Consider the following 57671-nt stretch of genomic DNA (forward strand, 5'->3'; position numbering starts at 1 on the left):
TCCAAGGATCCGCTGGTCGTCGCGTCCGACGAGGCGGCTGAAGCGCGCAAAGCACTGGCGAACAACGCGCGGGGGCAGGTGGTGGTGCTGGAAGGGCTCAGCCACTGGTTCCAGGAAGGTGCCGTGACCGGCGGCGAAGAGGAAGTGGCGAGGCTGGGGCCGAACGCCGGCTCCCCGCGCCTGGTATCGCTCGTCGGCGACTGGCTGCAGAAAATCCTGGCGGCGAAGTGATGGCGGCAGGCCGGGATCCGGGCAGGCGACAGCAGCCCGTTCCTGACCTGCTGGCGCACCGGGTCGTAAAACCTCTCGACGGAATCGAACAGGTCCTGCCGGGCCTGGTCGCGGAGGTTGTGCATTCGGCGCCGGCGTTGCTCCCGCTGGCGCGCGGAGAAGAAACGCCCGGCGAACATGACCGGAATCGCACGCAAAACCTTCGCCTGTCGCGATTCTGTCGCTAGGATAGGCGGTGGCGCGGGCACGGGTCCGCGGGGGCGTTTCGGGGGACGATGATGGGTAGGTGGCGTCACGGTTCTACGATGGTCGCGATCGCTGCGGCGCTGGCCGGATGCGGCGGCGGAGGTAGCGGCGGCGGCAGCGGCAGCACGGTCGTGCAGCCCGGCACGGCGAGCCCCAGTCCCACGCCAGCGCCGACCGCCAGCGCCTGCAGCCTTCGCGCCCGCCAGGACTGGGTGCTGGCGACCATGCGCGAATGGTATCTGTTCCCCGAAACGCTGCCGGCCAGCCTGGATCCGAGCGGCTATACCAGCCCGGACAGCTATCTCGACGCGCTGACCGCCACGGCCCGCGCGCAGGGGCGCGACCGCTACTTCTCCTACCTCACCTCGATCGCGGAGGAGAACGCCTATTACAACAGCGGCGCCAGCGCCGGCTTCGGCTTCCGCCTGTCGATCGACGGCGGCACGTTGAAGGTAACGGAGAGTTTCGAGGGCACCAGCGCTCTGCAAGCCGGCATCGATCGCGGGACCGAGATCGTCGCCATCGGCACCAGCAGCGCCGATCTGCGCGACGTGAGCAGCATCTACGCGGCGCAGGGCTCGACCGGGATCAACGAGGCGCTGGGGCCGGGCACGGCGGGCACCACCCGGGTGCTGCGGGTTCGCGACGCCAACGGCACCACCCGCATCGTGACGCTGGCGAAGACCGACTATACCCTGACGCCGGTGTCCAGCCGCTACGGCGCGCAGATCCTGACCGACCCGAACGGCGGCGCCCGCGTCGGCTATGTCAACCTGCGCACCTTCATCAGCACCGCCGATCCCGCGCTGCGCGCCGCCTTCGCCAGCTTCAAGGCGCAGGGCATCGACAAGGTGATCGTCGACCTGCGCTACAATGGCGGCGGGCTGGTCTCCATTGCGCAGCTGTTCGGCAACCTGCTGGGCGGCGCCCGCGCCAGCAGCGACGTGTTCAGCTACACCAGCTTCCGTCCCGAAAAGGCGGCCAACAATTCGACCGGCTATTTCAGCCCGCAGCCCGAATCGATCACGCCCACCCGGATCGCGTTCATCGGCACCCGCGCCACCGCCTCGGCCAGCGAGCTGGTGATCAACGGGATGCTGCCCTATTTCCGCAACGCTCTGGGGCTGATCGGCACCAACACCTATGGCAAGCCGGTGGGCCAGGTCGCGATCGACAATGCGGCATGCGACGACCGGCTGCGCGTGATCGCCTTCGCCACCCAGAACGCCAATCGTCAGGGCGCCTATTTCAACGGCCTGGCAAGCACGGTGGAAGCGAGCTGCGCGGCCAGCGACGACCTGTCGCAGCCGCTGGGCGACGTGCGGGAAGCATCGGTGCGGGCCGCGCTCGATTTCGTCGCCGGCCGCAGCTGCAGCCCGATCAGCGGCATCGGCGTCGCTTCCCTGCCGCGCCAGTTGCTCACGCCCGATCGGCCGACGACCGCGCAGCGCGAGGTGCCGGGTCTGTTCTGATCGGGAGGCGCGGAGTCGACCGGGCAGGCCCGTAAGGTTAGGGACAGCCAGCCCGACTAAGGACTCCGCATGCCCAGCCCTGCCGACACGTCGCCCGCCCTGCATGCCCTGATCGTCGAGGACGATGCCCAGCTCAGCGCCCTGCTCGTCCTGCAACTGGGCGGACTCGGCTATGCGGTGACGGCGGCGGGCGACGGCCGCACCGCGATCGCCATGCTGGCGGAGACGCGGTACGACGTGATCCTGCTCGATCGCATGCTGCCCGCGATGGACGGCGTGGACGTGCTGCGCCGCATTCGCGCCGAAGGAATCGAGACGCCGGTGATCCTGCTCACCGCGCTCGGCCTCACCCCGGAACGGGTGGAGGGGCTGGATGCCGGCGCCGACGATTATATCGTCAAGCCGTTCGAGATCGACGAGCTCAATGCCCGCATCCGCGCGGTGCTGCGCCGCCGCGCCACCCCCGCCGCCGACAATGCAACGCTCACCGCGGGCGACGTGACGGTCAGCGTGCTGCGCCACCGCGTCACCCGCGCCGGCAAGCCGATCGAGCTGCAGAAGACCGAGCTCAAGCTGCTCGCCGAACTGGTGCGCGAGGCCGGCAGCGTGTTGTCGCGAAAGATGCTGATCGAGCGCGTATGGGGGTATGATTTCGTTCCTGCCACCAACATCGTCGACGTGCACATCCTGAAGCTGCGCCAGCGGCTGGAGATGCCGGGCCTGCCCGATCCGATCGTGACGGTGCGCGGCGTCGGCTATATGTTCCGCGGCTGACGGTGGCACGGCGGCAGATCCGCTCGCTGGGCCGCATCGCGATCGGCTTTGCGCTGGGCGTATCCGCCGCTACTGCCCTGGCCGGCGCCGGGACCTATCTCGCGCTGCTCGACTCGATCGATCGCCAGGTCGATCTGCGGCTGCAAGGCGAGGCGCGCGAACTGCTCGAAGGCAACGCGACGGTCCCGGAAATCGCCCGCCGCATCGCGCGCGAAAGCAGCGAGCGCGAGAGTGCCGATATCGGCTTCCTGCTGCTCGATCCGCGCGGGCGACCGCTCGCCGGCAACATCGCGCCCGCCGTGCCGCTGCCGATCGGCCTCTCCACCGTGCGCGAGGACGCCGGCATCACCGGGCTCAGCCGGGGACGCGCCTGGGTGCGGCGGCTGCCCGGCGGCGAGACGCTGGCGATGGTCGCGGAGAGCGAACCGATCGACCAGCATGATCGCGGGCGGGTGCGCATCCTGGTCCTGGGGTTCGGCGCGCTGGTCGCGCTGCTGCTGCTCGGCACCGTCGCGCTGGTGCGCGCGATCCGCATCAACATCGCCGCCATCGCCGGCACCGCCGAGGCGATCATCGACGGCGACCTGCGCGCCCGCGTGCCGGTCGATCGCCCGAGCAGCGTGTTCGGCGGCCTGGCGCTGACCTTCAACCGCATGCTCGACCGCATCGGCGAACTGATGGCCGGCATGCGCAGCATCTCCAACGACATCGCGCACGACCTGCGCACGCCACTGGCCCGCCTCCACGGCCGGCTGGCCGCGCTGGCCAACGCACCCGAAGCGGCGCCGGTCCGCGAGGAACTGGCCGCCGCAGTCGCCGAAAGCGAGGAGATACTGGCGATCTTCGCCGCGATCCTGCGCATTTCCGAGATCGAGGGCGGCGACCGGCGTGCCGGCTTCGAGCGGCTCGACCTAGCGGCGCTGGCCGCCGATGTCGGCGAGGGCCTGCAACTGCTGGTGACGGAAAGCGGCCGTGCCTTCGTGCCGCGGCTACCCGACACGCCGGTGCCGGTGGAGGGCGATCCGCGGCTGCTCACCCAGCTGCTCGTCAACCTGATCGAAAATGCCGTGACCCACACCCCGCGCAGCACCAAGATCCGCCTGGACGTGCGCCGGGCCGAGGGCATGGCGGTGCTGGAGGTGGCCGATAACGGCCGCGGCATCCCCGCCGAGGAGCGCGAACATGCCCTGCGCCGCTTCGGCCGGCTCGATGCCAGCCGGCACACCCGCGGCCACGGGCTGGGCCTGCCGCTGGCCCTGGCCATCGCACGGCTGCATCACGGCACACTGACACTGGAAGACGCGCGGCCGGGCCTGTGCGTGCGGATCCGTCTGCCGCTGGCAGACTGACGATTTCAGGGTCTTGATGGGAAAAGTGGGCGGTGGTGGAGCTGAGGGGAATCGAACCCCTGACCTCTGCAGTGCGATTGCAGCGCTCTCCCATCTGAGCTACAGCCCCGCCGCCGGTTCCCGGGATGGCCCAGGAGGCGCTCCCCTTAGCGAGCCCGTGCGGGCGATGCAACCGGCTTGTCGCATCTTCTGCATCGTTTCTCTCGGCCCGCGGCGAAGTGGCTGGCACTTAAGTTAAATTTGCGGAACCCATCCGCCCCTCCGCTCGCTTGGACGACGCGTGACGGCAAGCATGCCGCAGCCGCCGACATCTCAGCAGGAGAGATACGATGGACGACCGCAACAATCGCTATGGCCCCTATGGCCAATATGGCCCCACCGGGTATCAGGACACCGGCAGCCCCGGTGACTATACGCGGGACTACGGCTCCGGCCGCGACTATTCCTACAGCAGCGCGCGCGACTATGCCGCCGCCGGCCAGCTGGGTGGCGGACGCGACCGCAACCAGCGCGATGACTGGACCCGCAGCCGCCAGGACTGGCGCGGCCAGGATCGTTCCTCCTATGGCACGCAAGGCTATGGCCAGCGCCAGGAGCGCGGCGGCTGGAACGGTGGCGACCGCGACTGGAGCGACACCGGGTCGCGCAGCTACGGCAATTACGGCACCAGCAGCAGCTATGGCCAGGATCGCGACTATGGCGAGCGCTCCTATGGCGGCCGTGACTGGGCCAGTCGCGACGGCGGTTCGCGCGGGTATGGTCCGCAGAACCAGGGTCGCTACGGCAACGACCGTGACCGCAATCGCGGCGGCGACGAGCTGCGCGGCTATGATCGCGACCGCGGCTTCTTCGACCGCGCCGGCGACGAGGTCCGCTCGTGGTTCGGCGACGAGGAGGCTGAGCGCCGCCGCCGCCAGGACCAGCGCTATGACGAGCAGCAGGCGCGCAACGAAGGCGCGTCGGACAGCCATTACGGCGAATGGCGCCGCAGCCGCATCCAGGAATTCGACCGCGATTATGACGAATATCGTCGGGAGAACGCCCAGCGTTTCCACAGTGAATTCGACAGCTTCCGCACCGAGCGCACCGGCCAGCGCGATGCACTGCGCCGCGTGACCGAGCATATGGAAGTGCTGGGTTCGGACGGCAGCCATGTCGGCACCGTCGACAAGGTGCGGGGTGATCGCATCCTCCTGACCAAGAACGACACGGATGCCGAGGGTCGCCACCACTCGATCCCCTCGCGCTGGATCCAGACGGTCGACGACAAGGTGACGCTGCGCAAGACCGCCGAGGAGGCCAAGAATCATTGGCGCGACGAGGAACAGTCGGGCGCCATGTTCGGCGAGGACAAGGCCAGGTCCACCGCCACCCCCAATCAGACCACCACGGGCGACCGATCGCAGGATTGGAGCACGACGGGCAATCTGAATTCGAGCTTCAAAGGCACCTACTAAGGTCCGCTGAAGCGAAGAAAGGGGCCGTCCGGCAGTGCCGGGCGGCCCCTTTTTCTGTGTTCAGAGGTCGACGCGGTCCACGTGCATCACCTTGGTCCAGGCCTTGCCGAACGCGGTCACGAACGCCGCCTCGGCATCGTCGGTCGCATAGGCTTCGGCCAGCGCGCGGAGCTGGGAGTTGGAGCCGAAGATCAGGTCGACGCGGGTACCGGTCCACTTGGCTTCGCCGGTCTTGCGGTCCTTCGCCACGAAGCTGCCGTCGCCCTGCGCTTCCCACTTGGCGGTGAAGCTGGTGACGAGCAGGTTGCGGAAGAAGTCGTTGGTCAGCGTTTCCGGAGACTCGGTGAACACACCGTGCTGCGAGTCGCCATGATTGGCACCCAGTACGCGCAGGCCGCCGACCAGCACGGTCATTTCCGGCGCGGTGAGCGTCAGCAGCGCGGCGCGATCGACCAGCAGTTCCTCTTCCGACCAGCCCAGGGTGTCGCCCGCATAGTTGCGGAAGCCGTCGACCTTGGGCTCGAGCGCCTCGAAGCTGTGCGCGTCGGTCTGTTCCTCCGTCGCATCGGTGCGGCCGGGCACGAAGGGCAGCGCCAGGTCATGCCCCGCCTTCTTCGCCGCGGCTTCCACCGCCGCGGTGCCACCGAGCACGATCAGGTCGGCGAGCGACACCTTCTTGCCGCCGGTCTGGGCCGCGTTGAACCTGGCCTGGATGCCTTCCAGCACCGCCAGCGCCTTGGCGAGTTCGGCCGGCTCGTTCACCGCCCAGTCCTTTTGCGGGGCGAGGCGGATGCGCGCACCGTTGGCGCCGCCGCGCTTGTCCGATCCGCGATAGGTGCTGGCCGATGCCCAGGCGGTCTTCACCAGCCGCGCAATCGACAGGCCCGAGCCGAGGATTTCCGCCTTCAGCGCCGCCACATCGGCGTCGTCGATCAGTACATGGTCCACCGCCGGCACCGGATCCTGCCAGATCCGCGGCTCGGCCGGCACTTCGGGCCCGAGCAGCTTGGCGTGCGGGCCGCTGTCGCGGTGGGTCAGCTTGTACCACGCCTCGGCAAAGGCATGGGCGAACTGGTCCGGATTCTCGTAGAAGCGCCGCGAGATCGGGCCATAGGCGGGGTCGAAGCGCAGCGCGAGATCGGTGGTCAGCATGGTCGGGCGATGCTTCTTCGACGGATCGTGCGCGTCCGGGATCACTTCGCCCGCGTCCTTCGCCACCCACTGATGCGCGCCGGCCGGGCTCTTGGTGAGCTCGTACTCATATTCGAACAGGTTCTTGAAGAAGCCGTTGCCCCATTCGGTCGGCGTCTCGGTCCAGGTGACCTCCAGGCCGCTGGTGATCGTGTCGCCGGCATTGCCGGTGCCGTAGCTGTTCGCCCAGCCGAGCGCCTGCATCTCCAGCCCCGCGCCTTCGGGCTCCGGCCCGATATGCTGGCTGGGGTCGGCCGCACCATGGGTCTTGCCGAAGGTATGGCCGCCGGCGATCAGCGCGACGGTCTCCTCGTCGTTCATCGCCATGCGCGCGAAGGTCTCGCGGATGTCGTGCGCGGCGAGCAGCGGATCGGGGTTGCCGTCCGGGCCTTCGGGATTGACGTAGATGAGGCCCATCTGCACCGCCGCCAGCGGGTTCGACAGGTCCCGCTCGCCCGAATAGCGGCCGCCCGGCTTGTCGCTGGTCTGCAGCCATTCGCGCTCGGGGCCCCAGTTGATGTCGCGCTCCGGCTCCCACACATCGGCACGGCCGCCGCCGAAGCCGGCGGTCTTGAAGCCCATCGATTCGAGCGCGCAATTGCCGGCGAGGATCATCAGATCGGCCCAGGACAGCGCCCGGCCATATTTCTGCTTGATCGGCCACAGCAGCATGCGCGCCTTGTCGAGATTGGCATTGTCCGGCCAGCTGTTGAGCGGCGCGAAGCGCTGCGTACCCGAGCCCGCGCCGCCGCGCCCGTCGCCGATGCGATAGGTGCCGGCGCTGTGCCACGCCATGCGGATGAACAGCGGGCCGTAATGGCCGAAGTCCGCCGGCCACCAATCCTGCGAATCGGTCATCAGCGCGAAGATGTCGGCCTTGACCGCCGCCAGATCGAGCTTCCGGAATTCGGCGACATAATCGAAGTCCGCGCCCATCGGGTCGCCGGCGGGCGGGTTCTGGTGGAGCACGGTCAGATCGAGCTGGTTGGGCCACCAGGTCCGGTTCGTCATGTCGAACAGGACGGCGTTACCCTCCATCTTGCCACCATGCATCGGGCACTGCGATTCGGCGTTCATTCGGGCATCTCCTTGCGGGTTCGGGCTATGGTCTGGAGCAAAGCCTCGCACGGCCAGAGCGATCGATGAAATGGATTAGTCCGCGTACACTGATCGATCTTGCCGCTGATGTCAGTATATCCGAACGGATAGGCACAGGCCATGTCGCGCAGACGAAACGATGTTGCGCCAGGGCGGTTACGGACTTGGCTGGATTGCCCGCCCGAACTGGTTACAATCGCAACCATCTAGAAGATACGAAGCGGAGAGCCTGCATGACCGACGCCACCGAAGCCGACCTGACCGGCGGCACCCCCCGCCCCCGTCCCGAGGGCGATGTCGAGAAGATCGGCGATCGCAAGCTCAAGCCGGCGACGATGATGATGGGGCACGGCTATGATCCGATGCTCTCCGAAGGCGCGCTCAAGCCCCCGATCTTCCTCACCTCCACCTTCGTCTTCCCCAATGCGGCGGCGGGCAAGCGCCACTTCGAGGGCGTGACCGGCAAGCGCCCCGGCGGCGCCGAGGGCCTGGTCTATTCGCGCTTCAACGGCCCGAACCAGGAGATCCTGGAAGACCGGCTCGCGATCTGGGAAGAGGCCGAGGACGCGCTGGCCTTTTCCTCGGGCATGTCGGCGATCGCGACCCTGTTCCTGTCGATGGTCAAGCCCGGCGACACGATCGTCCATTCGGGCCCGCTCTATGCGGCGACCGAGACGCTGATCGCGCGCATCCTCGGCCGCTTCGGCATCCACTGGCTCGATTTCCCGGCGGGCGCGACCCGCGAGGAGATCGACGCGGTGCTGAGCAAGGCGGCGACCGGCAATGTCGCGCTGATCTATCTGGAGAGCCCGGCCAACCCGACCAACGCGCTGGTCGACGTCGAAGCCGTCGCCGCCAGCCGCGACGCGATCTTCAAGGGCGACACCAAGCCGCCGATCGCGATCGACAACACCTTCCTCGGGCCGCTCTGGGCGCAGCCGCTCCGCCAAGGTGCCGACATCGTCGTCTACTCGCTGACCAAATATGCAGGCGGCCATTCGGACCTGGTGGCGGGCGGCGTGCTCGGATCGAAGGCGCACATCAACACCATCCGGCTGATGCGCAACACGATCGGCACGATCTGCGACCCGAACACGGCGTGGATGCTGCTGCGCTCGCTGGAGACGCTGGAGCTGCGGATGAGCCGCGCGGGCGAGAACGCCGCCAAGGTGTGCGAATTCCTGGCCGCCCACCCCAAGGTGGAGCGCGTCGGCTATCTCGGCTTCCTCGAGCGCGGCGAGGACAAGCGCCAGGCCGATATCTATCGCCGCCACTGCACCGGCGCGGGATCGACCTTCTCGCTTTATCTGAAGGGCGGCGAGAAGGAGGCGTTCGCATTCCTCGACGCGCTCAAGATCGCCAAGCTGGCGGTGAGCCTGGGCGGCACCGAGACGCTGGCCAGCCACCCGGCGGGAATGACGCACCTGTCGGTGGCCGAGGCGCGCAAGCAGGCGCTGGGAATCACCGACAATCTGGTCCGCATCTCGATCGGCGTCGAGGATGCCGACGACCTCATCGCGGACTTCGAGAATGCGCTGAAGGCGGTGTGATCGTTCCGATGACGAAGGAGGACAGAAAGCCCTCCTTCGTCCTCCCGGCGAACGCCGGGAGGACGGCTTTGGTGCGGAGAAACTCGGCCGCACCGTCCCTTATTTGAGCGTCCGGGCGGCATCCTCGACCAGCGCCGCCATCAGTCGCTGATCCTTCAACGACGGATGGAAGTGGCAGGCGGTGAATTCCAGCTGGGGCACCGCCACCGCCGTCACCCCCGTCGCCGCCGCCACCGCGCGCACGTCGGCGATGAAGGCGGGCGCACCCATCAGCAGGAAGCGCGCGGCCGGATTGGCGCCCTGCAGCTTTCGCACGAACGCGACATATTTCGCCCGATAGTCGGCATGCAGCGCGGCATCGTCCTTCCACGCCTCGCCTTCATGGACCGGCGTCGAGAAATCGTTGGTGCCGAGGTTGATGACGATCAGCTGCGGCTGCCAGCCGTCCTGCACCGCGGGCGCCGGTTCGCCGGGAATGGCGCGGGCGTAGAGCACCGGCAGCGTCTCGCCGGGGTTGCCGCCGGAATAGTTGCGCGCCACGCCGCGCCCCGAAAAGGCGATGACGCGATAATCGGCGTCCCATTTCTTCGCGAGCAGCGGGCCGAACGCCAGTTGGGTATCGGTGGTGTCATGCACCTGCGCGCCGGTGCAATCCCGCACGGTCGCGGTGTCGCCATAGCCAACGCTGTGCGAATCGCCGATAAACTCGACGCGGCGCGCACGGGCCGGCGGGGCGAGCGGCGTGCCGCTGGTAGTGACCCCGATCATCCGGCTATAGCCGCTTTGGCTCTCGGTCAGCTTCTCGACGCGGATGACGTGCTCGCCGTCCGCCAGCCCGTCGAAGCGGCGCTGCACCTTGCCGGGCTTCCTGAGCACCGCGCGTTCCACCCCGTCGATAAGCACGGCGAGATGGTCTTCGCCCGCCTCGACCGACACGGTGACGGAGGTGCCCTTGAACCGCCCCTCGAAATAGACGCCGGGCCAGCCGAAGCGGCCATCGGCGGTGACGCGCCCGCCCGCATGCAGCGGCACGGCGGTTTCAAAGGGCGCGAACATCAGCGCGGCGACAAGGGCGAGGCGAAGCATGGTGCCTGCCTAGCAACCCGCCGCGCGCCCGTCAGCCCCAGAGGCGATCGCGATAGGCCTCGAAACAGCGCGCGCCGCAGCGCAGGCGGATCAGCGCGCCTTCGGCCATCGCGGTCGCGCGGCGCGGGTCCTGCTCCACCGCCGGCCGGATCGCCTCGCGGTTCCAGTCCTCGCTGTGCTTGATGTCGAGCACCGCGTGCAGCGTGAAGTAGCGCGCTTCCCTGGGGCTGAGCCCCACGCGCTTCAGCCCTTCGGCCGTCGCGGCGGAGCGGCCGGGGGCAGTGAGTTCGATCACGCCCAGCGCCCCCACCGAATGCCAGGCATAGCGGCGGCTGCTCGCCATCGCGGTCATCGCATTGGCGAGGCACAGGCTTTCCCACATGGTGTGCTCGATCACCGGGGTAACGGCCAGCGTCTCGACCAGCGCATCGAGCATCGGCCCGTGCATGCCCTTTTCGGTGCCGTGCCCCATCTCGTCCCAGTAATTGCGGGCGAGCTCGAGCTTCGGGCGGGTCGGCAGCTTGACCTGGGTCATCGCGACCAGATCGTCGAACCCCGCTTCGCCGGCGGCCTCCTGCTCGAAGAACCATCGAAGCTGGTCCCGGTCGGCATGCTCGGCCAACCACGGGAACAGCGGATCGCCCTGCCCGGGCCCGGTCGCCTGCAGCCCCTCGAACCAGGCGATGAAGCCGTCGACGTCGGTCGGCGCGGCGGCGGCCTCGTCGGCGACCTCGGCGCGCAGTTCCTCGACGAACGCGCCCTGCAGCCGCTCCATGCGGACATCGCGCTCGAACCGGCGCTGCCAGTCGTCGGAAGGGAAGCCGGGTTCCAGCCGTTCGCGATTCCAGTGGGCGAGGCCGCGCTGGAAGCTGTCGGTCAGAAACTGCGAACGAGGGGGTGACACGACATCGCGCGCGAGGGTCGCCATGGGAAAAGTCTCTCCTGCTTGGCGGCCTCAACCCGTGGCCGAACCGGGGAGTTCCGGGCGACTTAACTAGATCAACTAGTTCGAGAATGCTGCGTGCACCGGGTGCATCCGCGCGATCCAAGTAGGTAATTGCAACAATTGCACCTGCCTCGATAGGGCTGCATCGCCGCCAGGGTCGCAGCCCAGAGAGGTTTCCATGTCGCGTATCGCCCACCCCGGACTTGCCGCCAAGGTCACCACCGCCGAGCACGCCGCCTCGTTCATCGCCGATGGCATGACCGTGGGGATGAGCGGCTTCACCGGCTCCGGCTATCCCAAGGCGGTGCCGACCGCGCTCGCCGCGCAGATCGAGGCCGAGCATGCCGCCGGCAAGCCGATGCGGCTGAAGGTATGGACCGGCGCCTCGACCGGGCCGGAGCTGGACGGCGCGCTCGCCCGCGTCGACGGCATTTCGGCACGCCTGCCCTATAATTCCGACCCCATCGCCCGCGAGAAGATCAACGCCGGCACGATGGACTATGTCGACCTGCACCTCAGCCAGGTCGCACCGCTTGCCTGGGAGGGGTTTCTCGGGGCGCTCGACGTTGCGGTGGTCGAGGTCGCCGGCATCCGCGCGGACGGATCGCTGATCCCCTCCACCTCGGTCGGCAACAACAAGACCTGGCTCGATGTCGCCAAGCGCGTGATCCTGGAGGTCAACAGCTGGCAGAACCCCGCTTTGGAGGGAATGCACGACATCTATTACGGCACCGCGCTGCCGCCCAACCGCGTGCCGATCCCGCTCGCCGCGCCCGACCAGCGGATCGGCCAGCCGACGCTCCGCTGCGATCCGCACAAGGTGATCGCGGTGGTCGAGACCAACGCGCCCGATCGCAACCTGCCCTTCGCAGCCCCCGATGCGAGCGCGGTCGCCATCGCCCAGCATCTGATCGAATTCTTCCGCCACGAAGTCGGCAAGGGCCGCCTGCCGCCGTCGCTGCTGCCGCTGCAATCGGGGGTGGGGAACATCGCCAACGCGGTGCTCGCCGGGCTGCTGACCGCGCCGTTCGAGAACCTCACCGCCTATACCGAGGTGCTGCAGGACGGGATGCTCGACCTGCTCGCGGCGGGCAAGCTGCGCATGGCGAGCTGCACCGCCTTTTCGCTGAGCCCCGCCGCCGCCGAGCGGCTGAACCAGGATCTCGACCGGTTCCGCGATCGCATCCTGCTGCGCTCGCAGGAGATCAGCAACCACCCCGAAGTGGTGCGGCGGCTGGGCTGCCTGGCGATGAACGGGATGATCGAGGCCGATCTGTACGGCAACGTCAATTCCACCCATGTCATGGGTTCGCGCATCCAGAACGGCATCGGCGGATCGGGTGACTTCGCGCGCAACGCCTATATCTCCATCTTCCTGTCGCCCTCCACCGCCAAGGGCGGCACCATCTCCGCGATCGTGCCGCACGTCTCACATGTCGACCACATCGCGCAGGACGTGCAGATCGTGGTGACCGAACAGGGCCTGGCCGATCTGCGCGGGCTCGCGCCGCGCAAGCGCGCCGAGCAGGTGATCGAGCGCTGCGCGCATCCCAGCTTCCGGCCGATGCTGCGCGACTATTACGAACGCGCGCGGGCGGGCAGCTATGGCCAGCAGACGCCGATGCTGCCCGGCGAGGCGCTGGCCTGGCACCAGCGCTTCCTCGATACGGGTTCGATGCTGTAGAACTACCTAGGGTCGGTTCCACGAGACGAACCGGACCAGGCCCGCCGCTATAATGCTGCTGTGCCGTGGCGGCGTGCGCTGCGGACAAGGGTCCGGTCTGGTGAGCAAGAAACCCATGGAAGGACGGCGCCGCGATCCGCTGGAAAGCGCGCTGCGGATGCGCGTGTCGGCTGCCTCCATGGCCGTGATCGCCATGGTGCTCGCGCATCTTCTCCTTCCCCTTGCCCAGTCGCGGGATGCACGGCTGATCGACGGCGCCATCGAGTTCGGCGGGGCGATCGTCGTGTTGCTCGTGCTGCTGCTGGGCGGGCCGCAATCGATCCGCGCGCTGCGCGAGCGGCGCGAGGACGCCGAACGCGCCCACGCCGAGCGCAAGCAGATCAACCACCTGTTCCGCATGACCGAAATGCTGCAGAGCGCCAATGGCTATGCAGATGCGAACGCGGTGCTGGGCGCGACGATCGATTCGCTGCTCGCCGGGTTCGGCGGCGCGCTCTACGTGTTCAACAATTCGCGCGATCGGCTGGAGCTTTCCGGCAGCTGGCACTGGCCGGAGGACGACACGCTCCGCCCGATGCTGCCGCCTTCGCAGTGCTGGGCGCTCAAGCGCGGCAAGCCGCATGTGAATTCGGACGCGAGGGGGACGCTGCGCTGCGATCATCATCTCGGCACGGCGACGGTCCTCGAACTGCCGATGACCGCGCATGGCGAGATCCAGGGCATGCTGAAGATCGCGACGACGCTGCCCGATGCGGCGACGCAGCTGGAGCGCATCCAGCCGCTCGCAACCGCGATTGCGGACGCGATGTCGCTGGCGGTTTCCAACATCGCGCTGCGCGAGAAGCTGCGCACCCAGGCGCTGCGCGATCCGCTGACCGGCCTGTACAATCGCCGCTACATGGAAGACGCGCTGAGCCGCTTCGCCAGCCTCACCGAACGCAGCGGCACGCATCTCTCCGTCCTCATGATCGACCTCGATCACTTCAAGAAACTCAACGACGAATTCGGCCATGCCGTCGGCGATTCGGTGCTGCGCGAGACGGCCGCGCAGATCATGGGCGCGCTGCGCACCTCCGATGTCGCCTGCCGCTATGGCGGCGAGGAACTGCTGGTGATCCTGCCCGAATGCGGGCTGAGCGAAGCCGTCGCCAAGGCCGAGATATTGCGCGAGCGGATCGAGGCGCTGTCCGCGACCCACGACGCCAGGATTTCCGCCTCGTTCGGCGTCGCCGCCATGCCCGAAAGCACGCGGACGATCGCCGATCTGCTCAACCTTGCCGATGCCGCGCTGTATCAGGCGAAGGAGGCGGGCCGGAACCGGGTGGTCGCCGCCCCGGGACGCGAGACGCCGCCATTGTCGATCGCGGCCGAATAGCCAGCCGTTCAGCCGTCGCCGACGCGCTCGATATCGGCGCCGACCCCCTGCAGCTTCTCTTCCAGCCGCTCATAGCCGCGATCGAGATGGTAGACGCGGTTGACCTGCGTCTCGCCCTCGGCGGCGAGCCCGGCGAGAATCAGGCTCATCGAGGCGCGCAGATCGGTCGCCATCACCGGCGCGCCGGTGAGCTTGCCCACCCCGCGCACGATCGCGGTGCGGCCATGCACCTCGATGTCCGCACCCATGCGGGTGAGCTCGGGCACGTGCATGTAGCGATTCTCGAAGATCGTCTCGGTCAGCGTGCTCGCGCCGTCCGCCTTGCACAGCATCGCCATGAACTGCGCCTGCATGTCGGTGGCGAAGCCGGGGAACGGCGCGGTGTTGAGCGTGAGCGGGCGGATGCCGTTGTCGGCGGCGATGCGCACGCCGTTCACGGTTTCCTCGACCGTGATGCCGGCCTCGACCAGCGCATCCAGCGTCGCGCGCATGTCCTCGGCCGAGGCGCCGAGCAGTTCGACGTCGCCGCCGGTGATCGCCGCGGCGCAGGCATAGCTGCCGGCCTCGATACGATCGGGCATCACCGCATAGGTCGCGCCGTGCAGCCGGTCGCGGCCGTCGATCTCCAGCGTCTCGGTGCCGATGCCGCGGATCACCGCGCCCATCGCGACCAGCAGATTGCACAGGTCGACGATCTCGGGCTCGCGCGCCGCATTCTCCAGCACCGTGGTGCCGCGCGCGGTGGAGGCCGCCATCAGCGCGTTCTCGGTGGCACCCACCGAGACCACCGGGAAGCGGAAGCGGCCACCCGAAATCCGGCCGCCCGGCGCGGTCGCCTTCACATAGCCGGCGCTCAGCTCGATTTCGGCGCCCATCGCTTCCAGGGCCTTGAGGTGGAGATCGATCGGGCGGTTGCCGATCGCGCAGCCGCCGGGCAGCGACACCGTCGCCTCGCCCTCGCGCGCGAGCAGCGGGCCGAGCACCAGGATCGAGGCGCGCATCTTGCGGACGATGTCATAGGGGGCGACCGTCGAGGTCAGCCGGCTGGCGCGCACCGAGAGCACCCGGCCGAATTCGTTCGGGCGCGTGCCCTCTACCGAGGTCGATGCGCCGAGTTCATTCAGTAGATGTCCGAAGCTGTCGACATCTGCCAGACGTGGCAGATTTCGCAGGGTGAGCGGCTCGTCGGTGAGCAGCGCACACGGCATCAGGGTGAGGGCGGCGTTCTTCGCGCCGGAAATCGCGATCTTGCCGGCGAGCCGATTGCCGCCACGGATGAGGATACGGTCCATGGCGAGCTTCTAGCCGCTCTGCGCGTACGCGCAAGCGGTGGGCTGCAGGAGGGGCTTGATCGATTTTAATGCACTGATTTCGTTGCGCTGCTTTGCAGGAGAGCCCGGGGGAAAGTGCAGAGCGTGTCATCCAGTTGTTTTGCCGATGTTTTGAGCGAGTTCATCGCGCTCACGCCAAAAGAGCGCGAGGCGCTGGATGCGCTCGAGCAGCGCCAGCGCCATGTGCGGCGCGGCGCGATCCTGCAGCGTGAGAACGAGCCGTGCGGGGAATTGTTCATTCTCCGCAAGGGATTGATGATGAGCTATGTGCTGCTGGACGACGGCAGCCGGCAGATTCTCCGATTCCTGTTTCCGGGGGACATGCTGGGCATTTCCTCCGCCATCTACCACGAGGCCCCGGAGACGCTCTGTGCCCTTTCGGACACGGTGGTCTGTCCGTTCGACCGGGCCGCGCTGTCCGACATCATGCAGGCGCATCCGCGCCTTTCGGCGATGATCCTGGTGTACAGCCAGATCGAACGCGTGGCGCTGACCGACCGGCTGGCCGCGCTCGGCCGCACCAGTGCCAAGGCGCGGGTGGCGGCGCTGCTGCTCGACCTGCGCAACCGGCTGCGCGCGACCGACAAGTCGATCGATCGCGAATATACGCTGGGGCTGACGCAGGAGGAGATCGGCGATGCGACCGGGCTGACGGCGGTGCACGTCAACCGCATGCTGCGCCAGCTCGAAGAGGAAGGGATGATCGCGCGCGAGGGGGGGCGCGTGACCCTGCTGGATCGCGCAGGCCTTGCCGGCGCGGCGAACTACGTCAATCGCTACGAGGGGCTCGACCTGCGCTGGCTGCCGCCGCCGCGCTGAGCGGCACGGGGGAGCCCTGCCCGTACCCCAATGCCTCGTTCGTACCGCGAAGGCGGCAATGCATTGCCAGGGCGCTTGGCGAACGAACCGAAGGTTCAGCGCCAGCCGCCGCCCATCGATCCGGCGGACCGAACAGGCTTATGCCTTCTCCAGCGTGCACTGCAGCGGGTGCTGGTTCTGCCGGGCGAAATCGATCACCTGCGAGACCTTGGTCTCGGCGACCTCGTAGCTGAACACCCCGCATACGCCCACGCCGCGCTGATGGACGTGCAGCATCACCTGGGTCGCTTCCTCGATGTTCATCCGGAAGAAGCGCTGCAGCACCAGCACGACGAACTCCATCGGCGTGTAATCGTCGTTGAGCATCAGCACGCGATACGGCGTCGGCTTCTTGGTGCGGGTGCGGGTGCGCGTGGCGATGCCGAGCGCGTCATCGTTGCCGCGATCGTCCTGGTCGCCGTCCTCGGCCATCCGAATCTGCACTGTACGAAGCTCGACCATAGGCTGGGCAAAATATGTCGCACTGCCCCCAAGGGCAAGGCGTAGCAGGCCCCTGCCCGCATTTTGTGGACATGAAAAAGGGGCAGTCGCCGTAGCGACCACCCCCATTTCGGTGCAACTACCCGTCGGCAGGGCCGATCAGGCGTTGGTCTTCACCTTCTCGACGGCAACCGCGAAGCGGTTGGAGATCGGCTGCGCGGCGTCGCCGGCCAGCTTGATCATCGCTTCGGTGTGCTTCGAGGCTTCGGCGACATAGGCGTCGAACGCGCCGCGCATATAGTCGCTCTGCAGCTTGAAGAATTCGGTCGGCGACTTGACCGACGACAGGCCCTTCAGCGCGGCGGTCGCGCTCTCGAACGAGCGGCGGCTGTAATCGGCAGCTTCCTGGCCCAGGCTCTCGAAGCCCTTGGCGGCGATGCGGCCCGATTCGACCAGGGCTTCGATGTTGCCCTTGGCGAACTCGTTGGCTTCCTCGACCAGCTTGGTCGACTTCTCGACGGCGGCCTTGGTGCGCTCATTCAGGTCGGCGAAAACGGTCTGGGCCTGGGTAGTCGCGTTTTCGAAAGTGGTAGCCATGATAGTCGTTTCCTTCGCGGTGCTGGTGGTGACCGCCGGCGCGACGGTCTCTGCGGCTTCGATCGCCTGCTCGGTGACGGCGGCTGCCGTTTCCACCGGGGCGGTGATCGCCTCTTCGATGTTGGTCTTCACGTCCTGCGGTGCAGCGGCTTCGGCAGGCGCCGGCACCGGCGCCGCTGCCGGGACGATCGTCTCGGCAAGGGCGGGTGCAGGCGTCGGCTTCGCCGCGGCAGCTTCGGCCAGAATCGCGGGCTTGGTAGCACCGCGTGCCGCCGGTTTGGCCGTCGTCTTAGGTCCTTTGCTGGCCATGTGACTAGCTTTCCCTGCCAATTGCTGCGCTGCAACATATAAAGGCTCGACGGCCATTTTGCAAGGCGCCATTGTGCAGTGCACAAAAATCGTCAAACCCGCGAAAATTCGGCCTTCCCGTCAGCGCATTCTAACATATTCGCCGGGCGCGTCGGCGATTGCACAAAGGTTTCCACTGCCGGGAAGCCGCGCACCTTTCGTCGCAACCTTTGCACTGTTCAACGCAACCAACCAGTCCACCCAGTCCGGCCACCAGCTTCCGGCATGTTCCGTCGCGTTTTCGACAAAGGATTCGAGCGACTCGGCCGGCCCGGCATTGGTCCAGTATTGGTATTTCTTTGCCGAAGGCGGATTGATTACGCCGGCGATATGGCCGGAACCGGCCAGCACGAACTTGTGCGGCCCGCGGAAATGCTCCGTCATCTTCCAGACGCTGCGGGGCGGTGCGATGTGATCTTCGCGCCCGGCCTGGATATAGGACGGCGTTTCTACCTTCGACAGGTCGATCGGGGTACCGCCGATGCTGAGCGCGCCGGGCGCGATCAGCTTGTTGTCGCGGTAGAGGTCGGTCAGGTAGCTGAGGTGCCAGGTCGCCGGCAGGTTGGTGACGTCCGAGTTCCAGTGGAGCAGGTCGAACGGCGCATATTCCTGCCCCATCAGATAGTTGTTGGTGACGTAGTTCCAGATCAGGTCGCGCCCGCGCAGCAGGTTGAACGTCGCCGCCATGTAGCGCCCGTCGAGGAACCCGTCGGCGCCGAGGCTGCGGATCATCGCCAGCTGGTCGTCGTCGACGAACACGCGCAGGTCGCCCGCCTCGGTGAAGTCGACCTGGGCGGTGAAGAAGGTCGCGCTCGCCACCTTCGCCGCCTCCCCGCGCGCCGCGAGCACCGCCAGCGTCGCCGCCAGCGTGGTGCCCGCCACGCAATAGCCGATCGTGTGGACGCTTTCCACGCCGAGCAGCTCGCGCACGGTGTCGATCGCGTCGATCTGGCCGCGCTCGACATAATCGTCCCACACCACGTCCTTCATGCTCGCATCGGCCGAGCGCCACGACACGACGAACACGGTGATCCCCTGCGCCACCGCCCAGCGGATGAAGCTCTTCTCCGGCGTCAGGTCGAGAATGTAGAAGCGGTTGATCCAGGGCGGGAAGATGATCAGCGGCGTTTCCAGCACCGTGTCCGTCGTCGGCGAATACTGGATCAGTTCGTACAGCGGCGTGCGCTTCACCACCTTGCCCGGCGTCATCGCCAGGTTGCGGCCGAGCTCGAACGCGCCGGCGGCGGTCTGCGTCATCTGGCCCTTGGCCATGTCCTGCAGCATGTGCTGCAGGCCCTTCAGCAGGCTTTCGCCCTTGGTCTCGACGATCTTCTCGAGCACCTGGGGGTTGGTGGCGGGGAAGTTGGTGGGGCTGATCGCGTCGATGAAGCCCTTGGTGGCGAAGCGGATCTGGTCCTTCTGCCGCGCGTCGACATGTTCCAGCGCCTCGACATTCTTGAGCATGTGGTCGGCGATGACGAAATAGCTCTGGCGGAGGAAGTCGAACACCGGCTGCTCGCGCCACTGCGGCGCCTTGAAGCGCTTGTCGCGCGCCTGCTCGGGCGTCTCGACGAAGGGCTCGGCATGGGCGGGATCGAGGAAGCGCTGCCACAGCTGCATCGTGTCCGCCCAGAACTCGGCGCTGGCCCGCATCGCCGGCGTGGGATCGAGCAGCATGCCGAAGGGCGGCGCGCCGGGGGCCTGCTCCATCAGGTCCAGCCCGTGCTCCAGCATCATCTGCTGCGCGCGGCCCAGCACCCAGGTCCAGTGCTGCAGGTCCTCCAGGCGGGGCAAGGTCGGCGTGCGGGTATCGGCCATTCGGTCCTCTCCTTTGCCCCGCCTTAGCGCAGGCCAAGCAATGCGTCATTCCCGACCGCGCCTTTATGGCGTAGAAAGCGCGGACGACACAATTTTGTGTCGCACACAAGAACCCTTGAAAGTCGAGGAAATGTCCGAAGAATTCTACCGCATCAAGCGCTTGCCCCCCTATGTTATCGCCGAAGTGAACGCGATGCGGGCAGCGGCGCGCGCGGGCGGAGAGGACATTATCGACCTCGGCATGGGCAATCCGGACCTGCCCCCGCCCGACCATGTGATCGAGAAACTGTGCGAAGTGGCCCGCAAGCCCGACGCGCACGGCTATTCGCAGTCCAAGGGCATTCCCGGCCTGCGCCGCGCCCAGGCCAATTATTATGGCCGCCGCTTCGGCGTCGATCTCGATCCCGAGACCGAAGTGGTGGTGACGATGGGCTCGAAGGAGGGCCTCGCCAGCCTCGCCACCGCGATCACCGCGCCGGGCGACGTGGTGCTGGCGCCCAACCCCAGCTACCCGATCCACACCTTCGGCTTCATCATCGCGGGGGCGACGATCCGCGCGGTGCCGACGACGCCCGACGACGCCTATTTCGAAAGCCTCGAGCGCGCGATGAACTTCACCGTGCCGCGCCCGTCGATCCTCGTCGTCAACTATCCGTCGAACCCGACCGCGGAGACGGTGGACCTCGCCTTCTACGAACGCCTTGTCGCCTGGGCGCGCGAGAACAAGGTCTGGATCCTCTCCGACCTCGCCTATTCGGAGCTGTATTTCGATGGCAAGCCGACGCCGTCGATCCTGCAGGTGAAGGGCGCCAAGGACGTCGCGATCGAGTTCACCTCGCTCAGCAAGACCTATTCGATGGCCGGCTGGCGGATGGGCTTCGCGGTGGGCAACCGCCAGCTGATCGCGGCGATGACGCGGGTGAAGTCCTATCTAGACTACGGCGCCTTTACCCCGATTCAGGCGGCGGCCTGCGCCGCGCTCAACGGCCCGCAGGATATCGTCGAGAAGAACCGCCAGCTCTATCACAAGCGCCGCGACGTGATGGTGGAAAGCTTCGCCCGCGCCGGCTGGGAGATACCGAGCCCCCGCGCCTCGATGTTCGCCTGGGCGCCGCTGCCGCCGGCGCTGGCCCATCTCGGCAGCCTGGAGTTCTCCAAGCAGCTGCTCACCCATGCCAAGGTCGCGGTGGCGCCGGGCGTGGGCTATGGCGAGAATGGCGAGGGCTTCGTCCGCATCGCGATGGTGGAGAACGAACAGCGCCTCCGCCAGGCCGCGCGCAACGTGCGCAAATATCTCCAGTCGATGGGGGTCAACACGCCGGCGGCGAACGCGGGGTGATGGCGGCAAGACGGCAGTTTTGCTAGACTGACGCTGCGAATGACACGGGCGTCCCATTATGCGAGCCCCCGCTGCTGCAACGGCGGGGGCTCTTTTTCTGCCTTCCCGAAAGAACCGCCCGAAAGAACCGATCGTCATTCCCGCGAAGGCGGGAATTCATTGGGGCTGACGCTGCGGTTCCAGCCGCGAACGCACCGGCGAATGGATCCCCGCCTTCGCGGGGATGACGACGTGCTGGTGGATGGAGCGGGCCTCCAGAAACGGCACGCCCGCATGCGCACCCCGCACTTGCGAACCCGCCCCCACTCCGGGCAAAGCCCGCCGCCATGCCCCGCCCCGGTTTCCCCTTTTCCACCCGCTTCCGCGTCCGCTATTCCGAGATCGACGGGCAGAAGATCGTCTTCAACTCGCGCTATCTCGAATATGCCGATGTGGGCTTGACCGAATTCTGGCGCTGGGCGGATCTGGGCCGACTGGGGCCCGAATGGCTGGAAGCCGAGTTCAACGTCGTCCGCGCGCAGGTCGACTATAAGCGTGCCTTCCGGTTCGACGACCTGGTGGAGGCCTTCGTCCGGGTCGAGCGGGTCGGCAGCTCCAGCATGACGATGCGGGTCGATCTTTGCCACGCGGAAACCGGCGAGCTGCACGCCGAGATCGAGATGGTCAGCGTCCATGTCGACCTGAGCGAGCGTCGCTCCAGGCCGATTCCGGACGCGGTCCGAACCGCGCTGCTCGCGATCGGCGGCTAGGCTAGACCAGGACGTCGGCGAAGGCCCCGCCCTGCGCGCGGCCGAGCTTGCGCTTCATCTCGTCCTCGATTTCCTGACGGATCGATGCCTGCGCCTCGGGCGCCAGCGCGTCGAACCGGGCCTGGTCGAGGCTGTGGCGCTTGAGCACAGCTTCCTTGGTGCGTTCGGCCGGCGTCTTGCGCGCTTCGCGGAGAAAGGCGGCGGCGGTCTCGTCGACGGGCTCGCCGGTCGCGCCGTGCGTCGCCATCCGCGACGCAACGCCCTTCACGCCGCCACTGCCCAACGCCGAAACACCGATCGTCATGCGCCCTCGTCCCTGCCACACGCCCGCGGCGTGCCCCAGAACATTATAGAAGCGTTTACGCTTTGCGGGGGCCGCACGGCGAAGTTACTCGGCCGCCCGGGCTTCCTCCACCTCTTCGGGCAGCGCCCAGACGAGGTCGCCCTTGCCGAGCACCCGCCCGTCCTGCGCCTGCACCGTCACCGGCGCGATCGGCCGGCGGTCGCGCGCGTCGACCAGGATCGGCGAGGCGGGCACGCCGGTTTCCCAGCGCTCGCCCCATTGGCGCAGCGCCACCATGGTGGGAAGCAGCGCATGGCCCTTGTCGGTCAGGCGATATTCCACCTTGCGGCGATCGTCCTTGCACGGCTGGCGACCGAGGATGCCGTGCTCCACCAGCCGCGCCAGCCGGTTGGCCAGGATGTTGCGGGCGATGCCCAGTTCGCTCTGGAATTCCTCGAAATGGCGGATGCCGTTGAACGCGCCGCGCAGGATCAGGAACGACCAGCGTTCCCCCATCGCCTCCAGCGCCGCCGGCAGGCTGCATTCCCGCGCCATCGCCCGCAGCGTTTCTCGAACGGCTCCACCCATATGGGCTACCCTATCGCAAAAACCGGGGGTGGGAAACCGGCCGCAACGTCACGCTGGTGCAACAGCGTTGCGCGGAAGCCAGACTTTTCCGTCAAATCGGTTGCAAAAGCCGCGCCGGTCACGCCATCTAGAAGACGTGCTGCGTCAGTATGAACTTGTAGACCGGGTCCTTTCCTACGACCCCGAAGCCGATGAGGCATTGCTCAACCGGGCCTATGTCTTCTCGGTCAACGCCCATGGCACCCAGAAACGGGCCTCGGGCGATCCCTATTTCAGCCACCCGATCGAGGTGGCCGGCATCCTGACCGACCTGCATCTCGACGACGAGACGATCGCGACGGCGATCCTGCACGATACGATCGAGGACACGGTGGCGACGCCGGAGGAGATCCAGCGGCTGTTCGGGCCCAATGTCGCCCGCATGGTCGACGGCGTGACCAAGCTCTCCAAGATCGAGGCGCAGACCGAAAGCGAGCGCGCCGCCGAGAACCTGCGCAAGTTCCTGCTCGCCATGTCCGACGACATCCGCGTGCTGCTGGTGAAGCTGGCCGATCGCCTGCACAACATGCGCACGCTCCACTTCATCAAGAAGGAGGACAAGCGCCGCCGCATCGCCCGCGAGACGATGGACATCTATGCCCCGCTCGCCGAGCGGATCGGCATGTACGAGTTCATGAAGGAGATGCAGACGCTCGCCTTCCGCCAGCTCGAGCCGGAAGCCTATGAATCGATCACCCGTCGGCTGGACAGCTTCCGGATCGAGGGCGAGGACCGGGTGCTCAAGATCGCCTCCGGGCTCAAGCTGCTGCTGGGACGCGGCGGGATCGATGCCGAGATCACGGGGCGCGAGAAGCACCCCTATTCGATCTGGAAGAAGATGTCCGAGCGCCATGTGAGCCTCGAGCAGCTGTCCGACATCATGGCCTTCCGCGCGATCGTCGATACCGAGGAGGAGTGCTACCGCGCGCTCGGCGTGATCCACCGCCGCTGGCCGATGGTGCCGGGGCGGTTCAAGGACTACATCTCGACGCCGAAGCGCAACGGCTATCGCTCGCTGCACACCACGATCATGCATGCGGGCGACACCCGCATCGAGATCCAGATCCGCACCCGCGACATGCACGCCCAGGCCGAATTCGGCTTGGCGGCGCACTGGGCCTACAAGCAGAGTTCGGTGCGGCCCGACACCCAGGTGAGCTGGATCCGCGACCTGATCGAGATCCTGGAACATGCCGAGAGCCCGGAAGAGCTGCTCGAACATACCCGCATGGCGATGTACCAGGATCGCATCTTCGCCTTCACCCCCAAGGGCGAGTTGATCCAGCTGCCCAAGGGCGCGACGCCGATCGACTTCGCCTATGCGGTGCACACCGATCTCGGCGACCAGGCGGTGGGTGCCAAGGTCAACGGCAAGGTGGTGCCGCTGCGCACCGAGATCGAACAGGGCGATCAGGTGCAGATCCTCCGCTCCAAGGCGCAGGAACCGCAGCCCAACTGGCTGAACTTCGCGATCACCGGCAAGGCGCGCGCCGCGATCCGCCGGCACCTGCGCCACAAGGAGCGCGACGAGACGATCCGGCTGGGCCGCAAGCTCTACGAGGACATCGTCGCCCGCCTGCCGGTGCCGCCGGGCGACGGCGCGCTCGCCGAGGCGCTGAAGCGGCTGAAGCTTCCGGACGCGGAATCGCTGATGGAGGCGATCGCCCGGCGCACGCTGACCGACGGCCAGGTGATGGAAGCGGTGATGCCCGGCTCGGCCAGCGGCGAAGACGACCAGTTGCCGCCGCAGCACCATGCGATCGACATCAAGGGCCTCACCCCCGGCGTGGCGTTCACCTATGCCGAGGATTGCTGCCCGGTGCCGGGCGACCGCATCCTGGGCGTGCGCAAGCCGGACCAGCCGATCGTCGTCCACCGCATCGACTGCCCGAGCCTCGCCGATGTCGAGGAAGCCGACTGGGTCGATCTCACCTGGGGCGACAAGGCCGATGGCGGCGTGGCCGAGATCGCGGTGACGCTGAAGAACGAGCCCGGCGCGCTGGGCACGGTCGCAACGCTGATCGGCCAGCACAAGGCCAACATCCTCGGCCTCCGGCTGGATAACCGCGACACCACCTTCCACACCAACACGATCGATCTGGAGGTGCGTAACGCCGCGCACCTGATGAAGCTGCTCGCGGCGCTGCGCGCGGCGGACGCGGTGAGTTCGGCCGAGCGGGTGTGAGCGTCGCCCGTTTCCTTGCTCGCCAGGGGCAAGGAAACGGGCTGGACCTTGAACCGAGACGCGCTACCCTCCCCCGCATCAGACCTATCGGAGGGGGAATACCGTGGACCGTCGACACTTCCTCGCATCGTCGAGCACCGCCGCGCTCGCCGCGCTGATCCCGGCCGCCGCGCGCGCCGCGGTGGCGGGCACGCGCGATGCCGAGATCAACGCCGTCTACAACCAGATCGTCATGGAGCGCATCCAGCGCTCGCCCGAATTCGCCACCTCGCTCGGCTTCGATAAGGGCCCGAACGCCGCCCTCAAGCACAAGCTCAGCGACGGCAGCCCCGCCGCCAAGGCGCGCAACCTGGCCGATACCAAGGCGGCGATCGCCAGGATCGAGGCGTTCGATCCCGCCACCCTGTCCGAACCCGCCCGGCTGGACCGCGAGGTGGTGCTCTATTCGTTGCGCAGCGGCACGGTGGCGCAGGACAAGTTCCAGATCGATTCGGTCGGCCGGCCCTTCCCGATCTTCCAGCAGGGCGGCGCCTATTTCTCGACGCCGGACTTCCTCAACACCAGCCACACCATCGTGACGCAGGACGATGCCGAGGCGTATCTCGATCGCCTCGACGCCTTTGCCGGCGCGCTGGATCAAGACACCGCCGACCAGAAGGCGGCGGCGGGCCGCGGGCTGGTCGCCCCGGGCTTCTGCCTGGAACTCACCCTCGCCCAGATGGCCAAGCTGCGGCAGCCCGATCCGGCGGCGAACACGCTCACCCAGTCGCTGGTGCGCCGCGCCGCCGCCAAGGGGCTGGCCGGCGACTGGCAGGCCCGCGCGGCGAAAATCGTCGGCGACAAGGTCTATCCCGCACTCGACCGTCAACAGGCGCTGATCCAGCAGCTGCACGCCAAGGGCCGGACCTCGGCCGGGCTGTGGGACGTGCCGCGCGGCCAGGAGATCTATGCCGCCGCGCTGGAGCAATGGACCACCACCAGCTTCACGCCGGATCAGGTCCACAAGATGGGCCAGGAACAGGTGGCGGAGATCAGCGCCCAGCTCGATGCGCTGCTCAAGGCGCAGGGCCTGACCCAGGGCAGCGTCGGCGAGCGGCTGACCGCGCTCAACGCCCGCCCCGACCAGCTCTATCCGGACACGGCGGAGGGCCGCACCGCGCTGATCGCCGGGCTCAATACCGGCGTGCAGGAAATCGCGACGCTGTTGCCCAAGGCGTTTATCAACCCCAACAAGGCGCCGCTGGAAATCCGCGCGGTGCCGGTGGAGATCCAGGACGGCGCCTCGAACGGCTATTACACCCGCGCCGCGCTGGATGGCTCGCGCCCGGCGATCTACTGGATCAACCTCAAGAGCGTCCACGACTGGCCGAAATACAGCCTGCCCTCGCTCACCTTCCATGAAGGGCTGCCCGGCCACCATCTCCAGATCAGCACCGCGCAGGCGGCGGAAGGTCCGCTGATCCGCAAGTTCGGCTTCTTCAGCGCCTATACCGAGGGCTGGGCGCTCTATGCCGAGCAGCTGGCCGACGAGATCGGTGCCTATCACGGGCCCCTGGAGCGCGCCGGCTATCTCCAGTCCTTCCTGTTCCGCGCCGCGCGGCTGGTGGTGGATACCGGCATCCACACCAAGAAATGGAGCCGCGAGCAGGCGACCGACTATCTGGTCGCCACCACCGGCTTCCCGCGCGCCCGTTCGCAGCGCGAGGTGGAGCGCTATTGCACCCAGCCGGGCCAGGCCTGCGCCTACAAGCTGGGCCACATCGCCTGGACCCGCGCACGCGCCAACGCGCAGAAGATCGCCGGGCCGAAGTTCGACCTCAAGCAGTTCCACGAGGTGATCCGCCTCGGCGCGATGCCGCTCACCATGTTCGAGCGGCTGGTGGAGGAGCGCGCCAGGGCGATGGCGTGATGCAAGGTTCGCGCGCGGGCCGGTGGCCTTCGAACTCCCCGGCCCGCGCGCAGGATCAGGCGGCCCTGGTCGCCTGATCCATAAGCGTCTTGGCCAGCGCGATCGCGTCGGCTTCGGTCTTCTTGCCGGCCTGCACCTCGTCGGCGATTTCGAGCAGCCGGCTGGCGATCACCGTGCCGGCCTGCGCCGCCTCGGTGATGCGGATGCCGTTCTTGGCCTGCGCGATGCGGTCCCATTCCGCGCGGATCGCCGCCCAATAGCCCTTGGTCGCCGCCCAATAGGCATCGGCCGCCTTCACGTCATAGCCGTCGAAGCGGGTATAGCTGTTGAGCACATATTCCTGGACGACCGGCTGCAGCGTGCCGTCGATCACGCCCATCTTGGTATTGTCCTGCCAGTGGATCCAGCCGTTCGGGGTCGGCTGGTGGCGGTTGATGCCGAGATAGCGGTCATAGACCGGCCCGCGCACCGCATCGCGCCGGGCGAGCGGACGCCAGGTCCAGCCGGAACGCCAGCGCCGCACGCCGCCCTCGGTGGTCCACTGCCCCCAGCTGCCATAGCGCGGGCTGTCATCGACCTGATAGACGGTCTGCGACCAGCGGCCCCGGCGCATCGCCTCGGGCACCGCTTCCCATTTCCATTCGTTCGGGCCGGCATAGACGAGCACGCGGGCGGGCTCATAGTCCCAGTCCTGGCGCCAGTGCTTGATCACCATGGTCTTGCCGCCCTGCTCGACCACCAGCAGGTGCTGGAGGACGATATGGCGGCCGCTGTCCTCGATCACCCGCACCACTTCGTTGCCGCCGGAGATCGATCGGTCGAGCGGGGTGTAGTCGGCGCGCCAGGCAGTCGATTCCTGCATGTCGAAGCGCACCTTGAAGGTGCCCGCCATGGCGAGGATGTCGCGCCGGTCGGCGGCGAACGCGGTCTGTTCCTCGGCGGCGCTGCGCGGTTTTACCGGGCCGTCCGCCGCCGCCGGCAGCGCCGGCAGCAGGGCGGCAAGGCTCAGGGCCAGCAGGCCGATGTGTCGAAACTTCATGATGTGCCCTCCGATGTTCAGAAGCGGTAGCTGATCGAGACGCTGCCGTTGCGTCCCGGCTGGGTGTAGGCGTCGGTGATCGTCGAGCTGGCGGCGAGGCCGCGCACGTCGTTCCACCAGGCATATTTCTTGTCGAGCAGGTTGAAGATGCCGGCGCGCAGCGTGAGCCCGTCCGTCACCCGCACGAAGGCGGTGGCGTCGACGATGGTGAAGGCATCCGGGCGGAAGCAGGCGGCGGTGCACACGCCGGTGGTGGCACTCGCCTCCTTGCGGGTGCTGTGCGTCACGATCAGCTGCCCCCCGAACGCCCCGTCGGGCGCGCGGTAGCCGAGCCCGCCGACGATCTTGGCGGGATCGACCGTCGAGAGCGACGCCCGCGCGCCGTTGCGGATCACATCACCATCGGCATAGGCGAAGGCGAGGTTGGCGCTGAAGCCCCGGCCGAGCTGGGCATCCACCCGCCCTTCGATGCCGTTCACCCGCGCCTCGTCGAGGTTGATGAACTGGTACACTGCGGGGTTCGCGGGCGTGAACCCACCGCCCACCACTTCCTGCGAGATGAAGTTGTCGTAATCGGCATGGAAGCCGGTCAGCTGCACGCGCACCCCGCCGCCGCCGAAGCGGATGCCGCCTTCCACGCTGCGGCTGGTCTCGGGCTTCAGATTGGGGTTGGGTTCCGAACGATAGCCGAAGGCGAGGTTCTGGAAGAACTGGTTGACCTGGCTCGGCTCGGGCGCCTTGAAGCCCTGCGCATAATTGGCGAACAGGCTCACGTCCGGGCTCAGCGCCCAGGTCGCGCCGATCTTGGGCGAGACGCGCGAGCCGCTCTGGCTGGCCGAGTTGAACGCCGGCAGCGCCGCATCCTTCTGCGGATCGAGCGCATAATGGTCGAAGCGCAGCGCCGGGAACAGCGTCACCGGGCCGAGGCTGATCTCGTCCGAGACGAACAGGCCGGCCAGCGTGAAATCGGTGATCGGGAAGGCGCGGGTGGGATAGGTCTCGCCCACCGGCGGCACGGTGCCGTCGCGGATGCCTTCCTGCCGGGTGCGGCTCGCATCGGCGCCGATGATCAGCCGGTGGCGGAGCGCCCCGGTTTCATAGCCGAACACGATCTCGCCCGATCCGCCGAACACGCGATTGTCGAAGGTGTTCAGCCGCGTGCGATCGGCGAGCACAACGCGGTCCTCGGCGGAAAACTGGCTGTCCTCGGCCTGCTGCCAGTAGAGGCTGAGCCGGGTGCGCTGGATCGCGCCCTGCCCGGCCCAGGTCCAGTCGAACGCCGCACGCTTGCGCTTCGTCTTGTCGTTCGCCGTGGTGCCGGCGACGCTGGTGCTGACGCTGGTCAGCACGTTGCTGTCCATCCGGTTGTCGAGATATTCGCCGGTCAGCCGCAGCTTGTGGCCGGTGCCGGGCTCGTAGACGATCCGGCCCAGCACGGCGTTCGAATCGCCGTCCTGCGGATTGGGTTCGGTGCGCGCGGCACCGACGCCGCCCACGCTGCCCTTGTTGTCCAGCTCGGCAAAGTCGCGGCGGGTATAGGCGACCATCGCCGACCAGGCGCCGCTGCGCCCCGCCAGAATGCCGGTCTCGCTCCATTCCTGGTCGGACGACTGGTAGCCCGCCCGCACCAGCCCGCCCACCGACTTGCCGCCGGTCAGGAAATCGCCCGGATCGGCGGTGGTGAAGCTGATCGCGCCCGCCAGGCCGTCGCTGCCATAGAGCGCCGAGGCCGGGCCGCGCAGGATCTCGACCGACTTGACCAGGCCGAGATCGACATAGTCGCCGCGCCCCACGCTCTGCGCGCCGAAGGTGAAGCCGTCGGGCACGCGCACGCCGTCGACCTGGATCAGCACGCGGTTGCCGCCGATGCCGCGCACGACGAAGCCCTCATTGCCCGCACGGCCCGTGGTGCCCGCCGCCGCGCCGAAGCGGGCGGGCTGGCGCGGCACGCTCACGCCCGGCTCGAAGCGCACCAGATCCTTCACGTCGTTTACCAGCTGGTCGGCCATCTTCTCGTCGGTGACGACCGTCACCGTCGCGGGCACCTTCTGCGTATCGGTGGCGAGGCGCGTCGCGGTGACGGTGATGGTGGCGGGATCGGGCTTGCCGTCCTGCTCTGCAGCGGCGGTCTGCTGCGCCTGCGCGAACGCCGGCGCGGACGACAGGTAGGCGAACAGGCTCGCCGCCCCGGCGAGGCGGGCGATGGAATGGATCACGGGGACTCCCCTTGTTTGATACTGCGACTGATTCGCAGTCGCTATAGCTGTAAATCCGGGGACGTCAAATCCCAGCCGTAACGATCCGGCGCGCGCGGGCAGGTTGCCGTGGCAGGCCGCGGCCGCCACAAGGGCGCTCGCCCGTCCCCTCGCCCGCGAGCCCGCCATGTTCCGATTGCCCCGTACCGCCACCGCGCCTTTCTGCCCTTCGGAGGTGCGCGGCACCGTGACGGTGCCCGCGGGCCTGTCGCCGCTCGCCAAGCTGCTGCGCTATATGGGGCCGGGCCTGCTGGTGTCGGTCGGCTATATCGATCCCGGCAACTGGGCGACCGATATCGAAGCGGGATCGCGCTACGGCTATGGCCTGCTGTTCGTGATCCTTGCCGCCAGCGCGGCGGCGATGCTGCTGCAATCTTTGTGCGCGCGGCTGGGCATCGCGACGGGGCGCGACCTCGCCCGGCTGGTGCGCGACCGCTATTCGCCGGGCGTGGCGCGCACCCTGTGGGTGTTCGCCGAACTCGCGATCATCGCCACCGACGTGGCCGAGGTGCTGGGCAGCGCGCTCGCCTTCCAGCTACTGCTCGGCATTCCGCTATGGATCGGCGTGCTGATCACCGCGCTCGACGTGGTGATCGTGCTCAGCCTGAAGGGCCAGGGCTTTCGCGAGCTGGAGGCGATCATGCTCGGGCTGGTCGGCACGGTCGCGGCCTGTTTCGTGGTGCAGCTGTTCCTGTCGCCGCCGGACGGCGCGGCAGTGCTGGCGGGCATGATCCCCGATGCAAGACGTCTCGCCGACCCCCATGCGCTCTACCTCGCCATCGGCATCCTCGGCGCGACGGTGATGCCGCACAATCTCTATTTGCACAGCTCGGTGGTGCAGACCCGCGTCTCGGGACCCGACGAGCCTGCCCGGCGCGAAGCGGTGCGCTATGCCCAGATCGACATCATCGCCGCGCTGCTTGCCGCCACCTTCGTCAACGCCGCGATCCTGATCGTCGCCGCCGCCGCGTTCAACGCCAACGGCAATACCGGCGTGCGCGAGATCGAGGACGCCTATCGCCTGCTCACCCCCGCCACCGGCGCCGCGATCGCCGCCCCCCTGTTCGGCATCGCCCTGCTCGCCTCGGGGCAGAGCGCGACCTTTACCGGCACGATCGCGGGCCAGGTGATCCTGGAGGGGTTCCTCGACCTCAAGATCCCGTGCTGGGTCCGCCGCCTGATCACGCGCGGGCTGGCGCTGGTGCCCGCGCTTGCCGGCGTGCTGCTGCTCGGCGACCATGCGGTGGGCAAGCTGCTGGTGCTGACCCAGGTGGTGCTTTCCGCCGGCCTGCCCTTCGCGATGGCGCCGCTGCTGCTGCTCACCGCCGATCGCCGCCTGATGGGCCGCTTCGCCAGCCCGGTGTGGCTGCAGGCGATCGGCTGGCTGCTGTTCGCCGCGATCACCGGCGCCAATCTGTGGCTCGTTTCGAACCTGTTCGGCTGATGCGCGCCCGCTCGACGTGCCGTTCCGGCAGCGCTACAGACCGGCGATCATGAAACGTCCCCAGCTTTCCGTCGTCGTCCCCTGCTACAACGAAGAAGCATGCCTCGACATGCTCCACGCCCGCGTCAGCGCCGCCGCGCGCGACGCGGTGGGCGATTCGTACGAGATCGTCTTCGTCAACGATGGCTCGCGCGACCGCAGCTGGGAGGTGATGCAGCGCCTGTCCGCCGCCGATCCGCACCTCGTCGCGATCAACCTGTCGCGCAACCACGGCCACCAGCTGGCACTCACCGCCGGGCTCGACCTGTGCGCCGGCGAGCAGATCCTGATCATCGACGCCGATCTGCAGGACCCGCCCGAGCTGCTGACCGAGATGCGCGCGACGATGGCCGCGCAGGGCGCCGACGTGGTCTACGCCGTGCGCCGCAAGCGCGAGGGCGAAAGCCTGTTCAAGAAGGCGACCGCGGCGATCTTCTACCGCATGCTCGATCGCATCACCGACACGCCGATCCCGCTCGACACCGGCGATTTCCGCCTGATGAGCCGGCGTGCGCTCGATGCGCTGCTGTCGCTGCCCGAGCAGGCGCGCTTCATCCGCGGCATGGTCGCCTGGATCGGCTTCCGCCAGGTGCCCTTCGTCTATGACCGGCACGAGCGGCACGCGGGCGAGACCAAATATCCGCTGGGCAAGATGATCCGCTTCGCGCTCGACGCGATCACCGGCTTCTCCACCGCCCCCTTGCGCTTCGCCAGCCATGTCGGCCTGCTGCTGACGGCGGCCTCGGCGCTGCTGGTGCTCTACATCCTCGTCGCCTGGCTGCTCGGCCGCGCGGTGCAGGGCTGGACCTCGACGATGCTGGTCGTGGTGGTGCTGGGCGCGGTGCAGATGTTCGTGCTGGGGATGATCGGCGAATATCTGGGGCGGCTCTACGTCGAATCGAAGCGGCGGCCGCTCTACCTGATCGCCGATGTCGCGGGGCCGGTGCAGGGCCATGCCTCGCTCGGCTATCGCCATCAGGATTCGGGTGCGATCAGCGTCTCGCCCCAGGCCCGCCACAACGACGCGGCGGAGTAACGCCGCGCTCCCCTCCCCTCTGCGGGAGGGGAAGCAGGCTTAGCGCTTCGGCTCGGCCAGCACGATGATCGACAGGCCGGGCGGCATCGGCAGGCGGCCGAGCAGGTGGCGCTCCAGCCCGAAGATCGTCTCGAACGCCTTGTTGAGCACGGCCGGCGGCGGCGAATCGTCGCTGTCGTCCTTGCCCATCAGCTTGCCGGCAAAGCGCGCCGCCACCGCCACCGGGAACAGCAGCGAGTTGAACCAGCGCAACTTGCGCCACTTCAGCCCCGCCTTCTCCAGCGCAGCGAGCAGCGTGCGCTTCGAATAGCGGCGCTTGTGGTGGTTCACCACGTCGTGCGCGCTCCACATCCACTGGTGCGCAGGGACCGTGATCAGGATCTTGCCGCCGGGCTTCAGCACCCGCGCCATCGCCTTGAGCGCCGCCACATCGTCGTCGATATGCTCGACCACGTCGAGCACCGCGACCAGATCATAGCTGCCCGGTTCGACCCCGGTCAGGTCGGGCAGCGGCGACGATCCCACCGGCTTGCCCAGCCGCGCGCTGGCGATCTCGCGCGCCGCCGGATCGATCTCGATCGCGTCGACCTCGCCGAACGCACCCAGCATCGGCAGGTTGTGGCCGGTGCCGCAGCCGATCTCGAGAATGCGGGCGTCCTTCGGCACCGCGCCGTAGCGGGCGAGATAATCGGCCAGGATGTCGCGGCGGGCGCGATACCACCAATGGGTGGAGTCATGCGCCGCCATGCGGTCGTAAACGATGCGATCCATATCAGCCGAAAACCCACAAACGGTTGAGTGCAAAGGTGGCGAAGGGCGTGACGAACACCGCGGGCACCAGCGGCCACCAAGTGGGGCCATGGACCCAGGGGCCGGTGAGCACCCAGGTGAAGCCCGCGTTCATCAACATGCCCGCCGATTGCACGACGAAGAACTTGACCTTGAGCGCCGCATTCTGCTCGGCGCCGTGCCCCTGGAAGCTCCAGCGGCTGTGAAAGACATAGCCGAACACCACCGCGACGAAAAATCCTGCCACCGAGGCGAGCACCGGCGGGATCACATAGGTGGCGAGCGGCCAATAGACGCCAGCGTAGACCACGGTGGAAAGCCCGCCGACGATCACGAAGCGGATCAGCTGCTGCACCACCGGCTTCGCCAGCAGCGTTTCCATCCTGTGCAGTACCGCCGTCACTCTCGCTTGCCCTTGGACCCTAGCCCGCCCTAATGCGCACCAGCATCCGAGGAAAGCGATTTTGACGCCCACCCCTACCCGGCTCTTCCGCCTGCGAGACGAATTCGACCGCCACTGGCTCCTGTGGACGCTGGTCGCCTGGGCCTGTGTGGTGGTGTGGTTCCTCCAGCAGCGCCAGGGCAATATCTACTGGCTCACGCTGGGCGATACCGACGACAATATGCGGCTGATGCAGGTGCGCGCGCTGCTCGCCGGCCAGGGCTGGTACGATCTGCGCCAGTACCGGATGGACCCCGCGCTGGGCGGGTTCGACATCCACTGGTCGCGGATCGTCGACCTGCCGATCGCCGGGCTGATCCTGCTGCTCAAGCCCTTCCTCGGCACCGCGACGGCAGAGAAATGGGCGTGCGGCATCGCGCCCTTGCTGCCGCTGTCGATCACGATGACCGGCCTCGCGCTCACCGTCCGCCGGCTCGTCTCGCCCTTCGCCTGGCCGATCGCGCTGGTGCTGCTGGTCTCCGTCTGCACGACGACGCTGCCGATGTACGCGCCGCTGCGGATCGACCATCATGGCTGGCAGCTCGCCGCGCTGGCGATCACCGTCGCCGGCATCGCCGATCCCCGGGGCGCGCGCGGCGGCGCGGTGGTGGGCCTGGCGAGCGCCTTCTCGCTCTCGATCGGGCTCGAACTCCTCCCCTTCTGCGCGATGGCCGGGGCGATCCTGGCCCTGCGCTGGGTATGGGATGCGGCCGAGCGGGGCCGGCTGATGGTCTATGGCCTCACCCTGGGCGGCGGCTCGGCGATCGGCTTTGTAGCCTTCGCCTCCAACGCCAACCAGGCGATGCGCTGCGACGCGCTGACCCCGGTATGGCTCAGCGTGCTGGTTGCCGCCGGCGCACTGCTGGTCGCGCTGACGATGGCCAACCCGCGCTCGCGCTGGGTGCGGCTTGCGCTGGCGGCGGTGGCGGGCGGCGCGATCGTCGCCGGCTTCGTCCATTTCTTCCCGCAATGCCTGGGGCGGCCCGAGCAGGTGTCCGACGAGCTCTACCGCACCTGGCTCTCCAACGTCCGCGAGGCGCGACCGATCTACCGCCACCCGGCCGAGACGGCGGTGCCGGTGGCGATCGTCGCCGGGCTCGGGCTGCTCGGCGCGCTGCTCGCGGTGTGGCACGCGCGGCGCAGCCCGATGCTGGTCGGCTGGGCGGCGATCGCGCTGTTCACCGGCTTCGCCGCCGCGATGCTGCTCTGGCAGATGCGCGCCGCGCCGGGGGCGCAGCTGCTCGCCGTGCCGGGCATCACCGCGCTGATCTGGATCCTGGTGCCGCTGCTGGTGCGGCGCGGGCCGCTCTGGGTGCGGATCGGCGTCGCGCTGCTCGCCTTTGCCGGCATCGGCATCGCCGCCAGCGGCGTGAAGATGCCCTGGGCGACGAAGAACGCGACCAAGCCCGGCACGGACAAGGTGCGCCAGGCCAATATCGCCTGCACGCGCACCTCGCAGCTGCGCACGCTCGATGCGATCCCGGCGGCGACGATGTTCACCCAGGTCGATCTCGGGCCGCGGCTGATCGTGGTGACCCACCACAATGCGGTGGCCGGCCCCTATCACCGGAACGGCCAGGCGATCCTAGACGTCCACCATGCCTTTACCGGCACGGCAGCGGGCTTCCGCGCCATCGCCGCGCGGCACCGGGCGGCGTATCTGCTGCTCTGCCCGAACATGGCCGAGACGACCGTGTACCGCGCCCGCAACCCGGTGGGATTCTACGCCCAGCTCGCCCGCGGCCAGGTGCCCGGCTGGCTGGAGCCGGTGGCGCTGCCCGACGGCTCGCCCTACAGGCTGTGGAAGATCCGCTACGACCGATGAGCGGCAGCACCTGCACCTTCGCCCCCTAGCCGAGACGGGACTTCCGCCCTACCGTCCGGCGCCATGGTCAAGCTGAACAAGATCTACACCCGCACCGGCGATGCCGGCACCACCGGTCTCGCCGACGGCTCGCGCGTCTCCAAGGCTTCCGCCCGGCTGGAAGCGATCGGCGACGTCGACGAGGCGAACAGCGCGATCGGCGTTGCGCGCACGGCGCTGGCCGCCGGCGACCCGCTCGATGCCACGCTCGCCCGCATCCAGAACGACCTGTTCGATCTCGGCGCCGATCTCGCCACGCCGGGCGATCGCGAGGGCGCACTGCGGATCACGCCGGCGCAGGTCGAATGGCTCGAATCGGCGATCGACGATCTGAACGCGGCGCTTGCGCCGCTCAACAGCTTCGTGCTGCCCGGCGGCAGCCCCGCCGCCGCCGCGGTGCACCTTGCCCGGGCGATTACCCGCCGGGCCGAACGTGCCGCCGTCGCCGCCAACGATCAGGGCACGCTGAGCACCAACGCCTTGGTTTACCTCAACAGACTCTCGGATTTTTTGTTCGTGGCGGCCCGCCACCTGAACCAAAATGGCAGCGACGACGTTTTGTGGGTGCCTGGGGGGCCGCGTAACCAATAGCACTCGATCCCCGCATCCCACCGTATGGGTTGTCCCGGCAACGGGCTTGCGGTAGGAGAACAGAGTGAGAACAAGCCCGGTCATCGCCACGGCTCCCGACGCCCTTGCCAGCCGGTTTCTCGCTGTGCGGAACCTGAGTACCGCACTGGTCGCCACGCTTTCCGACGCAGATGCGACGATCCAGTCGATGGACGACGCCTCGCCCGCCAAATGGCACCTGGCGCACACCAGCTGGTTCTTCGAGACCTTCGTGCTGCGCGATCATGTCGCCGGCTATCGAATTTTTGACGAGCGCTGGCCCTTCCTGTTCAACAGCTATTACGAGGCGGAGGGCCAGCGCCATGCCCGCCCCCGCCGCGGCATGCTCTCGCGGCCCACGCTGGACGAAGTGCACGAGTATCGCGCGGCGGTGGATGCCGCGCTGCTCGCCGTGCTGCCGGAGCTGCCGCCGGCCGCGCTGGATCTGGTCGCGCTCGGTTGCCAGCACGAGCAGCAGCATCAGGAATTGCTGCTGACCGATATCCTCCATCATTTCTCGGTCAATCCGCTGGAGCCGGCCGTCTGGCCCGGCGCGGCCAAGGTGCCGGTAGCAATGCCCGGCCCGATCGGCTGGATCGAAGGTCGCACCGGCCAAGTCTCGGTCGGCTGCGAGAAGGATGGCGCCTTCGCCTTTGACTGCGAGGGCCCGCGCCATCCCACCCTGCTCCATCCCCATGCGCTTGCCGACCGCACCGTCACCAACGGCGAATGGGCGGCCTTCATCGCCGAGGGCGGCTATGCCGATCCGCGTCACTGGCTGTCGGACGGCTGGGCCTGGGTGCAGGCAAACCGCATCGCCGCCCCGCTATACTGGCAGGCGGTGGACGGGGTATGGACCCGCTTCGGGCTCGACGGCCGCCGCCCGATCGATCCGGCTGCGCCGGTCACCCATATCAGCTTCTTCGAGGCCGACGCTTATGCCAGCTGGGCCGGCGCCCGGTTGCCGACCGAGTTCGAATGGGAGGCGGCCGCCAGCGGCGCCGATCCCCTTTCGGGCAACCAGCTCGACGCCGCAGGCCCGGTGGAGCCGCGGCCGTCCACCGGCGGCCCGGCCTGGTTCGGCGACGTGTGGGAATGGACCGGCAGCGCCTATCGGCCCTATCCCGGCTTCCACGCCGCCGAGGGCGCGGTCGGCGAATATAACGGCAAGTTCATGAGCGGGCAGTTCGTGCTGCGCGGCGGCAGCTGCGCCACCCCGCGCGGCCATGTTCGCGCCAGCTACCGCAATTTCTTTTATCCCCACCAGCGCTGGCAGTTCACCGGCGTACGTCTGGCGAAGGACCTCTGATGCTCAAGCAGGAACTAGAAGACGGCCAGGCGAGCCTTGCCGACCCCCATTTCCGCGCCGATGTGCTGACCGGCCTCGCCGCCAGCCCGCGCGCGATCCCCGCACGCTGGTTCTACGACCGGCGTGGCTCGGAGCTGTTCGAGCAGATTACCGAGCTGCCGGAATACTACCCCTCGCGCACCGAAAGCGCGCTGATGGCGTCGATCTCCGCCGATCTCGGCAATCTCGCCGCCCCCAATGCGGCGGTGGTGGAGTTCGGCTCGGGCTCGTCGGTGAAGACGCCCCGGCTACTGCGCGCGATCGATCCGGCGGCCTATGTGCCGATCGACATTTCCGGCGAGTTCCTGCGCCATTCCGCGGCCCAGCTCTCCCAGGCGTTTCCGGGGCTGCCGGTCTATCCGGTGGAAGCCGATTTCCTCCGCCCGGTGCCGCTGCCCGAGCAGGTCGCGAAGATGCCCAAGCTGGGCTTCTTTCCCGGCTCGACGATCGGCAACATGAATGCCTGGCACGCGGTCGACCTCCTGCGCGCGATGCGCGAATGGCTGGGCGAAGGCGCGCGGCTGCTGATCGGGATGGACCGGGTAAAGTCGCCCGAGATCCTCGTCCCGGCGTACGATGACGCCGCGGGCGTGACGGCGGCGTTCAACCTCAACCTGCTCGAGCGGATCAATCGCGAGCTGGACGGCACGATCCCCATTGATGCCTTTCGCCACCGCGCCATCTGGAACGCCGATTTCGCCCGAATCGAGATGCATCTGGAAGCGCAGCGCGATATCGACTTCACCGTTGACGGCCGCCCCTTCTCGATGGCCGCGGGCGAGACGATCCATACCGAGAACAGCCACAAATACGGCCCCAACGGCGCCCGCCAGCTGCTCCGTTCGGGCGGCTGGACGCCGATCGAGCAATGGACCGACGCGAACGACTGGTTCGCGCTGATCCTCTGCGAGGCCCAGCCGCTTCGCCGAGCGCCGTAACAGACCGTTGACCGGGCGTGTGCCAGGCAGCAAGGGTCTGGCCATGCGCTTCTTTTCGGACAATGCCGCCGCCGTCTGCCCGCCCGTGCTCCAGGCGCTGGTCGATGCCAACACGCTCGACACCGCCTATGACGGCGATGCCTGGTCGAAGCGGCTCGACGGTGCCTTTTCCGATCTGTTCGGCACCCAGGTTCGCGCGCTGTGGGTGCCGACCGGCACGGCGGCCAACTGCCTCGCGCTGACCGCGCTCTGCCCGCCGCATGGCGGCATCGTCTGCCACCGCGACGCGCACATCAATTGCGACGAGGGCGGCGCGCCCGAATTCTACACCCACGGCGCCAAGCTGCTCACTGCCACCGGCCCCGGCGCCAAGCTGACGCCCGACGCGATCCGCGCGGTGATCGATCCGATCCGCAACGACGTGCACCAGGTGCAGCCGCACGCCATCTCGATCACCAACGCGACCGAATATGGGCTGGTCTACACGCCCGACGAGGTCGCCGCGATCGGCGATCTGGCCAGGGCCCGCAGGCTGGGCCTGCACATGGACGGCGCGCGCTTCGCCAATGCCGTGGCACATTGCGGCTGCCATCCGGGCGACGTCACCTGGCGCGCGGGCGTCGACGCGCTCAGCTTCGGCTTCGTCAAGAACGGCGGCATGAGCGCCGAGGCACTGGTGTTCTTCCGCCCGGAACTCGCCGACGTCACGCTTTACCGCCGCAAGCGCGCCGGTTTGCTCTTCTCCAAGGGCCGCTACCTCGCCGCGCAGCTGCTGGCGATGCTCGAGAATGACGTCTGGCTGGCCAATGCCCGCGCCGCCAATGCAGGCGCCGGGCTGCTGGCAGCAGCGGCGGGCGACCGGCTGGTCCACCCCGTCCAGGCCAATGAAGTGTTCCTGAGGGCCACCCCGGAGGAAGCCGCGGCCTTGCGCGCGCTGGGCTTCGATTTCTACGACTGGGCCGAGGGCGAGGTGCGTCTCGTCACCAGCTGGGACCAGGCCGAGGACGCGATCCGCCCCCTGGCGCAAGCGATCGCGGCGCTGTGATCGGCGCACCGGCACCCCCGCGATCGGCGCGGATCACCGTGCTGATCCCGTTCCTGCTGGTGACGCTGATCTGGGGCTCGACCTGGCTCGTCATCAAGGACCAGCTGGCGGTGGTGCCGCCCAGCTGGTCGGTGAGCTATCGCTTCCTCGTCGCCGGGGTGACGACATTGCTGTGGGCCGCCTCCCGCCGCGACCGGCTATGGCTCGACGCCCGGGGGTTCGCCTTTGCGGGCGCCCTGGGGCTCGCCCAGTTCGTGCTGAACTTCAATTTCGTCTACCGGGCCGAGGCGCATGTCACCTCGGGCGTGGTCGCGGTGGTCTATGCGCTGCTGCTGGTGCCGAACGCGATTCTCGCGCGGATTTTCCTCGGCCAGAAGATGGGGCGGCAGCTGCTGCTCGGATCGGTGGTGGCGATGGCCGGTGTTGCGCTGCTGTTCGTTCATGAAGCGCGGCTCAACCCCGTCGGGCCGCACGAGGCGCTGATCGGGATCGGCATAGCGCTGGCCGGCGTGCTTTCCGCCTCGGTCGCCAACGTGATGCAGGCAACGGGCACCGCCAAGGCCTATCCGATGGCCTCCACGCTCGGCTGGGCGATGCTGATCGGCGCCGCGCTCGACGCCGGCTTCGCGCTGGCCACGGTCGGCCCGCCCGTGATCGAGACCCGGCCGGCCTATCTGCTCGGCATCGTCTATCTGGGGGTGATCGGTTCCTCGATCACCTTCACCATCTATTTCCAGCTGATCCGCACCATCGGCCCCGCCAAGGCGGCCTATACCAGCGTGCTGATCCCGGTGATCGCGATGCTGCTGTCGACGCTGTTCGAAGGCTATCGCTGGTCGCTGCTGGCGGTGGGCGGCGGCGTGCTGGTGCTGGTGGGGCTGGTGCTGGCCTTGAGGGCGCGCAGGCCCAACCGGTAATCGGTGTAGCGCGGCCGCCAGCCGAGCAGCCGCTTCGCCTTCCCGTTCGCGACGCGGCGATTCTCGGCATAAAAGGCGCGCGAGGCGGGGCTCAGCGCCACCTCGTCCGGCGTGACGGCAGGTCCGGGATCGATGCCGAGCAGTTCGGCCGCATAGGCGAGCACCTCGGCCTGCGGCGCGGGAAGATCATCGGCGAGGTTGTACGCGCCGGGCGGCCCGTCGAACGCGGCGATCACACCCGCCACCAGATCGTCGACATGCACCCGGCTGAACACCTGGCCGGGGAAGAACACCCGTACCGCCCCCGCCGCCATCCGCTCCAGCGCCGAGCGTTCGGGGCCGTAGATGCCCGGCAGGCGGAAGACATGCGCGTTGGGCAGGCCGCCCCAGCCGCGATCGGCATCGAGCCTGCCGCCCCGTCGCCCGCGCAGCGGCGCGCGCTCGTCCACCCAGCCGCCGCCGGTATCGCCATAGACGCCGGTGGAGGAGAGATAGCCGAGCCACGCGCCGCTGGCGGCGAGATCGGTGCCATAGGCGGCGAGCACCGGATCGACCTCGCCCGGCGGGATGCTCGACAGGATGTGCGTCGCCGCCGCGATCTCGGCCCGGGTGCGGTCGCGATCGTCGAAGGTGGCGCGCGTTACCGTCGCCACCGTGCCGCCCCCGCCCGCCACCGCCGCCATCAGCCGCGACGCGGTATAGCCGGGGCCGAAGACCAGCAGGCGCACCGCGATCACTGCGCCCCCGCGCCTCCGAACAGCGTCCCGAAGAAGTCGCCCTTGTTCCAGCTCGGCCGTGCATCGCCATTGGCCAGCGCCTGCACCGTGGCGAGGCCGACATGCTTGTACTTCACTGCCGAATCCCAGTTGAACGGCAGATCGATCTGGTCCGACGGCTTATGGTAATTCTCGTCTAGGAACTTGCGCGCCGCCACCGCGCCCGTACCGCCCGGGCCGGTATCGATCGACACCGCCGGGATGCCCGCCTGCACGAAGCTGTAATGGTCCGAGCGGACGAAGAACATTTCCTCGGGCTCGGGATCGGGGACCACGCCCAGCCCCTCGGCCTTGGCGGCCGCCGCGACCGCCGGGCCGATGCTCGAACGCTCGCCGCCCAGCACGACGAGGTCTACCAGCGGGTAGGTGAGGATCGGCATGTCGAAGTTCACATCCGCGACGATCGCGCTCTTGGGGACCGTGGGGTAATGCGCGAAATAGTCGGAACCGATAAGCCCCTTCTCTTCCGCCGTCAGCGCCACGAACAGCAGCGAGCGGCGCGGCCGCGTGCCGCTTTCCTGGATCGCCCTGGCGATCTCCAGCACCATCGACACGCCGATCGCATTGTCCATCGCGCCATTGTAGATCACATCGCCCTTCACCCGCTCGCCCACGCCGACGTGATCGAGATGCGCGGAGAGCACCACCGTCTGCGCCTTCAGCGTGGGATCGCTGCCCTCGATCATGCCGACGACGTTGCGGCTGTCGCGCGTCGTCAGCCGGGTCTTGCTGGCGAGTGCCAGCGTGCCGGCGAGCGCGCCGGTCGGCATGCGGCCGCCCCTGGTCTGCGCGGCGAGCACGTCAGCCCAGCGGATCTTCGCCCCCTCGAACAGCTTGGCGGCCCCCGCCTGGCCCAGTTGGCCGACAACCGGCGCGGTGGGCGACACGGTGTTGGCGACGCCGTCGGGGCCCACCCAACCAGTGCGCGGATAGGCGTAAAAGGGTGCGAACTTCTCAAGGCTGAACTTCTTCGCGCGTTCCACCGTCTCGACGATCAGCACCGCCTTGGCCCCACGCGCCGCGGCCAGCCGCGCCTTCTGCCCGTCATCGCCGAAATGGGCGTTGACCTCGTTGGGCAGACCCTTGGGCGTGCCGGCCAGGATCGCGACGATCTTGCCGCGCACGTCGAGGCCCTTGTAATCGTCGCGCCTGCCCTCGGGATAGACGATCCCGTAGCCGGCGAACACGACCCCGCCCTCCGCCTTGAAATCGGGCGCGGAAGGAATCGGCTCGTTCACGAAATCGGTGCCGAAGGCAAGCGCCACCTCCTTTCCGCCGCGCTTCAGCGTCCACGCCGCCTTCTCGGCGGGGCGATAGGTGGTGAGCTTCACCGGCTGGAACCAGCTGCCGGCAGCCCCCGGCTTGAGACCGATCGCGGCCATCCGCGCAGCGACATATTCGGCCGCGACGTCGAAGTCGCGGGTCCCCGCCTCGCGACCGCGCAGCGCGTCCGAGGCGAGGAACTGGACATGCGCCTTCAGCGCCGCCTGTTCCGGGTTGAGCGGGGCCGCCTGCTGCGCCAGCGCCGGGCTGGCGAGCAGGAGAAGGGCGAACAGCGGGCGAAGCTTCATCACCATCGGGTCCTTCCGCGCTTACTTGGCGCCGGCGCCGTCATAGGTGAGGCCGAAGAAATCGCCCTTGTTCCACACCGGCCGTTCGTCGCCGTTCGCGATGGCGTTGGCGATGCGGAAGTTCACGTCGACGAAGCGCACGCCCGACTGCCAGTTGAGCGCCGGCTGCTGGTCGATCTGGTCCGAGGGCTGGTGGTAGTGGTTCTTCATGAAATGGTCGATCGCCGCGCGGCCCGGCCCACCCGCACCCGGCCACAGGAACACCGAGGGCACGCCCTTGCGCACGAAGTTATAATGGTCCGAGCGCACGAAGATGTTCTCGCCCGGCAGCGGATCGTCGGACATCTTCACGCCGATCTCCGCCGCCGCCTTGGCGACGATCGGCCCCAGCGTGGAATGGTTGGCGCCGTACACCACGATATCCTCGAACGGATAGGTGATGATCGGCATGTCGAGATTGACGTCGGCGACGATCGTGCCCTTCACCGTGGGGTTGTTCGAGAAATAGTCGGAGCCGACCAGCCCCTTCTCTTCCGCCGTCACCGCCAGGAACAGGATCGAACGCCGCGGCTTGGTGCCGGCGGCCTTGAAGCGCTTGGCCTCCTCGATCAGCGACGCGGTGCCGATCGCGTCGTCCAGCGCGCCGTTGTTGATCGTGTCGCCCTTCGCATCCGGGCGACCGACGCCGATATGATCGAGGTGCGCGGAGAGCACGACCACCTCGCCCGCCAGCTTGGGATCGCTGCCCTCGATCAGGCCGGCGACGTTGAAGCTCGGCATCGGGGTCAGCACGGTCTTTGCCGCCACGGTGAGCGTGCCCGGCAGCGGCATCGCCTTGAAGGTCGCGCCGTCGACTTCCGCCGCCTTGGCGATCGTCGCCCAGGGGGTCTTGGCGCCGGCGAACAGCTTCTCGGCACCCGCCATGCTCAGCATGCCGAGACCGGGCGTGCCGGGGGCAGAGATATGCCCGGTGCCATCGGCATTGCCCCAGGTAACGCGCGGACGGTTGCCATAGGCGGCGTACATCGCGAACGGCCGGCTCTTGGCCGTGATCGGCGATTCGATGGTGATATAGCCGACCGCGCCGTGCTTCTTGGCGATCTCCGCCTTCGCGGCGGGGTTCTGGAAGTGCGCGCCTTCCTCGCCGGGGAAGCTCTTCGGCGCGCCGCCGAAGAAGGCGACGATCTTGCCCTTCACGTCGACGCCCTTGTAGTCGTCTCGGCCCAGCCCGACGATGCCGTAGCCGACGAACACCACCGGCGCGGTGACGCTGTATTCGGGCTTTTCCGGGTTCGCGCCGACGATGAAGTCCTTGCCCGCGACCAGCGCGACCGGCGCCGCCTTGCCCTTGCCGATCGACATCGCGCCGGTGCCGTCCAGCTTGTAGCTGATCAGCGGCACCTTCTGGAGATAGCCGCCGTCATCGCCGGCCGGCTTCAGCCCGGCGGCATAGAATTGCGCGGCGACATAGTTGGCCGCGATCTCGAATTCGGGCGTGCCGGCCTCGCGGCCCTTCAGCGCGTCCGAGGCCAGGAACATCACATGGCTTTTCAACGCGGCCTGATCGGCGGGCAGCGGCGCGGTGATGATCGCATTCCGCTCGGCGGCGGTCTGGGCAAGGGCGGGCGAGGCCAGGCAGAGAATGAGGGCAAGCGGCGCGGTCGAACGAAGCATCGGATATCCCTGGTGGTCGCAACAATATTTCAAGCCTAGCAGCGCTTCGGGGTCCGTCAATCGGGTGAACCGTTCGTCGCAGTAATTCCTTGCCGCACCATTGTCGCTGCGCGGCAAGCATCGCCCTTTCCGAACGGGGAAATCGACAGAATTACAGTAGCAGGCGGGGTGCCTTCTCCTATATCGAACCGGTATGAGTGACGCCCGCATCGCCGCCGCAGCTCCCCAGGCCATTCGCCGCGAGGACTATCGTCAACCCGACTGGCTGGTGCCGGACATCGCGCTGGACTTCGATCTCGATCCCGCCGCCACCCGCGTGCGGGCCGCGCTCCACGTCACCCGCAACGGGTCGCATGATCGCCCGTTGGTGCTGAACGGCGACGGGCTCGAGGCCGTCGCCGTGAAGGTGGACGGCGTCGCCTCCACCGACTGGCGCATGGACGGGCAGGATCTGGTGATCCCGCTTGGCGGCGACGCCCACACGATCGAGACCGAAGTGGTGATCGCGCCCGAGCGCAACACCCAGCTGCAGGGTCTCTACGCCTCGTCCGGCATGCTCTGCACCCAGTGCGAGGCCGAGGGCTTCCGCCGCATCACCTTCTTCCCCGACCGGCCGGACGTGCTCAGCAAGTACAAGGTGCGGATGGAAGGCGACAAGGCGCGCTTCCCCGTGCTGCTGTCCAACGGCGATCCGATCGCACATGGGGATGCGGAAAGCGGCCGCCACTGGGCCGAATGGCACGACCCCTTCCCCAAGCCGAGCTACCTCTTCGCGCTGGTCGCAGGCGATCTCGTCGCCAACACCGGCAGCTTCACCACCATGTCGGGCCGCGAGGTGCAGCTGGGCATCTATGTCCGCGCGCCCGACCTGCCCAAGACCGACCACGCCCTCCACGCCCTCAAGCTCAGCATGAAGTGGGACGAGGAGGTCTATGGCCGCGAATACGACCTCGACGTGTTCAACATCGTCGCGGTGGACGACTTCAACTTCGGCGCGATGGAGAATAAGGGGCTGAACGTCTTCAACAGCCGCTACATCCTCGCCGACCCCGACACCGCCACCGACTGGGACTATGACGCGATCGCCGCCGTGGTCGCGCACGAATATTTCCACAACTGGTCGGGCAACCGCGTCACCTGCCGCGACTGGTTCCAGCTGAGCCTGAAGGAAGGCTTCACCGTCTTCCGCGACCAGAGCTTCTCGGCCGACCAGGGCTCGGCCGCGGTCAAGCGGATCGAGGACGTGCGCTCGCTTCGCGCCAGCCAGTTCCCCGAGGATGCCGGCCCGCTCGCCCACCCGGTGCGCCCGGACGAATATATCGAGATCTCGAACTTCTACACGGCGACCATCTACAACAAGGGCGCCGAGCTGATCCGGATGATGGCGACCATCCTCGGCCCGCAGAAATTCCGCGCCGCCACCGACCTCTATTTCGATCGCTTCGACGGCACGGCGGCGACCTGCGAGGATTTCGTGGCGAGCATGGAGGAGGCCGGCGGCGTCGATCTCGGCCAGTTCCGCCGCTGGTACAGCCAGGCGGGCACCCCGCGCGTCTCCGCCAACCTCGTCCAGGACGGCGCGACCACCCGGCTCGCGCTTGCCCAGACCGTACCGCCGACGCCGGGCCAGCCGGTCAAGGAGCCGATGGTCCTGCCGCTCAAGATCCGCCTGTTCGGCGAGACGAGCGGCGCGCCGCTGATCGACGAGCAGCTGGTGCTGTTCGACAAGCCCGAGCAGGAACTGCGCTTCGAGAACCTGTCCGAACGCGCGGTGCTCTCGATCAACCGCGGCTTCTCCGCCCCGGTGATCGTCGACGCCAATCGCAGCGCGGCGGACCTCGCTTTCCTATCGGCGCATGACGACGATCCGTTCGCGCGCTACGAGGCGATGCAGCAGCTGATGCTCGACACGCTGGTCGCGGCGGTGACCACCGGCAAGGGCGAGCACGCCGCACTGATCGACGCCGTTCGGGGCACGCTGACCGATTCCTCGCTCGACCGCGCGTTCATCGCCGAAGCGGTGCTGCTGCCGTCGGACAGCTTCATCGGCGACCAGATGGCGATCGTCGATCCGGAGGCGATCTTCCACGCCCGCGAGGCGCTGCGTGCCGATCTCGGCAAGGCGCTCGAAGCCGAATGGCGCGCGGCCTATGAGGGTGCCCGCGCCAACCGCTTCGAATATTCGCCGGCCGCCAAGGGCGCGCGCCGCCTGAAGAACGTGGCGCTCGGCTATATCGCGGCGAGCGGCGCGAGCGACGCGGCGGAACTCGCCTTCGCCCAGTTCGACGCGGCCGACAACATGACCGATCGCCAGGGCGGCCTCGCCACCCTGGTCAACGGCAGTTCGGCCCTGCGCGAACAGGCGCTGGAGGCGTTCTACCAGCGCTATGCCGGCAACGCGCTGGTGCTGGACAAGTGGTTCCAGACCCAGGCGCTTTCCTCGCGCGACGATACGCTGGCGGCGGTCGAGAAGCTGGCCAGGCATCCCGACTTCACGCTGGCCAATCCCAACCGCGCACGGGCGCTGGTCGGCGCGTTCAGCATCAACCAGCGGGCGTTCCACGATCCCTCGGGCCGCGGCTATCGCTTCGTGGCGGACCAGCTGATCGCGCTCGACAAGCTCAACCCGCAGACCGCGGCCAAGCTGGTGCCGCCGCTCGGCCGGTGGAAGCGCTTCGATCCCGCCCGCGCCGCGCTGATGCGGGGCGAGCTGGAGCGGATCGTCGCCAGCCCCGGCCTCAGCAAGGACATGTTCGAGCAGGCGACCAAGTCGCTCGACTGAGCGTTGCCGTCATACGGACGCGGTGCTTCCTCCCCCAGCGAGGGGGAGGAAGCACCGTCGATCAGAGCATCACGTTCCGGCCGCGCTGCACGATCGCGCTGTGCCCCACGCTCGCCTTCAGGCTGCGCGTGGCGACGGTGTCCACGAACACCCAGTCGTTGCGCGCCTGCTCGGGCGTGAGCGTCAGCGCCATATAGCCGCGGCGGCTGGTGTCGCACCATTTCAGCTCGGGGTTCGCGCGCACCATGGCGGCGGCCACCAGCTTGGGATCGGTCTTGAGCGCGCTCTCGAACCCCGGCGAGGTCACCGCATGGCCCGCGAACTCGACGCCCGCCGCCTTGCCGTCCTGCGCGAGATCGAACGCCCAGGCATTGTGGCTGTCGCCGCACACCACCAGCAGGTTGGCGCCCATGCCTTGCGAGGATGTGAGGAACCGCGCCCGCGCCGCGGGATAGCCGCCCCAGCTGTCATAGCCGAGCGGCAGGCCCAGCCTGCCCGCGGTGACGCCCGCCTGGACATAGGCCCTGGCGCGCGGATCGGCGTCGGGCGCCAGCCAGCCCATCGCATCGGCCGGGGTGGTGAGGTTGCCCAGGATCGTGCCGAAGCCGACCACCTGCCAGTGCTGCCCCGCCCGCACCGAGCGGCGCATCGCGTGATCCAGCCATACTTCCTGCTCGCTGCCCAGCATCGTCACCGCCGGATCGTGCCACGGGCCGTCGCGGAAGGCGGTGAGCGCCTTTACCGGATCGGCTTCCTGGAAGAGATGCGCGACATCGGGCTGCCGGCTGCGCGCGAGCAGGCGGCTCTCGGTGCGGAAGAAGGTGGCCAGCGTGCCGATCTCGTAGCTGCCCCACGGTGTTTCGGAGACCGGCATCCATTCGCGGAATACCTGCATCGCCGCCGCCTTGCGGGCGCTCCAGTCGCCTTCGTCGTCCTGGTGGTTCTCGGCGCCGCCTTCCCAGCTGTCGTTGGCGCTTTCATGGTCGTCCCACTGGACAAGCATCGGCTTGGCCGCGTGCAGCGCCTGGAGATCGGGATCGGCGCGGTAGCTGGCATAGCGCAGGCGGTAATCGGCCAGGTGGATCATCTCGCCGGCCGGCTCGGGCCAGCGGCCGCCGATCGCGCCGCCGGCGGGGGCGTAGCCGCCCTGCTTATATTCGTAGAGATAGTCGCCGAGATGGACCCACAGGTCGATGTCGTCGCGCGCCGCCGCGTGGCCATAGGCGTTGAAATAGCCGAACGGCAGGTTCGAGCAGGAGAAGATCGCGATGCCGAAGCGGCGCGCGTCGCCCAGCGGCAGCGTCTTGGTGCGGCCGACCGGCGAGAAGCTGCCGTCGGGCGCCACGAAGCGGTAGAAATAGCGCGTGTCCGGCGAAAGGCCGGCGACGGTCACCTTGGCGGTATGGTCGCGCCACGGGCCGGTGATCTGTTCGCCCTCGGCGACGATCCGGGCGAAGTCGGCGGTGGCGGCGATCTGCGCGCGCAGCTTCACCGCGCCGCGATCGGCGGGGACGTAGCGCGTCCACAACAGCATCGTGTCGGCCCCGGGCTCGCCGCTCGCCACCGAATGGGTGAAGCCGCGCGCTGCCGCCTGGGCCAGCGCCACGCCGGGAATCGCCAGCGCCCCGATGCCGAGCGTTCCGGTGAGCAGCAGCGAGCGGCGGTCGATACGGTGATTCATCTGGTCGCGTCCCTTTTTCGGTCGGTCGCTAGGTGACGGCGATTGGTGTCGTGTTCGTGACAGCTGCGAAAAGCTGGGCTAGGCAGTGCGGCGAATCTGTTTTCGGGGGCGTGACAAACAGGGGCGCAACCTGCCGGACGGGAAACACCGCCGGCAGCACGGAGACGACGACGCACGTGAGCTTTTCCCGTATCACGGCCGGCCCCGTCCGGTCGTTCCGTCCGCTGGCTGCGGCGCATCATTCCGTTGAAAGCGGCGCAGCCCGCTGATGGCGACCCGTATCGCTGCGCTCGGCCTTGCCGAGCACAAGGCCGGGGCCGGCGTCGTCGCGGCGGCGGTGCCGCGCTGGCTGGTGCTGCTGATGACGGCGATCGCCGTGCGCGCGGTCACCTTCGGCAATCCGGTGGTGGCGGTGGACGAGCAATTCTACTGGGTCACCGCCCGGCGCCTGCTGCAGGGGGCGCTGCCCTTTGTCGACATCTGGGATCGCAAGCCGATCGGGCTGTTCCTGCTCTACACGCCGGCCGCCGCGCTCGGCCTGCCCTGGGGCATCCTCGCCTATCAGCTGATGGCGCTGGCCTGCGTGGTGCTGACCGCGATGATGATCGCGCGGATCGCCGATCGCATGGGCTGGCATGCCGGCGCGCTGCCGGCCGCGCTGCTCTATATCCTGATGCTCAACGTGGCGGATGGCCAGGGCGGGCAGGCGCCGGTCTTCTACAACCTGCTGACCGTCTCCGCGATCGCGCTGCTGCTGCCGCGCGCCGGCGACCGCGACGGCGATCCCGCCCGGGTCGGCCGCGGCCTGCTGGCGATGCTGCTGATCGGGCTGGCGCTGCAGGTGAAGTACACGGTGCTGTTCGAAGGCCTGTTCCTCGGCCTCTGGCTGCTGCGGCGCGAGGCGGTGCTGGGCGCCAGCCTGGTGCATGTCCTGCGCCGCGGCGCGGGCTATGCCGCGCTGGCGATGCTGCCGACGCTGGTGGCGGGCGCGGTCTATGCCCGGCTCGGCCAGTTCGATGCGTGGTTCTACGCCAATTTCGGGTCGATCCTCGATCGCAAGAGCGATCCCTGGCTGGATCTGGTCGGCGCCTTTTTCGAGGTGATGGTGCCGCTCGCGCCGCTGCTCGTGCTGAGCGGCCTCGGCTGGCGGAGACTGGCCCGGGACGGCAACCGCACGCCGGGGGCCGCCCTGCTGTTCGGCTGGCTCGTCTCGGCGATGGTCGGGCTGATCGTGTTCGGCTCCTGGTTCCCGCACTATGCGCTGCCGGTAATGGTGCCGGCGAGCCTGTGCTGCGCCGCCTATGCCGCGCAGGACCGCACCGGCCGCCGCATCGTCCTGCCGCTGCTGCTGGTGGTCGCGCTGGTCGCCGGCACCCTCTCGGTGCTCGTTGCCCAGGCCAAGCGCGGCAATGCCGCCCAGCTGGCAACGATCGCCGACGCCATCGGGCGCGGTCCGGGCTGCCTCTATGTCCATTCCGGCGATTCGATACTGTACGGCGCCACCGGCCGCTGCGCGCTCAGTCCCTGGCTGTTCCCCAGCCACCTCTCGCGTGAGCGGGAGAACGGCGCACTCGGCGTCGACCAGATGGCCGAGGTCGATCGAATCTTCGCCAAGCGTCCCGCGGTGGTGGTGATGCGCACGCCGTTCCGCGGCGAACGGCTGGCGATCCGCGCGCGGGTGACCCAGTATCTGCACCGGATGGGCTATGCGGCGCGCGGCACGTACCTGCTCGGCCGGGTGCCGATCACCGTCTATGCGGCGCCGGACCTCTCGGCGGCCGAACCGCCCCGGCGCGCGGCCAGCAGACCCGCATAATAGTCCATCAGCGCGGCGGCGTGATCGGCATCGTTGCGCACCCGGGCCGAGGCGACGCGGGCGGCGTGGCGCAGCAGCGTCTGGTCCCGCCCGAACAGCCGGCGGATGGCATCGGCCGCCGACAGCGTGTCGCGCGCGGCATAGGTTTCGGCGAACAGCGGATCGGCGATTTCGGCAAATCCGCCCTCGTCGGGGCCGATCAGCGGCAGGCCGGAGGCGAGCGCTTCCCAGGCGACCAGCCCGAACGGCTCGGCATCCGAACCGTGGATCAGCGCATCGCAGCTGGCGATGATGCGGGACAGCCGCGTCCGGTCATAGACCGGGCGGAAGATGCGGATATGCGGGCTGTCGGCGATCAGCCCCTCCAGCTGGTGGCGCTGCGGACCGTCGCCGAGCAGCATCAGCCCGACCGGCAGGTCGTTGGCGGCCGCTTCCACTGCCTCGATCACCAGCGGCCAGCGCTTTTCCTTGTGGTGCCGCCCGAGCCCGAGCAGCAGATGCCCCTCCGGCGGCAGGCCGAGCTGGGCCAGCATCGACGCGCGCAGCTTCTCGTCGCGCAGGTTGGGGGAGAACCAGTGGCGATCGATGCCCAGCGGCATCGACGCATCGACCTTCAGCCCGCGCCGCTCGAATCGCTTGGCGAGCGCCGGCCCGTTGGTGACGAACGCATCGTAATGCGACAGGAACCGCGCCATGTAGCGGGTGTACCAGGCGAAGGCCTGCTCGACCTGCAGCGGCGTCGCCACGCTGTCGAGCCAGCGCTGCGGATAGGTGCCGACAAGGTCCCCATGCGCGAAATAGACCTTGAGCGCGTCGCCCTGCCAGCGCGCCACCGTCCAGGCCGGTAGCCAGGGCGAGCTGTTCTCGACGATGTCCGGCTGCAACCGGTCGAGCGCGGCCCAGACGGGCTCGTCCTTCACGAAGATCCGGTAGTTGCGATCGAGCAGCAGCGGCGGGGCCTTGATCCAGTGGATCGCGCCGCCGCCCGGCCGCTCCTCCACGGCATTTTCCGCACCGGGGGCGACGACGATCAGTTCGTGCCCCAGATCGGCCATCAGGCCCATCTTGCGGTCGAGATAGGTGCGCACGCCGCCACCGGTAGGAGAGTAGAACTCGTTGACGTCGACGATACGCATGCGCCCTCTCAGTTCAGCGGACCGAAGCCTCCCAGCCCGCGCAGATACTGGGCCCGAATGTTCACGCTGGTCACCCCGTTCCCGACATGGACCATCGCCTGACGCAATTTGGGACGGCTGCGTCCCAATCGCTGGTTCGACGGGAAGCCGGCACCATCGGACCAGAAGTCGAACTTGTTCTTGCCGTCGCGATCATGGGTGAACAGCACGGCATAGTCGCCCGGTGCCGGCACGCGGATGCACATCACCACCGCCCCCGAAGGCGGCGTATTCGCCCAGATGCGGCGGAAGGTCTTGCCCTCCCTGACGAGGTCGCGGTCGTCCTTGAGGAAGTCTTCCTCGCTGGCGGGATACAGTTCCAGCTTCAGCCGGCCAGTGCGGTCCTTAAGGCCCGAGATTTCCGCCTGGATCGCCGGGCCGCGGCCGCTGGTGCAGGCCCCGGCATCCTCGCCCAGCACCTGCGCGGACGCGCCGTTCGCGCCGTTCGCGCCGAGTGCGGCAAGCACCGTCGCGGTGAGAAGGGCGATGCGCCTCATGCGGTCTTCCTCGTCAGCAAAGCGTGCAGGCCGAAGCCTGCGATCAGGATCAGATGCGCGACCAGCGACAGGCCGGCGATCAGCGCCATCAGCTCCGACAGCGCCTCGCCCTGGCCGATCACCATGATCGCGAAGTTGGCGAACAGCAGCTCCTTGTTCGGCACGAGCGGCAGGCGCCAGGCGAGCAGCCGGCCGGCCGAGAGGAGCAGCCAGATGCCGATGGAAACCTGCGGCATCGCGAAGTGCCAGGCGAAGGCGATCAGCACCGAGCTGGAGACGATGCGGATGCAGTGGATGCCGAACACCCACCAGAGCTGGCCGCGCGGCAGCGAGAACACCCGCTTCGAGAAGATCAGGAACGGCAGCGACATCGCGAAAATGACCGCGATCGAGCCCATCAGCGTGTTGAATTCGGCCGGCTTGAGCAGATCGATGCCGAAGGGCAGCGCCATCGCCACCACCGCCAGCGTCATCGCATTGCCCGCGATGGCCGACAGGATGGTCACGTCCTTCACCGCCCCGAACGGCGCCGCCACCATCTGGGTGCGCTGGCGTGCCCAGGCGTAGAAATAGGCCTCGCCCGAATAGCCGAGCAGCACCTCGTTCGCGATCCGCTTCTTGTGGAGCGCGATCATGCCGTCGATCGGTATCCGCCACAGCTTGCGGAAGATGACGTAATCGAAGGTTGGCGAGCCGATATAGTAGAGCCCGAATACCAGGTAGAAGAGCGGGTTGGTCGGCAGTGCCCGCGCCAGCCCGGTCAGGCCGCCGCCGAACAGCTCGCGGCCCAGCCCCGCCACCATCAGCAGCGTGAGCCCCGCGCCCAGCCACATCGGCCAGCGACGCTTGATCTTTTCCACGGGCTCCAGGCCCGCCAGATCCGGTGCACCCGGAATCGCGGCTTCGACCACGCGTGCGTTCACCGAAGCCTCCCGGGCCTGTCTGTTCGTACCATTCAAAAGCGCCACCGACACGACCGAAACATTCTTGAGCAACCCGCGTTTCGGCGTTTCCGGTTTTCCGGCCCGTCGCGCGATGGTGGGACATTTCCCACCACATTGCGGTTTATTCCGGCAGCGATTTGGGCTTTAGAAAGGCAATCCGCAAGTAGATGCTGTACCGCTCCCCCCCTTCTGTGCCGCTCCATGTCATGGCCTTCGCGGAAACTCTGCAGGGCGGGGGTGTGGAACGCGCACTGCTGCGGATGGCGGCCGGATGGCTGGCACGGGGGCATCGTGTGACGCTGGTGCTCGGCGCGTGCGAAGGCCCGCTCACCGCGGAACTGCCCGCCGGAATCGAGCTGATCGAGCTGGGCAGCCCGCACTATCCGATCCTGATGCGGCTGCCGGGCGTGGTCCGCCGGCTGGATCCGGACGTGGTGTTCTGCCCCGGCAACTATTACACCGCCGCCGCCGCGATGATCCGGCTGCAGCTGGGCAGCCGCTGCCCACCGATTATCGCCAAGGTCTCCAACGCGCTGGTGCGGCCGGAAATGTGGCGGTTCGTCGCCTGGGGCTATCGGCGCTGGCTGCGCTGGCATCCCGCCTTCCTCACCCATATCGTGGCGATGACCCCGGCGATGGCGCGTGAGGCGATCGATACGATGGGGATACGGCCCGAGCGGGTGAGCGTGATCGCCAACCCGCCGGCCGAGCGCATCGCCGACGCGGCGCCGATGGCCCTGCCGCGGGGCCGCTACATCGTCGGCGTCGGCCGGCTGGAGCCGCAGAAGCGCTGGGACCGGCTGATCGCCGCGCTGCCCCGGCTGGCGGATCAGGACATCACGCTGCTGCTGCTCGGCGAAGGCAGCGCCCGGGCGGCGCTGGAGGCGCAGGTCGAGCGACTCGGGCTGACCGGCCGCGTGACGATGCCGGGCCATGCCAGCGACCCCCTGCCCGCGCTGAAGCACGCGACCGTCGCCGCGCTGACCTCCGACTATGAAGGCGTGCCGGGCGTGATCCGCGAGGCGCTGTCGCAGGGCACGCCGGTGGTGGCGACCGATGCCAGCGTCGCCGTGTGCGAGATCATCGATTCACCCGCGCTCGGCACCGTCGTGGCCCGCGAGGATGGCGATGCCCTGGTCGCGGCGCTCGACCACTGGCTCGCCCCCGGCCGTCCCCGCCCCGCACCGCGGATCGACGAGGGAGATCCGGTCGGCGACTATCTCGCGCTGTTCAGCCGCCTCGCCCGTCAGCGCATCGCGTAGCGCAGGCCTACCCACAGCGTGCGCGGGGTCGCGCGCTCGACGACGTTGCCGCCGCTGATGCCGGCCTGCACCTGCGTGTCGAACAGGTTCTCGGCACGCGCTTCGAGGCGCAGGGTGCGGGTGAGCGGCGCGCCGAGCGTGGCGTCCACCGTCCAGGCCGGATCGAGGCGGGCACTGTTCTGGTCATCCTCGAATCGCGCACCGGCATAGCGTGCCGTGAGCGAGGCATTGGCCGCCGCCGCGCGCCACGCGATCGTCGCCGATCCCTGGAACAGCGGCGTCTGGGCCGGGCGCAGGCCGTCCAGTGCCGCCGCCGCACCCGAGGCATGGACGCGGCTGTCTGCATAGGCCCAGGACCCGGCCAGGCTCCACGCCCCGCGCGTCCAGCGGCCGTCGAGTTCCAGTCCCCGCGCCTCCACCGCATCGAGGTTGCGCCGCATGCGATAGGCGCCGGCGGCCGAGACGAAGCCGACGCCGGGGAAGGTGCCCGGCCCCCGCGCCAGCGTCACATTGGCGATCGCGCCGTCCAGCCGGTTCCAATAGCCCGTTGCCCGCAAGACGAGGTCCGGCAGCGGTCGCAGGTCGATGCCCGCCTCGCCGCCCCACAGCCGTTCGGCGTCCAGCCCCGGATTGGCCGCGGTCGCGTCGGCACCGGCACGGAACGGGCGGTAGAGTTCGTTGAGCGTCGGCAGTCGCCAGCCGCGATAACCGGCCGCGCGCAGCGTCACCGCGCCCAGGGCATAAGCGGCACCCAGCCGCCCGGTCGGCTCCCAACCATGGCGGTCGGCGTAGCGCGCATCGGTGAGCACCGGGCCCGCAGACAGCGGCGCCTCGAAAAGACCACCGTCGTGGATCGTCCAATGATCGATTCGCCCGCCCGCATCGAGCGTCCAGCCGCCGCCGCTGTAGCTGGCATTGGCGAAGCCGCCGGTGGTGAGGCTCGCCCCGCCCGCCACACGCCGCCGCGTCGGACTCGTGCCGACAAAGGTATAGAGCTCGCGCGTCTCGCCCGACACACGGCGCAGGTCGCCGCCCAGCCGCAGCGTCACGCCGCCGCCGACCGGCGGAGCCACCTCGATCCGGGCGCCGATGCCCGTCGCCGGAACGTGCTGCTGGACGACGGGGCTGACCGTGTCCCGTGCGGCCGAGATGCTGGCAAAGCCGCTGTCGAACTGCCGCACCTGGAGATAGGCGAGCGCCGACCAGCCCCATTCGCCCTTCTGGCCGTTGCCGCGCCGGACCAGCCGCACGCTGGCATCCGCGCCGTTGCTCAGCACGTCGGTAAAGGCGGTGCCGCGAGTCCGCTGGTCGGTAAAACCGGAGAGGTTGGTCTGGAGCTCGGTGCCGTTCCCCAGATCGGTCACCCCGCGCAAGGCGAGGCTCGCCTGTTCATAGGGTGTCGCGCGATCGACGCTGCCGGGTCGCACGATCGGGACGAAACCGTCGCTGCGGCCATATTGCCCCGCAACGGTGAGAAAGCCGCCGGTGACAGGCATCGCCACGACGCCGCTCGCGTCGACGCTGTCCCGGCTGCCGTAATAGGCGGCGAGGTTGAGCGTGCCCAGGTCGGCGGGGCTGCCGCTCTCCAGCTCCACCGTGCCCGCCAGCGCCCCCGGCCCGGCAAAGCCGCTGCCGCCGCCGCGCGTCACCCGCACGCCGGCCAGCCGGCCGGGCATATAGGCCGGGAACGGCACCCAGCCGCCGAACGGATCGGTCTGCGGCACCCCGTCGAGCAGCAGCAGCGCGCGGCTGGAGGCATTGCCGCCCAGGCCCCGCAGCGTGATCCCCTGGCTGGTAGGATGCGCCGAGCTGGACGTGGATCGGCGGAACTGCGCCAGCCCCGCCACATCGGCCAGCACGTCCTCGATACGGTTGCTGGCGGTATCGGCGAGGCGGGCGCGGTCGATCGTCACCACGTCATAGGCGGCGTCGCCCGGGGGCACGTCGAGGCCGCGGCCGGTGACGACGATCTGCGCCTCCTGCGCCAGCGCCGGGCTCGCGAGACACAGCGCGAAGGCGGCGCAGCCGATCCGGTCAAGCACCCGGCGCGACCCGGTCGGGGTGCGCCGCGGCGAACGCGGGATGCGCGAGCGCGGCCGCTTCTGCGCGCAGCAGCAGCGGGAAGCCGTCGAGCGGTACCGAGAAACGGCGCGCGTTGAACAGCTGGGGCACGAGGAAGCAGTCGGACACATCGGGCGCCTCTCCGCCCAGGAACGGCCCGCCATGCGGCAGCGCCCGCGCCATCGCCTCGAGCGCGGTGAAGCCCTCGGTCATCCAGTGCGCGGTCCAGGCCGAGCGCGCCGCCGCGTCGGCACCCAGCTGCTGCTCCAGATAGCGCATCACCCGCAGGTTGTTGATCGGGTGCACGTCCATGCCCACCACCATCGCCCGGGCAAGGGCGGCCGCCCGCGCATCCGGTGCCGCGGGGATCAGCCGCGGCTCGGGATGGCGGGCGTCGAGCCAGTCGAGAATGGCAAGGCTCTGGGTGAGGACCATCCCGTTCGCCTCCAGCGCCGGCACCAGCCCTTGCGGGTTGCGGGCGAGATGTTCCGGGCTGCGCTGGGCATTTTCCAGCAGCGGCACCTCATGGCGGACATGGTCCACCCCCTTGAGGTTGAGCGCGATCCGCACCCGGTACCCTGCCGAGGACCGGAAATAGTCGTGCAGCACCAGCATGGTCTCAATCCTTGTCGGAGCCCTCGTCGCGCTTGGGCTGCTTGCCGTTGAGGCGGGCGTTGCTTTCCAAGGCGACCTTGATCATCGCAACCATCGGATCGGCCAGCG

General features: G+C 68.4%; 47 protein-coding genes and 1 tRNA gene (1 of these 48 running past the window's edge). 24 read left to right on the top strand and 24 right to left on the bottom strand.

The window, feature by feature from the left end:
- From KK7_RS22980 to KK7_RS0114740, 4 genes are all read left to right on the top strand, one after another.
- Window positions 1-231 (top strand): hypothetical protein (locus KK7_RS22980; protein WP_010545414.1); only part of this gene is annotated, 231 nt, incomplete at its 5' end.
- 305 nt (window positions 232-536) lie between these two features.
- Window positions 537-1949 carry a S41 family peptidase gene (locus KK7_RS0114730; protein WP_010545415.1) on the top strand — a complete coding sequence of 471 codons (1413 nt, stop codon included), beginning with the start codon at window positions 537-539 and terminating at the stop codon, window positions 1947-1949.
- A 69-nt stretch (window positions 1950-2018) separates the two neighbouring features.
- The gene (locus KK7_RS0114735; protein ID WP_010545416.1) at window positions 2019-2723 is read left to right on the top strand and encodes a response regulator transcription factor; all 705 of its coding nucleotides are present in this window, start codon (window positions 2019-2021) and stop codon (window positions 2721-2723) included.
- A gap of 2 nt (window positions 2724-2725) precedes the next feature.
- Window positions 2726-4072, top strand: a complete 1347-nt coding sequence (locus KK7_RS0114740) for a HAMP domain-containing sensor histidine kinase (protein WP_010545417.1) — start codon at window positions 2726-2728, stop codon at window positions 4070-4072.
- 33 nt (window positions 4073-4105) lie between these two features.
- Here KK7_RS0114740 and KK7_RS0114745 read toward each other — a convergent pair.
- Window positions 4106-4181: transfer RNA gene (locus KK7_RS0114745), tRNA-Ala, on the bottom strand.
- A 220-nt stretch (window positions 4182-4401) separates the two neighbouring features.
- On the opposite strand from KK7_RS0114745, the gene KK7_RS0114750 reads away from it, so the two are divergent.
- Complete coding sequence (locus KK7_RS0114750; protein WP_010545418.1) at window positions 4402-5529, top strand: DUF2171 domain-containing protein; 1128 nt, start codon at window positions 4402-4404, stop codon at window positions 5527-5529.
- 60 nt (window positions 5530-5589) lie between these two features.
- Here KK7_RS0114750 and katG read toward each other — a convergent pair whose 3' ends face one another.
- Complete coding sequence (gene katG / locus KK7_RS0114755; protein WP_010545419.1) at window positions 5590-7797, bottom strand: catalase/peroxidase HPI; 2208 nt, start codon at window positions 7795-7797, stop codon at window positions 5590-5592.
- Window positions 7798-8051: 254 nt separating this feature from the next.
- On the opposite strand from katG, the gene KK7_RS0114760 reads away from it, so the two are divergent.
- Entirely contained in the window at window positions 8052-9368 is a 1317-nt protein-coding gene (locus KK7_RS0114760) for a cystathionine gamma-synthase family protein (protein WP_010545420.1), read from the top strand.
- A 99-nt stretch (window positions 9369-9467) separates the two neighbouring features.
- Here the strand turns inward: KK7_RS0114760 and KK7_RS0114765 are convergent, their stop codons facing one another.
- Entirely contained in the window at window positions 9468-10454 is a 987-nt protein-coding gene (locus KK7_RS0114765) for an SGNH/GDSL hydrolase family protein (protein ID WP_010545421.1), read from the bottom strand.
- Between the two features lie 31 nt (window positions 10455-10485).
- Window positions 10486-11382 (bottom strand): iron-containing redox enzyme family protein, encoded by an 897-nt coding sequence (locus tag KK7_RS0114770; RefSeq protein WP_010545422.1) that lies wholly within the window; start codon window positions 11380-11382, stop codon window positions 10486-10488.
- Window positions 11383-11578: 196 nt separating this feature from the next.
- Between KK7_RS0114770 and KK7_RS0114775 the strand changes: the two genes are divergently transcribed.
- Together KK7_RS0114775 and KK7_RS20835 are read left to right on the top strand one after the other, a co-directional pair.
- Window positions 11579-13084, top strand: a complete 1506-nt coding sequence (locus tag KK7_RS0114775) for an acetyl-CoA hydrolase/transferase family protein (RefSeq protein ID WP_010545423.1) — start codon at window positions 11579-11581, stop codon at window positions 13082-13084.
- Window positions 13085-13184: 100 nt separating this feature from the next.
- Window positions 13185-14459 (top strand): GGDEF domain-containing protein, encoded by a 1275-nt coding sequence (locus tag KK7_RS20835; protein WP_202798683.1) that lies wholly within the window; start codon window positions 13185-13187, stop codon window positions 14457-14459.
- Between the two features lie 8 nt (window positions 14460-14467).
- On the opposite strand, the gene murA is transcribed toward KK7_RS20835, so the two are convergent.
- Complete coding sequence (gene murA / locus KK7_RS0114785; RefSeq protein WP_010545425.1) at window positions 14468-15751, bottom strand: UDP-N-acetylglucosamine 1-carboxyvinyltransferase; 1284 nt, start codon at window positions 15749-15751, stop codon at window positions 14468-14470.
- 150 nt (window positions 15752-15901) lie between these two features.
- Between murA and KK7_RS0114790 the strand changes: the two genes are divergently transcribed.
- Entirely contained in the window at window positions 15902-16609 is a 708-nt protein-coding gene (locus tag KK7_RS0114790) for a Crp/Fnr family transcriptional regulator (RefSeq protein ID WP_010545426.1), read from the top strand.
- A gap of 138 nt (window positions 16610-16747) precedes the next feature.
- Here the strand turns inward: KK7_RS0114790 and clpS are convergent, their stop codons facing one another.
- The 3 genes from clpS to KK7_RS0114805 all read right to left on the bottom strand — a co-directional run bounded on the left by clpS (window position 16748) and on the right by KK7_RS0114805 (window position 19852).
- Complete coding sequence (gene clpS / locus KK7_RS0114795; RefSeq protein ID WP_010545427.1) at window positions 16748-17080, bottom strand: ATP-dependent Clp protease adapter ClpS; 333 nt, start codon at window positions 17078-17080, stop codon at window positions 16748-16750.
- 168 nt (window positions 17081-17248) lie between these two features.
- Complete coding sequence (locus KK7_RS0114800) at window positions 17249-17995, bottom strand: phasin family protein (protein ID WP_010545428.1); 747 nt, start codon at window positions 17993-17995, stop codon at window positions 17249-17251.
- A gap of 120 nt (window positions 17996-18115) precedes the next feature.
- Complete coding sequence (locus KK7_RS0114805) at window positions 18116-19852, bottom strand: PHA/PHB synthase family protein (RefSeq protein WP_010545429.1); 1737 nt, start codon at window positions 19850-19852, stop codon at window positions 18116-18118.
- Window positions 19853-19982: 130 nt separating this feature from the next.
- Here KK7_RS0114805 and KK7_RS0114810 point away from each other — a divergent pair, with 130 nt between their 5' ends.
- Window positions 19983-21191, top strand: a complete 1209-nt coding sequence (locus KK7_RS0114810; RefSeq protein WP_010545430.1) for an LL-diaminopimelate aminotransferase — start codon at window positions 19983-19985, stop codon at window positions 21189-21191.
- 326 nt (window positions 21192-21517) lie between these two features.
- The gene (locus KK7_RS0114815; protein WP_010545431.1) at window positions 21518-21940 is read left to right on the top strand and encodes an acyl-CoA thioesterase; all 423 of its coding nucleotides are present in this window, start codon (window positions 21518-21520) and stop codon (window positions 21938-21940) included.
- Between the two features lies 1 nt (window position 21941).
- On the opposite strand, the gene KK7_RS0114820 is transcribed toward KK7_RS0114815, so the two are convergent.
- Both KK7_RS0114820 and KK7_RS0114825 read right to left on the bottom strand, forming a co-directional pair.
- Window positions 21942-22244, bottom strand: coding sequence for a hypothetical protein (locus KK7_RS0114820; RefSeq protein WP_010545432.1), 303 nt, complete (start codon window positions 22242-22244; stop codon window positions 21942-21944).
- 84 nt (window positions 22245-22328) lie between these two features.
- On the bottom strand, window positions 22329-22811 hold the full coding sequence (locus KK7_RS0114825) for a winged helix-turn-helix transcriptional regulator (protein ID WP_029623315.1): 483 nt from the start codon (window positions 22809-22811) through the stop codon (window positions 22329-22331).
- Between the two features lie 136 nt (window positions 22812-22947).
- Between KK7_RS0114825 and KK7_RS0114830 the strand changes: the two genes are divergently transcribed.
- Together KK7_RS0114830 and KK7_RS0114835 are read left to right on the top strand one after the other, a co-directional pair.
- Window positions 22948-25035: a RelA/SpoT family protein gene (locus tag KK7_RS0114830; RefSeq protein ID WP_010545434.1), complete on the top strand. Its 2088-nt coding sequence runs from the start codon at window positions 22948-22950 to the stop codon at window positions 25033-25035.
- A gap of 103 nt (window positions 25036-25138) precedes the next feature.
- A complete protein-coding gene (locus KK7_RS0114835) occupies window positions 25139-26944 on the top strand; it encodes a DUF885 domain-containing protein (protein ID WP_010545435.1) in 1806 nt (601 codons plus the stop codon).
- 55 nt (window positions 26945-26999) lie between these two features.
- Here the strand turns inward: KK7_RS0114835 and KK7_RS0114840 are convergent, their stop codons facing one another.
- On the bottom strand, window positions 27000-27983 hold the full coding sequence (locus tag KK7_RS0114840) for a DUF6607 family protein (protein ID WP_010545436.1): 984 nt from the start codon (window positions 27981-27983) through the stop codon (window positions 27000-27002).
- 17 nt (window positions 27984-28000) lie between these two features.
- Window positions 28001-30199: a TonB-dependent hemoglobin/transferrin/lactoferrin family receptor gene (locus KK7_RS0114845; RefSeq protein ID WP_010545437.1), complete on the bottom strand. Its 2199-nt coding sequence runs from the start codon at window positions 30197-30199 to the stop codon at window positions 28001-28003.
- 166 nt (window positions 30200-30365) lie between these two features.
- Here KK7_RS0114845 and KK7_RS0114850 point away from each other — a divergent pair, with 166 nt between their 5' ends.
- Together KK7_RS0114850 and KK7_RS20840 are read left to right on the top strand one after the other, a co-directional pair.
- Entirely contained in the window at window positions 30366-31682 is a 1317-nt protein-coding gene (locus tag KK7_RS0114850; RefSeq protein ID WP_010545438.1) for an Nramp family divalent metal transporter, read from the top strand.
- Window positions 31683-31731: 49 nt separating this feature from the next.
- On the top strand, window positions 31732-32757 hold the full coding sequence (locus KK7_RS20840; RefSeq protein ID WP_040598752.1) for a glycosyltransferase family 2 protein: 1026 nt from the start codon (window positions 31732-31734) through the stop codon (window positions 32755-32757).
- A 39-nt stretch (window positions 32758-32796) separates the two neighbouring features.
- Here the strand turns inward: KK7_RS20840 and KK7_RS0114860 are convergent, their stop codons facing one another.
- Both KK7_RS0114860 and KK7_RS0114865 read right to left on the bottom strand, forming a co-directional pair.
- Window positions 32797-33528 carry a class I SAM-dependent methyltransferase gene (locus KK7_RS0114860; protein WP_010545440.1) on the bottom strand — a complete coding sequence of 244 codons (732 nt, stop codon included), beginning with the start codon at window positions 33526-33528 and terminating at the stop codon, window positions 32797-32799.
- 1 nt (window position 33529) lies between these two features.
- Window positions 33530-33949, bottom strand: coding sequence for a GtrA family protein (locus KK7_RS0114865; protein WP_237709227.1), 420 nt, complete (start codon window positions 33947-33949; stop codon window positions 33530-33532).
- A 61-nt stretch (window positions 33950-34010) separates the two neighbouring features.
- Between KK7_RS0114865 and KK7_RS0114870 the strand changes: the two genes are divergently transcribed.
- From KK7_RS0114870 to KK7_RS0114895, 6 genes are all read left to right on the top strand, one after another.
- Complete coding sequence (locus KK7_RS0114870) at window positions 34011-35813, top strand: hypothetical protein (RefSeq protein ID WP_010545442.1); 1803 nt, start codon at window positions 34011-34013, stop codon at window positions 35811-35813.
- Window positions 35814-35876: 63 nt separating this feature from the next.
- Entirely contained in the window at window positions 35877-36443 is a 567-nt protein-coding gene (locus KK7_RS0114875; RefSeq protein WP_010545443.1) for a cob(I)yrinic acid a,c-diamide adenosyltransferase, read from the top strand.
- A gap of 82 nt (window positions 36444-36525) precedes the next feature.
- Window positions 36526-37770 carry an ergothioneine biosynthesis protein EgtB gene (egtB, locus tag KK7_RS0114880; RefSeq protein ID WP_040598759.1) on the top strand — a complete coding sequence of 415 codons (1245 nt, stop codon included), beginning with the start codon at window positions 36526-36528 and terminating at the stop codon, window positions 37768-37770.
- Window positions 37770-38747, top strand: coding sequence for an L-histidine N(alpha)-methyltransferase (gene egtD / locus KK7_RS0114885; protein ID WP_010545445.1), 978 nt, complete (start codon window positions 37770-37772; stop codon window positions 38745-38747). Before egtB ends, egtD begins: the two co-directional genes overlap by 1 nt.
- A 43-nt stretch (window positions 38748-38790) precedes the next feature.
- On the top strand, window positions 38791-39792 hold the full coding sequence (locus tag KK7_RS0114890; RefSeq protein WP_010545446.1) for a threonine aldolase family protein: 1002 nt from the start codon (window positions 38791-38793) through the stop codon (window positions 39790-39792).
- Window positions 39789-40709 carry a DMT family transporter gene (locus KK7_RS0114895; RefSeq protein WP_010545447.1) on the top strand — a complete coding sequence of 307 codons (921 nt, stop codon included), beginning with the start codon at window positions 39789-39791 and terminating at the stop codon, window positions 40707-40709. The genes KK7_RS0114890 and KK7_RS0114895 overlap by 4 nt, the downstream gene beginning before the upstream one ends.
- On the opposite strand, the gene KK7_RS21980 is transcribed toward KK7_RS0114895, so the two are convergent.
- Genes KK7_RS21980 through KK7_RS0114910 form a run of 3 tightly spaced genes read right to left on the bottom strand, consistent with a single transcriptional unit; the run spans window position 40619 to window position 44730 of the window.
- Window positions 40619-41392, bottom strand: coding sequence for a Rossmann-fold NAD(P)-binding domain-containing protein (locus KK7_RS21980; protein WP_100207608.1), 774 nt, complete (start codon window positions 41390-41392; stop codon window positions 40619-40621). The two genes, KK7_RS0114895 and KK7_RS21980, sit on opposite strands and share 91 nt — an antisense overlap.
- A gap of 50 nt (window positions 41393-41442) precedes the next feature.
- Window positions 41443-43056, bottom strand: a complete 1614-nt coding sequence (locus KK7_RS0114905; RefSeq protein ID WP_237709228.1) for a M28 family peptidase — start codon at window positions 43054-43056, stop codon at window positions 41443-41445.
- Window positions 43057-43077: 21 nt separating this feature from the next.
- On the bottom strand, window positions 43078-44730 hold the full coding sequence (locus KK7_RS0114910; protein WP_010545450.1) for a M28 family metallopeptidase: 1653 nt from the start codon (window positions 44728-44730) through the stop codon (window positions 43078-43080).
- Window positions 44731-44923: 193 nt separating this feature from the next.
- Between KK7_RS0114910 and pepN the strand changes: the two genes are divergently transcribed.
- Window positions 44924-47512, top strand: coding sequence for an aminopeptidase N (gene pepN, locus KK7_RS0114915; RefSeq protein ID WP_010545451.1), 2589 nt, complete (start codon window positions 44924-44926; stop codon window positions 47510-47512).
- Between the two features lie 61 nt (window positions 47513-47573).
- On the opposite strand, the gene KK7_RS0114920 is transcribed toward pepN, so the two are convergent.
- Entirely contained in the window at window positions 47574-49193 is a 1620-nt protein-coding gene (locus KK7_RS0114920; RefSeq protein ID WP_010545452.1) for an alkaline phosphatase D family protein, read from the bottom strand.
- A gap of 268 nt (window positions 49194-49461) precedes the next feature.
- Between KK7_RS0114920 and KK7_RS0114925 the strand changes: the two genes are divergently transcribed.
- Window positions 49462-51009, top strand: a complete 1548-nt coding sequence (locus tag KK7_RS0114925; protein ID WP_010545453.1) for a hypothetical protein — start codon at window positions 49462-49464, stop codon at window positions 51007-51009.
- Here KK7_RS0114925 and KK7_RS0114930 read toward each other — a convergent pair.
- From KK7_RS0114930 to KK7_RS0114940, 3 genes are read right to left on the bottom strand one after another with little or no spacing between them, the layout of a single operon-like run.
- Complete coding sequence (locus tag KK7_RS0114930; protein WP_010545454.1) at window positions 50946-52145, bottom strand: glycosyltransferase; 1200 nt, start codon at window positions 52143-52145, stop codon at window positions 50946-50948. The genes KK7_RS0114925 and KK7_RS0114930 overlap by 64 nt on opposite strands.
- A gap of 8 nt (window positions 52146-52153) precedes the next feature.
- Window positions 52154-52681 carry a DUF2141 domain-containing protein gene (locus KK7_RS0114935; protein WP_010545455.1) on the bottom strand — a complete coding sequence of 176 codons (528 nt, stop codon included), beginning with the start codon at window positions 52679-52681 and terminating at the stop codon, window positions 52154-52156.
- Window positions 52678-53604, bottom strand: a complete 927-nt coding sequence (locus KK7_RS0114940; RefSeq protein ID WP_051121356.1) for a hypothetical protein — start codon at window positions 53602-53604, stop codon at window positions 52678-52680. The genes KK7_RS0114935 and KK7_RS0114940 overlap by 4 nt, the downstream gene beginning before the upstream one ends.
- A gap of 260 nt (window positions 53605-53864) precedes the next feature.
- Here KK7_RS0114940 and KK7_RS0114945 point away from each other — a divergent pair, with 260 nt between their 5' ends.
- Window positions 53865-54887, top strand: a complete 1023-nt coding sequence (locus KK7_RS0114945) for a glycosyltransferase (RefSeq protein ID WP_010545457.1) — start codon at window positions 53865-53867, stop codon at window positions 54885-54887.
- Here KK7_RS0114945 and KK7_RS0114950 read toward each other — a convergent pair.
- The 3 genes in view from KK7_RS0114950 to KK7_RS0114960 are tightly spaced (at most 4 nt apart) and all read right to left on the bottom strand, a layout consistent with a single transcriptional unit that may run on beyond the window.
- Window positions 54872-56929 (bottom strand): TonB-dependent receptor, encoded by a 2058-nt coding sequence (locus KK7_RS0114950; protein WP_010545458.1) that lies wholly within the window; start codon window positions 56927-56929, stop codon window positions 54872-54874. The genes KK7_RS0114945 and KK7_RS0114950 overlap by 16 nt on opposite strands.
- Complete coding sequence (maiA, locus tag KK7_RS0114955) at window positions 56922-57563, bottom strand: maleylacetoacetate isomerase (RefSeq protein WP_010545459.1); 642 nt, start codon at window positions 57561-57563, stop codon at window positions 56922-56924. Before maiA ends, KK7_RS0114950 begins: the two co-directional genes overlap by 8 nt.
- 4 nt (window positions 57564-57567) lie before the next feature.
- On the bottom strand, window positions 57568-57671 hold the 3' end of the coding sequence (locus KK7_RS0114960; protein WP_010545460.1) for an AI-2E family transporter. 994 nt of this gene lie beyond the right edge of the window; the window shows 104 of its 1098 coding nt (coding positions 995-1098); the start codon falls outside the window, past its right edge; it ends in the stop codon at window positions 57568-57570.

It is taken from the genome of Sphingomonas elodea ATCC 31461 (genome assembly GCF_000226955.1).
In the GTDB taxonomy this organism is placed as follows: Bacteria; Pseudomonadota; Alphaproteobacteria; order Sphingomonadales; family Sphingomonadaceae; genus Sphingomonas; species Sphingomonas elodea.

What these genes read in the sequence shown, in the direction of transcription:
- KK7_RS0114730 (WP_010545415.1), top strand. Translation starts at nt 537, where the DNA reads ATGGTCGCGATCGCTGCGGCGCTGGCCGGATGCGGCGGCGGAGGTAGC.
- KK7_RS0114735 (WP_010545416.1), top strand. Translation starts at nt 2,019, where the DNA reads ATGCCCAGCCCTGCCGACACGTCGCCCGCCCTGCATGCCCTGATCGTC.
- KK7_RS0114750 (WP_010545418.1), top strand. Translation starts at nt 4,402, where the DNA reads ATGGACGACCGCAACAATCGCTATGGCCCCTATGGCCAATATGGCCCC.
- katG (WP_010545419.1), bottom strand. Translation starts at nt 7,797, where the DNA reads ATGAACGCCGAATCGCAGTGCCCGATGCATGGTGGCAAGATGGAGGGT.
- KK7_RS0114760 (WP_010545420.1), top strand. Translation starts at nt 8,052, where the DNA reads ATGACCGACGCCACCGAAGCCGACCTGACCGGCGGCACCCCCCGCCCC.
- KK7_RS0114765 (WP_010545421.1), bottom strand. Translation starts at nt 10,454, where the DNA reads ATGCTTCGCCTCGCCCTTGTCGCCGCGCTGATGTTCGCGCCCTTTGAA.
- KK7_RS0114770 (WP_010545422.1), bottom strand. Translation starts at nt 11,382, where the DNA reads ATGGCGACCCTCGCGCGCGATGTCGTGTCACCCCCTCGTTCGCAGTTT.
- KK7_RS0114775 (WP_010545423.1), top strand. Translation starts at nt 11,579, where the DNA reads ATGTCGCGTATCGCCCACCCCGGACTTGCCGCCAAGGTCACCACCGCC.
- murA (WP_010545425.1), bottom strand. Translation starts at nt 15,751, where the DNA reads ATGGACCGTATCCTCATCCGTGGCGGCAATCGGCTCGCCGGCAAGATC.
- clpS (WP_010545427.1), bottom strand. Translation starts at nt 17,080, where the DNA reads ATGGCCGAGGACGGCGACCAGGACGATCGCGGCAACGATGACGCGCTC.
- KK7_RS0114800 (WP_010545428.1), bottom strand. Translation starts at nt 17,995, where the DNA reads ATGGCCAGCAAAGGACCTAAGACGACGGCCAAACCGGCGGCACGCGGT.
- KK7_RS0114805 (WP_010545429.1), bottom strand. Translation starts at nt 19,852, where the DNA reads ATGGCCGATACCCGCACGCCGACCTTGCCCCGCCTGGAGGACCTGCAG.
- KK7_RS0114810 (WP_010545430.1), top strand. Translation starts at nt 19,983, where the DNA reads ATGTCCGAAGAATTCTACCGCATCAAGCGCTTGCCCCCCTATGTTATC.
- KK7_RS0114815 (WP_010545431.1), top strand. Translation starts at nt 21,518, where the DNA reads ATGCCCCGCCCCGGTTTCCCCTTTTCCACCCGCTTCCGCGTCCGCTAT.
- KK7_RS0114820 (WP_010545432.1), bottom strand. Translation starts at nt 22,244, where the DNA reads ATGACGATCGGTGTTTCGGCGTTGGGCAGTGGCGGCGTGAAGGGCGTT.
- KK7_RS0114825 (WP_029623315.1), bottom strand. Translation starts at nt 22,811, where the DNA reads ATGGGTGGAGCCGTTCGAGAAACGCTGCGGGCGATGGCGCGGGAATGC.
- KK7_RS0114840 (WP_010545436.1), bottom strand. Translation starts at nt 27,983, where the DNA reads ATGAAGTTTCGACACATCGGCCTGCTGGCCCTGAGCCTTGCCGCCCTG.
- KK7_RS0114850 (WP_010545438.1), top strand. Translation starts at nt 30,366, where the DNA reads ATGTTCCGATTGCCCCGTACCGCCACCGCGCCTTTCTGCCCTTCGGAG.
- KK7_RS20840 (WP_040598752.1), top strand. Translation starts at nt 31,732, where the DNA reads ATGAAACGTCCCCAGCTTTCCGTCGTCGTCCCCTGCTACAACGAAGAA.
- KK7_RS0114860 (WP_010545440.1), bottom strand. Translation starts at nt 33,528, where the DNA reads ATGGATCGCATCGTTTACGACCGCATGGCGGCGCATGACTCCACCCAT.
- KK7_RS0114875 (WP_010545443.1), top strand. Translation starts at nt 35,877, where the DNA reads ATGGTCAAGCTGAACAAGATCTACACCCGCACCGGCGATGCCGGCACC.
- egtD (WP_010545445.1), top strand. Translation starts at nt 37,770, where the DNA reads ATGCTCAAGCAGGAACTAGAAGACGGCCAGGCGAGCCTTGCCGACCCC.
- KK7_RS0114890 (WP_010545446.1), top strand. Translation starts at nt 38,791, where the DNA reads ATGCGCTTCTTTTCGGACAATGCCGCCGCCGTCTGCCCGCCCGTGCTC.
- KK7_RS21980 (WP_100207608.1), bottom strand. Translation starts at nt 41,392, where the DNA reads ATGGCGGCGGTGGCGGGCGGGGGCGGCACGGTGGCGACGGTAACGCGC.
- KK7_RS0114905 (WP_237709228.1), bottom strand. Translation starts at nt 43,056, where the DNA reads ATGAAGCTTCGCCCGCTGTTCGCCCTTCTCCTGCTCGCCAGCCCGGCG.
- KK7_RS0114910 (WP_010545450.1), bottom strand. Translation starts at nt 44,730, where the DNA reads ATGCTTCGTTCGACCGCGCCGCTTGCCCTCATTCTCTGCCTGGCCTCG.
- pepN (WP_010545451.1), top strand. Translation starts at nt 44,924, where the DNA reads ATGAGTGACGCCCGCATCGCCGCCGCAGCTCCCCAGGCCATTCGCCGC.
- KK7_RS0114920 (WP_010545452.1), bottom strand. Translation starts at nt 49,193, where the DNA reads ATGAATCACCGTATCGACCGCCGCTCGCTGCTGCTCACCGGAACGCTC.
- KK7_RS0114925 (WP_010545453.1), top strand. Translation starts at nt 49,462, where the DNA reads ATGGCGACCCGTATCGCTGCGCTCGGCCTTGCCGAGCACAAGGCCGGG.
- KK7_RS0114930 (WP_010545454.1), bottom strand. Translation starts at nt 52,145, where the DNA reads ATGCGTATCGTCGACGTCAACGAGTTCTACTCTCCTACCGGTGGCGGC.
- KK7_RS0114935 (WP_010545455.1), bottom strand. Translation starts at nt 52,681, where the DNA reads ATGAGGCGCATCGCCCTTCTCACCGCGACGGTGCTTGCCGCACTCGGC.
- maiA (WP_010545459.1), bottom strand. Translation starts at nt 57,563, where the DNA reads ATGCTGGTGCTGCACGACTATTTCCGGTCCTCGGCAGGGTACCGGGTG.